At 55.8% G+C, this 57,671-nt stretch carries 52 protein-coding genes (2 of these 52 cut by a window edge); 36 read left to right on the top strand and 16 right to left on the bottom strand.

Translation table 11 applies throughout. The annotated features are described in order from the left end of the window. The 5 genes from DWB63_RS02460 to DWB63_RS02440 all read left to right on the top strand — a co-directional run. Positions 1 to 1,077: the final stretch of a multidrug efflux RND transporter permease subunit gene (locus DWB63_RS02460; RefSeq protein ID WP_128327225.1), read on the top strand. Its footprint begins 2,061 nt before the window's first position; the window shows 1,077 of its 3,138 coding nt (coding positions 2,062-3,138); the start codon falls outside the window, past its left edge; the stop codon is at positions 1,075 to 1,077. A gap of 73 nt (positions 1,078 to 1,150) precedes the next feature. After that, a complete protein-coding gene (locus DWB63_RS02455; RefSeq protein ID WP_128327224.1) occupies positions 1,151 to 1,843 on the top strand; it encodes a response regulator transcription factor in 693 nt (230 codons plus the stop codon). A gap of 22 nt (positions 1,844 to 1,865) precedes the next feature. Further along, on the top strand, positions 1,866 to 3,077 hold the full coding sequence (locus tag DWB63_RS02450; RefSeq protein WP_164879759.1) for a HAMP domain-containing sensor histidine kinase: 1,212 nt from the start codon (positions 1,866 to 1,868) through the stop codon (positions 3,075 to 3,077). 630 nt (positions 3,078 to 3,707) lie between these two features. Continuing rightward, on the top strand, positions 3,708 to 4,703 hold the full coding sequence (locus tag DWB63_RS02445; RefSeq protein WP_206613117.1) for a GAF domain-containing protein: 996 nt from the start codon (positions 3,708 to 3,710) through the stop codon (positions 4,701 to 4,703). A 103-nt stretch (positions 4,704 to 4,806) separates the two neighbouring features. Then, complete coding sequence (locus DWB63_RS02440; protein ID WP_128327221.1) at positions 4,807 to 7,527, top strand: molybdopterin-dependent aldehyde oxidoreductase; 2,721 nt, start codon at positions 4,807 to 4,809, stop codon at positions 7,525 to 7,527. Between the two features lie 339 nt (positions 7,528 to 7,866). On the opposite strand, the gene DWB63_RS02435 is transcribed toward DWB63_RS02440, so the two are convergent. The 8 genes from DWB63_RS02435 to DWB63_RS02400 all read right to left on the bottom strand — a co-directional run bounded on the left by DWB63_RS02435 (position 7,867) and on the right by DWB63_RS02400 (position 15,706). Next, the gene (locus DWB63_RS02435; RefSeq protein WP_128327220.1) at positions 7,867 to 8,487 is read right to left on the bottom strand and encodes an ATP-binding cassette domain-containing protein; all 621 of its coding nucleotides are present in this window, start codon (positions 8,485 to 8,487) and stop codon (positions 7,867 to 7,869) included. Beyond that, a complete protein-coding gene (locus tag DWB63_RS02430; RefSeq protein ID WP_128327219.1) occupies positions 8,484 to 9,239 on the bottom strand; it encodes an ABC transporter permease subunit in 756 nt (251 codons plus the stop codon). Before DWB63_RS02430 ends, DWB63_RS02435 begins: the two co-directional genes overlap by 4 nt. Then, complete coding sequence (locus DWB63_RS02425; RefSeq protein WP_128327218.1) at positions 9,236 to 10,225, bottom strand: hypothetical protein; 990 nt, start codon at positions 10,223 to 10,225, stop codon at positions 9,236 to 9,238. The genes DWB63_RS02430 and DWB63_RS02425 overlap by 4 nt, the downstream gene beginning before the upstream one ends. A 10-nt stretch (positions 10,226 to 10,235) precedes the next feature. After that, entirely contained in the window at positions 10,236 to 12,233 is a 1,998-nt protein-coding gene (locus tag DWB63_RS02420; protein WP_164879758.1) for a TonB-dependent receptor, read from the bottom strand. Positions 12,234 to 12,259: 26 nt separating this feature from the next. Next, complete coding sequence (locus DWB63_RS02415; protein ID WP_241648598.1) at positions 12,260 to 13,135, bottom strand: ABC transporter substrate-binding protein; 876 nt, start codon at positions 13,133 to 13,135, stop codon at positions 12,260 to 12,262. Further along, on the bottom strand, positions 13,135 to 13,890 hold the full coding sequence (locus tag DWB63_RS02410; protein ID WP_128327215.1) for an ATP-binding cassette domain-containing protein: 756 nt from the start codon (positions 13,888 to 13,890) through the stop codon (positions 13,135 to 13,137). The genes DWB63_RS02415 and DWB63_RS02410 overlap by 1 nt, the downstream gene beginning before the upstream one ends. Continuing rightward, a complete protein-coding gene (locus tag DWB63_RS02405; RefSeq protein WP_128327214.1) occupies positions 13,887 to 14,588 on the bottom strand; it encodes a GTP-binding protein in 702 nt (233 codons plus the stop codon). Before DWB63_RS02405 ends, DWB63_RS02410 begins: the two co-directional genes overlap by 4 nt. A gap of 119 nt (positions 14,589 to 14,707) precedes the next feature. Then, the gene (locus DWB63_RS02400; RefSeq protein ID WP_128327213.1) at positions 14,708 to 15,706 is read right to left on the bottom strand and encodes an AraC family transcriptional regulator; all 999 of its coding nucleotides are present in this window, start codon (positions 15,704 to 15,706) and stop codon (positions 14,708 to 14,710) included. A gap of 350 nt (positions 15,707 to 16,056) precedes the next feature. Between DWB63_RS02400 and DWB63_RS02395 the strand changes: the two genes are divergently transcribed. The 14 genes from DWB63_RS02395 to DWB63_RS02335 all read left to right on the top strand — a co-directional run bounded on the left by DWB63_RS02395 (position 16,057) and on the right by DWB63_RS02335 (position 34,350). After that, on the top strand, positions 16,057 to 17,109 hold the full coding sequence (locus DWB63_RS02395) for an AraC family transcriptional regulator (RefSeq protein ID WP_128327212.1): 1,053 nt from the start codon (positions 16,057 to 16,059) through the stop codon (positions 17,107 to 17,109). 411 nt (positions 17,110 to 17,520) lie between these two features. Beyond that, positions 17,521 to 19,269, top strand: a complete 1,749-nt coding sequence (locus tag DWB63_RS02390; protein WP_241648559.1) for an ABC transporter ATP-binding protein — start codon at positions 17,521 to 17,523, stop codon at positions 19,267 to 19,269. Positions 19,270 to 19,343: 74 nt separating this feature from the next. After that, positions 19,344 to 21,077 (top strand): ABC transporter ATP-binding protein, encoded by a 1,734-nt coding sequence (locus DWB63_RS02385; RefSeq protein WP_241648557.1) that lies wholly within the window; start codon positions 19,344 to 19,346, stop codon positions 21,075 to 21,077. Between the two features lie 125 nt (positions 21,078 to 21,202). Then, positions 21,203 to 23,359: a TonB-dependent receptor gene (locus tag DWB63_RS02380; RefSeq protein WP_164879755.1), complete on the top strand. Its 2,157-nt coding sequence runs from the start codon at positions 21,203 to 21,205 to the stop codon at positions 23,357 to 23,359. Between the two features lie 86 nt (positions 23,360 to 23,445). Beyond that, on the top strand, positions 23,446 to 24,330 hold the full coding sequence (locus DWB63_RS02375; RefSeq protein ID WP_128327208.1) for a DUF4198 domain-containing protein: 885 nt from the start codon (positions 23,446 to 23,448) through the stop codon (positions 24,328 to 24,330). 84 nt (positions 24,331 to 24,414) lie between these two features. Beyond that, positions 24,415 to 25,194 carry an outer membrane lipoprotein-sorting protein gene (locus tag DWB63_RS02370; RefSeq protein WP_128327207.1) on the top strand — a complete coding sequence of 260 codons (780 nt, stop codon included), beginning with the start codon at positions 24,415 to 24,417 and terminating at the stop codon, positions 25,192 to 25,194. Positions 25,195 to 25,199: 5 nt separating this feature from the next. Further along, positions 25,200 to 26,453 (top strand): DUF1302 family protein, encoded by a 1,254-nt coding sequence (locus DWB63_RS17175; RefSeq protein ID WP_164879754.1) that lies wholly within the window; start codon positions 25,200 to 25,202, stop codon positions 26,451 to 26,453. Between the two features lie 10 nt (positions 26,454 to 26,463). Further along, entirely contained in the window at positions 26,464 to 28,809 is a 2,346-nt protein-coding gene (locus DWB63_RS02365; protein WP_164879753.1) for an MMPL family transporter, read from the top strand. 508 nt (positions 28,810 to 29,317) lie between these two features. After that, positions 29,318 to 30,073 (top strand): DUF3450 domain-containing protein, encoded by a 756-nt coding sequence (locus tag DWB63_RS02360; RefSeq protein WP_128327205.1) that lies wholly within the window; start codon positions 29,318 to 29,320, stop codon positions 30,071 to 30,073. Further along, complete coding sequence (locus tag DWB63_RS02355) at positions 30,070 to 31,494, top strand: MotA/TolQ/ExbB proton channel family protein (RefSeq protein WP_128327204.1); 1,425 nt, start codon at positions 30,070 to 30,072, stop codon at positions 31,492 to 31,494. Before DWB63_RS02360 ends, DWB63_RS02355 begins: the two co-directional genes overlap by 4 nt. Continuing rightward, positions 31,481 to 32,101 (top strand): MotA/TolQ/ExbB proton channel family protein, encoded by a 621-nt coding sequence (locus DWB63_RS02350; RefSeq protein ID WP_128327203.1) that lies wholly within the window; start codon positions 31,481 to 31,483, stop codon positions 32,099 to 32,101. The genes DWB63_RS02355 and DWB63_RS02350 overlap by 14 nt, the downstream gene beginning before the upstream one ends. Positions 32,102 to 32,111: 10 nt before the next feature. Then, a complete protein-coding gene (locus tag DWB63_RS02345; RefSeq protein ID WP_128327202.1) occupies positions 32,112 to 32,522 on the top strand; it encodes a biopolymer transporter ExbD in 411 nt (136 codons plus the stop codon). After that, on the top strand, positions 32,519 to 33,181 hold the full coding sequence (locus tag DWB63_RS02340; RefSeq protein WP_241648555.1) for an energy transducer TonB: 663 nt from the start codon (positions 32,519 to 32,521) through the stop codon (positions 33,179 to 33,181). Before DWB63_RS02345 ends, DWB63_RS02340 begins: the two co-directional genes overlap by 4 nt. A 110-nt stretch (positions 33,182 to 33,291) precedes the next feature. Continuing rightward, positions 33,292 to 34,350 carry a tetratricopeptide repeat protein gene (locus DWB63_RS02335; protein WP_164879752.1) on the top strand — a complete coding sequence of 353 codons (1,059 nt, stop codon included), beginning with the start codon at positions 33,292 to 33,294 and terminating at the stop codon, positions 34,348 to 34,350. 89 nt (positions 34,351 to 34,439) lie between these two features. Here DWB63_RS02335 and DWB63_RS02330 read toward each other — a convergent pair whose 3' ends face one another. From DWB63_RS02330 to DWB63_RS02305, 7 genes are all read right to left on the bottom strand, one after another. Next, positions 34,440 to 35,267 carry a class I SAM-dependent methyltransferase gene (locus DWB63_RS02330; RefSeq protein ID WP_128327200.1) on the bottom strand — a complete coding sequence of 276 codons (828 nt, stop codon included), beginning with the start codon at positions 35,265 to 35,267 and terminating at the stop codon, positions 34,440 to 34,442. A 288-nt stretch (positions 35,268 to 35,555) separates the two neighbouring features. Further along, positions 35,556 to 36,218 (bottom strand): ATP-binding cassette domain-containing protein, encoded by a 663-nt coding sequence (locus DWB63_RS02325; RefSeq protein WP_128327199.1) that lies wholly within the window; start codon positions 36,216 to 36,218, stop codon positions 35,556 to 35,558. Then, positions 36,215 to 36,982 carry an ABC transporter permease subunit gene (locus DWB63_RS02320; RefSeq protein ID WP_164879751.1) on the bottom strand — a complete coding sequence of 256 codons (768 nt, stop codon included), beginning with the start codon at positions 36,980 to 36,982 and terminating at the stop codon, positions 36,215 to 36,217. The genes DWB63_RS02325 and DWB63_RS02320 overlap by 4 nt, the downstream gene beginning before the upstream one ends. Next, a complete protein-coding gene (locus DWB63_RS17170) occupies positions 36,979 to 37,941 on the bottom strand; it encodes an ABC transporter substrate-binding protein (RefSeq protein WP_164879750.1) in 963 nt (320 codons plus the stop codon). Before DWB63_RS17170 ends, DWB63_RS02320 begins: the two co-directional genes overlap by 4 nt. Positions 37,942 to 37,945: 4 nt before the next feature. Beyond that, positions 37,946 to 38,983 (bottom strand): class I SAM-dependent methyltransferase, encoded by a 1,038-nt coding sequence (locus tag DWB63_RS02315; protein ID WP_128327197.1) that lies wholly within the window; start codon positions 38,981 to 38,983, stop codon positions 37,946 to 37,948. 4 nt (positions 38,984 to 38,987) lie between these two features. Next, the gene (locus tag DWB63_RS02310) at positions 38,988 to 41,057 is read right to left on the bottom strand and encodes a TonB-dependent receptor (protein ID WP_164879749.1); all 2,070 of its coding nucleotides are present in this window, start codon (positions 41,055 to 41,057) and stop codon (positions 38,988 to 38,990) included. Between the two features lie 119 nt (positions 41,058 to 41,176). Continuing rightward, the gene (locus DWB63_RS02305; RefSeq protein WP_128327445.1) at positions 41,177 to 42,118 is read right to left on the bottom strand and encodes an AraC family transcriptional regulator; all 942 of its coding nucleotides are present in this window, start codon (positions 42,116 to 42,118) and stop codon (positions 41,177 to 41,179) included. 710 nt (positions 42,119 to 42,828) lie between these two features. On the opposite strand from DWB63_RS02305, the gene DWB63_RS02300 reads away from it, so the two are divergent. The 8 genes from DWB63_RS02300 (at position 42,829) to DWB63_RS02265 (ending at position 49,425) form a co-directional block, all read left to right on the top strand. Next, a complete protein-coding gene (locus tag DWB63_RS02300) occupies positions 42,829 to 44,022 on the top strand; it encodes a sensor domain-containing diguanylate cyclase (protein ID WP_241648552.1) in 1,194 nt (397 codons plus the stop codon). Between the two features lie 200 nt (positions 44,023 to 44,222). Continuing rightward, positions 44,223 to 45,227 carry a SpoIIE family protein phosphatase gene (locus DWB63_RS02295; RefSeq protein ID WP_241648551.1) on the top strand — a complete coding sequence of 335 codons (1,005 nt, stop codon included), beginning with the start codon at positions 44,223 to 44,225 and terminating at the stop codon, positions 45,225 to 45,227. After that, complete coding sequence (locus DWB63_RS02290; RefSeq protein ID WP_128327193.1) at positions 45,208 to 45,762, top strand: SiaB family protein kinase; 555 nt, start codon at positions 45,208 to 45,210, stop codon at positions 45,760 to 45,762. The genes DWB63_RS02295 and DWB63_RS02290 overlap by 20 nt, the downstream gene beginning before the upstream one ends. 9 nt (positions 45,763 to 45,771) lie before the next feature. Beyond that, on the top strand, positions 45,772 to 46,161 hold the full coding sequence (locus DWB63_RS02285; RefSeq protein WP_128327192.1) for a DUF1987 domain-containing protein: 390 nt from the start codon (positions 45,772 to 45,774) through the stop codon (positions 46,159 to 46,161). A gap of 9 nt (positions 46,162 to 46,170) precedes the next feature. Next, positions 46,171 to 47,151 (top strand): MoxR family ATPase, encoded by a 981-nt coding sequence (locus DWB63_RS02280; RefSeq protein ID WP_128327191.1) that lies wholly within the window; start codon positions 46,171 to 46,173, stop codon positions 47,149 to 47,151. A gap of 6 nt (positions 47,152 to 47,157) precedes the next feature. Continuing rightward, positions 47,158 to 48,465, top strand: a complete 1,308-nt coding sequence (locus DWB63_RS02275; protein ID WP_128327190.1) for a VWA-like domain-containing protein — start codon at positions 47,158 to 47,160, stop codon at positions 48,463 to 48,465. A gap of 20 nt (positions 48,466 to 48,485) precedes the next feature. After that, positions 48,486 to 48,947, top strand: coding sequence for a hypothetical protein (locus DWB63_RS02270; RefSeq protein WP_128327189.1), 462 nt, complete (start codon positions 48,486 to 48,488; stop codon positions 48,945 to 48,947). A 37-nt stretch (positions 48,948 to 48,984) separates the two neighbouring features. Next, entirely contained in the window at positions 48,985 to 49,425 is a 441-nt protein-coding gene (locus tag DWB63_RS02265; protein WP_241648550.1) for a Fur family transcriptional regulator, read from the top strand. Between the two features lie 238 nt (positions 49,426 to 49,663). Here the strand turns inward: DWB63_RS02265 and DWB63_RS02260 are convergent, their stop codons facing one another. Further along, positions 49,664 to 50,128, bottom strand: coding sequence for a transcriptional repressor (locus DWB63_RS02260; protein ID WP_128327187.1), 465 nt, complete (start codon positions 50,126 to 50,128; stop codon positions 49,664 to 49,666). A gap of 207 nt (positions 50,129 to 50,335) precedes the next feature. On the opposite strand from DWB63_RS02260, the gene DWB63_RS02255 reads away from it, so the two are divergent. The 9 genes from DWB63_RS02255 to DWB63_RS02215 all read left to right on the top strand — a co-directional run. Beyond that, a complete protein-coding gene (locus DWB63_RS02255) occupies positions 50,336 to 50,560 on the top strand; it encodes a FeoA family protein (RefSeq protein WP_128327186.1) in 225 nt (74 codons plus the stop codon). A 39-nt stretch (positions 50,561 to 50,599) separates the two neighbouring features. After that, on the top strand, positions 50,600 to 50,821 hold the full coding sequence (locus DWB63_RS02250) for a ferrous iron transport protein A (protein ID WP_128327185.1): 222 nt from the start codon (positions 50,600 to 50,602) through the stop codon (positions 50,819 to 50,821). Further along, positions 50,821 to 53,337 (top strand): ferrous iron transport protein B, encoded by a 2,517-nt coding sequence (feoB, locus tag DWB63_RS02245; RefSeq protein WP_128327184.1) that lies wholly within the window; start codon positions 50,821 to 50,823, stop codon positions 53,335 to 53,337. The genes DWB63_RS02250 and feoB overlap by 1 nt, the downstream gene beginning before the upstream one ends. A gap of 3 nt (positions 53,338 to 53,340) precedes the next feature. Beyond that, a complete protein-coding gene (locus DWB63_RS02240; RefSeq protein ID WP_128327183.1) occupies positions 53,341 to 53,658 on the top strand; it encodes a hypothetical protein in 318 nt (105 codons plus the stop codon). A gap of 94 nt (positions 53,659 to 53,752) precedes the next feature. After that, positions 53,753 to 54,580, top strand: a complete 828-nt coding sequence (locus tag DWB63_RS02235) for a DUF4198 domain-containing protein (protein WP_128327182.1) — start codon at positions 53,753 to 53,755, stop codon at positions 54,578 to 54,580. Positions 54,581 to 54,748: 168 nt separating this feature from the next. After that, positions 54,749 to 55,504, top strand: a complete 756-nt coding sequence (locus tag DWB63_RS02230) for a DUF6162 family protein (protein WP_347231957.1) — start codon at positions 54,749 to 54,751, stop codon at positions 55,502 to 55,504. Then, positions 55,504 to 56,415, top strand: coding sequence for a zinc ABC transporter substrate-binding protein (locus DWB63_RS02225; protein ID WP_128327180.1), 912 nt, complete (start codon positions 55,504 to 55,506; stop codon positions 56,413 to 56,415). The genes DWB63_RS02230 and DWB63_RS02225 overlap by 1 nt, the downstream gene beginning before the upstream one ends. A 1-nt stretch (position 56,416) precedes the next feature. Continuing rightward, positions 56,417 to 57,148, top strand: coding sequence for a metal ABC transporter ATP-binding protein (locus DWB63_RS02220; protein ID WP_128327179.1), 732 nt, complete (start codon positions 56,417 to 56,419; stop codon positions 57,146 to 57,148). 4 nt (positions 57,149 to 57,152) lie between these two features. Next, positions 57,153 to 57,671 carry the 5' portion of a metal ABC transporter permease gene (locus DWB63_RS02215; RefSeq protein ID WP_128327178.1) on the top strand. It continues 387 nt past the right edge of the window, so the window shows 519 of its 906 coding nt (coding positions 1-519); its start codon is at positions 57,153 to 57,155; the stop codon falls past the right edge of the window.

The raw sequence follows: 57,671 nt of genomic DNA, 5'->3' as shown, positions 1-57,671 counted from the left end.
GGCAGGGCTGTGCTGGGTCAGGCTGCGGGTATGATCCTGCAACAGGCCAATGCCTCGCCAATTCTGGCATATGCCCGATTGGACGGCCTGCCCGACGCACCTCAGCTTCGAGTGGAAATCGACCGCGAAAAGGCCGAGACACTGGGCGTCAACTTCAGCGATATCAAAACAGTCCTGGCCAGCGCCTTCGGTTCCAGTACGATCAACGATTTCGCCAACAGGAGCCGGATGCAGAGCGTTGTGGTCCAGGCCGACGCCAAATACCGGCGCAGCCCGGAGAGCCTCAACGAACTGTATGTCCCCAACTCCACCGGTGATCAGGTGCCACTGACTTCGGTGATCAATACCAAGTGGGAAATCGGTCCGGTGCAGATGGTCCGCTACAACGGCTATGAGAGCTTCAAACTCACCGGCGATGCGGCACCGGGACACAGCTCCGGTGAGGTCATGGCCGAGATGGAGCGCATCATGCAGGACCTGCCCAAAGGCATCGGCTACGAGTGGACCGAGCTGTCCTATCAGGAGCAGCAATCCGGTTCCCAGGCTCCGATGCTCTTCTCCCTGGCTCTGCTGGTTGTCTTCCTGCTGCTGGTGGCCTTGTATGAGAGTTGGGCCATTCCTTTGTCGGTCATGCTCATCGTGCCCATCGGCGCCCTGGGCTCCGTGCTCATGGTCACTGTGCTGGGCATGAGCAATGACGTCTACTTCAAGGTCGGCCTGATCACGATCATAGGTCTGGCTGCCAAGAACGCCATTTTGATCGTGGAGTTCGCCAAGGACCTTCACGCCAACGGTGTCGGACTTATGGATGCCGCCATCCAGGCGGCAGGATTACGTTTCCGCCCGATCCTCATGACGTCCATGGCGTTCATTCTGGGCGTCATTCCCCTGGCTGTTGCCACCGGGGCAGGAGCGGCAAGCCAAAGAGCCATCGGCACCGGCGTTATCGGCGGCATGTTGAGCGCTTCGGTGCTCGGCATCGTCTTTGCACCGGTCTTCTTCGTGGGGGTTCTGTCCCTGGCCGGCCGGTTCCGCGGCAAGAAGCCGCAGGCATCGACCGAAATGCCGTCCGAATAGGTTTGTCAAACCGGCTCCGGCGGGCTATTGTCCGTCCGGAGCCATACGCCATCGCGTTACCGAGAGAAACGCCATGAATATATATGCACTGCTGGTGGAAGACGATCTGGATCTTGCGGCCTCGCTCATCGAATACCTGGAATTGGAAGGTGTCATCTGCGACCATGCGGCAAATGGCGTCCATGGCCTGCAGCTCGCCCGGGAATACAAATACGATGTCATCATGCTCGACCGCATGCTCCCCAAGCTTGACGGCCTGAGCTTGTGCGCCAGCCTTCGGCGTGACGGACTGGACGTTCCGGTGCTGATGATCACCGCACGCGATACCCTGGATGACAAGGTCGAGGGATTCGAATCCGGGTCTGACGATTATCTGGTCAAGCCCTTTGCCCTCAAGGAGCTGCTGCTTCGCGTTCAGGCTCTGGCCAAACGCAGGAGCAGTCAGCCGAGGCGGTATGTGGTCGGCGACCTGGCAGTGGATATGGAGCAACATGAGGCCACCCGGGCGGGGATAAAACTGTCTCTTTCGCCAAAGGAATGGGCCCTGCTGGAATACATGGCCAAGATGAGCCCGAATATCGCCCTGCGGGACGAGATGCAGCGGGCCGTATGGGGTGAGGACCTGCCCGAGAGCAACAGCCTTAAAGTGCATATGCACAAGTTGCGGCAAAAGGTGGACAAGCCTTTTCCCTACTCCCTGATCAAAACCGTCCCGGGCGTGGGGTTCGTCCTGAGGGAACCAAGTGAAATGCCGACGAAGCTTTAGAAGATCGATCACATCCTATTTTGTGATCACCTGCGCGGTGCTCGTGGTCGGGTATACCTTTTTCCTGAGCCAGTATCTGACCCGCGGCTTCGGGCTTTTCGTGGAGTTTCGGCTTGAGGAAGTCGCTGAGAACTATCTGCATGCCTTTGCCGAGGACCCCGAGGTACCGTTGCCGGTAGTGGGCCCTGTCAAAGGCTATGGACGATATGAAGATTTGCATGCCGATATTCGCTCGGTCGCCACGCCCGAGCAGATCAAGAATGAGCGATTTACCTATATTCACAAGGGCAACATACACTACGAAGTATGTGCAGTCGAACGGCCGGACGGGAAAACCGTCTATCTGGTCTTCACCACTACCGAAAGTGAACTCAGTGCGGAATCGGTGCGGCGTTTCGACTTCTATTATTTATATACTCCGATTGTAGCCGGGCTGCTGTCCATCGCCGCGGTCCTGTTCCTGGCTTTTCGCATGTTCAAGTGGATTACCCGGCCTGTGGAAGAGTTGCACGAATGGGCCATCGGCCTGTCTCCGGAAAATTTGGATAAGGAACCGTTGCATTTCAAGTACGACGAATTGAACAACCTGGCCAATCTGATCCTTACCACGTCCCGGCGGCTGGTTGCCGGGGTGGAGCGGGAGAAGCGATTCCAGAAATATACAAGCCATGAACTGCGTACCCCCATCGCCATCCTCCAGAACAACCTGGAACTGCTCGAGCGGTTGGGAATAACCGAAGACAACCGCTACCAGACCTCGCATGCGCGTATGGTCAAGGCCGTTCGGAATATGCGTAACTTGACCACGTCCCTGCTCTGGCTCGCCCGTGAATCCAACACCCCCTTGCCCGTGGAAGACTTCGAAATAGTTGGCTTCATTCGTGAAATTATCGATGACAACGCCTATCTGCTGGAAGGAAAGGACGTCTCCCTGACAACCTGTTTGGCCCCTGTATCCATCCGGTGCCCCAAGACACTGGCCCATATAGTCCTGGTCAACTTGGTCCGCAACGCCTTCCAGCATACCTACGAAGGCACAATCACGATCAAGGCGGATTCGGAGCAGTTCGAAATCTCGAACCAGGCCGAAATATCGGAAGGGCCTGCCTCCGATGACATGGACGGCTATGGCCTGGGCCTGCAGTTGAGTATACAGTTGGCCAAGAAGATTGGGTGGCGCATACAGGTCATAGAGGAAGGCAAGCTCTTCCTGGTGCGGGTAATCATCGGGTAACAGGCCGGACAGGTCGGAAGTCCCCTGATATGTCCCGGTTGGACGCTTTGCCGTCCCATGGTATTCGGCAAACGCAGCGACAGTACTGCTCGGCCATGCCATTCCAGAATCACACGAGGTATGGTAATCCTCGTTCACCGGGATGCAGGGGCTGTCGGCGCACCGGGCCTGGTTGGAAGGGGCGATTCGCAGTCCGCGGGCCGGTACGGGGACGCCCGACACGTCGGATGTGGAACGGTTGTCCTTGGCTTGTTGCTTCCATGTCGAGTCCGGATCGGATGGATCTTGTCCTTGCCGGACAGATCCGAGCGTCGTCTCGCCCGGCAGTGCATCCAGCTCGACTTGGCCTCTGATCAGGCTGGAAGCGGCTTCTCCCGGCCATTGTCCGAAGTCCCTGTCGTCTTGGACTCCATCCAAACGGCCTGTCCGGAAAACCGCTACCGTCTCTCCTGCCAACGCCTTCCTCGAATCTATAATATATACTGTTGAATTGGATGGTTAGATGATGTTTGCACGGGAAACAATCAGGAGGAGTCAATGTCATTTTCATGAGTTCTTTTTCTTTACATGAGTTTACAGGGCCAACTGCGTGTTGTAGCCTCATGGCAAACCATTCGGGAGCAACGTACCATGCCAGCCGAAAACGCGAATTTTGATCAAGTTGTTTCTAATCTCTCCTATAGTTTAATCACGTCTGGATATTCGACTACCGGCATCGCCAATATTGTCCTTAATTACGCCAAAAATGTAACTCAAAGTACTCTTGGCTATGCTTCAGTTATCGATCCTATGACTAAAAACAATATCTGCCATACACTTACGGGTATGATCGGTGATTCCTGCCGGATTCCGCCCAGCAAAAGCGGCATTGTGTTTCCGGTCGGATCTACGGGGGAATACCCCACTTTATGGGGCCACGCTCTGAATACCAGAACTCCCTTTTATACGAACGCCCTGGGTGAACACCCTGCGTCCAAAGGGCTGCCTTCCGATCATGTGAAAATCGAACGATTTCTTTCAGTGCCAGTTGTTTTAGGAGATGAGTTGTGCGGACAGATCAGTCTGGCAAATTCCGAGGATGACTACAATGACCAGGACCTGGAGAACGTCAGTCAGGTTGCCGTGCTCTTTGCCCACGCCTTGAAACGGTTTCAGTTGGATGACGCGAAAACTCCATCTCATGCCCCGATGAAACACCGCGCGGCATCTCCTGAGGGTGAGGGGGGGCAGGCTGCCGCCGAGCAATTGGAGGAACTGCCAAGAATTATTCAGACCACCATTACAAGCAATCTCAAGCGGCTGACAACGCCGTACATTGATCAGTTGAAGCAGACTGAATTGAACAGTGCCCAACTCTTCTTGCTGGAGAAACTACAAGAAAATCTCGAAGGGTGTGGCTCGTCTCTCCTGTCGCATTCACGTTTGATGAATGTCACGTTCACGCCCCAGGAATTCCAGATAGCCATCCTGATCAAATCCGGTCTCAAAACAAAGGAAATTGCCGAGCAGTTGGATATTTCCATCAACGCAATCAATTTTCACCGGAAAAACATTCGCAAGAAGCTGTCCATCAGCAACAAGGACGTCAATTTGCAGACCTACCTGCTATCCCTTGAGGAGTGGTAGGAGAGACTACCACTAAGCTCCCATTCATTCCCATTGTTCTTCGGAAAAATCGCTCTATACTCCATAATATCTGAACCCTCATCAACCTGACAGGAGTTGCGATATGAAGAGTAAGACCTTGATTGTCAATGGGATTGTCCGGGATGTCATTGCAGATGACGAGACCATGCTTGCGGAAATTTTACGCAAGAATCTCTTGCTGACCGGCACAAAGGTCGGGTGTGACACCGGGCACTGCGGCGCATGCAATGTCATTGTCAACGGCAAGCTTGTCCGGTCATGTTCGTACAAGTTCAAGCGGTTGCAACAGCACGCCGCCATTACCACAATCGAAGGCGTGGGTACCCCTGACAATCTGCATCCCCTGCAGCTTGCCTGGATACTTCACGGCGGTGCCCAGTGCGGCTTCTGTACGCCCGGTTTCATCGTTTCTGCAAAGGCGCTGCTGGACGCAAACCCCGCACCTTCCCGCAAGGATATCCGCGACTGGTTCCAGAAGCACAAGAATGCGTGTCGCTGCACCGGCTACAAGCAACTCACTGACGCTGTCATGGATGCCGCGTCCGTCATGCGTGGGGAAAAGGACATACGGGAGCTGTCCTGGGAACTGCCCGAGGACCAGCGCATCTGGGGCACCCGGTATCCCAAGCCTTCAGCCGTTGCCAGGGTCACGGGAATGATTGACTTCGGTGCCGACAGGATTTTGAAGATGCCTGAAGACACGCTGCATCTGGCGCTGGTCCAGGCGGAAGTCTCCCATGCAAACATACTGTCCATGGACACAGCCGAAGCTGAAGCCATGCCAGGCGTGGTCAAGGTCGTGACGCACGCGGATGTTCCGGGCAGGAACCGCATCACCGGTCTGATCACATTCCCTACCAACAAGGGCGATGGATGGGACCGTCCTATCCTGTGCGATAAAAAGGTCTTCCAGTATGGCGATACCCTGGCCATTGTCTGTGCCGACACTGCGGCGCATGCAAAGGCCGCTGCTGCCAGGGTGACCGTAGAGCTTGAGCGCCTGCCGGAATACATGAGTGCGCCCGCAGCGATGTCCGACAACGCCCTGGAGATTCATCCAGGCACGCCCAATGTCTATTTCGAACAGAGCGTCAAAAAGGGGGCGGACCCGAATTCCATATTCGCAGACGCCCACGCTGTGGTCGAAAATGATTTCTATACCCAACGCCAGCCGCACATGCCCATTGAACCGGACGTCGGATTTGCTTACTTCGATGACGAAGACCGCCTTGTCGTGCATTCCAAATCAATCGGTCTCAACCTTCACCACGCAATGATCGCGCCGGGCATCGGCATCGAGCCGGAGAAGCTGGTTCTTGTCCAGAATCCGGCCGGAGGAACATTCGGTTACAAGTTCAATCCGACCATGGAGGCATTGCTTGGTGTGGCGGCATTGGCTACCCGGCGGTCCGTGGCCTTGTGCTATGACTATACACAACAACAGACCTACACCGGCAAACGTTCGCCCTGGTTCACCCGTGTCAAATTGGCTGCGGACAGCTCGGGCAAACTCCTGGCCATGGAAAGCGACTGGACCGTGGACCATGGACCGTATTCTGAATTCGGAGACCTGCTCACCCTGCGCGGGGCTCAGTTCATTGGATCAGGTTACGATATCCCCAACATCCGCGGCGTTGGCCGCTGTGTCGCAACAAACCATGCATGGGGTGCCGCATTCCGTGGGTTTGGCGCTCCCGAAGGCGAGTTCGGCTCTGAAGTGCTCATGGACGAGTTGGCTGAAAAACTCGGGGTGGATCCGTTGGAGCTGCGGTATGTCAACGTATACCGTGAAGGCTCGACCACACCTACCGGGCAGGCGCCGGAGGTGTATTCCCTGCCTGAGATGATCGACATACTGCGGCCTGCCTACAAGGAGGCGCAGAAGAGAGCGGCTGAGAATTCGACCGATGCAGTGAAGCGTGGCGTCGGCGTCTCCATCGGTGTTCTGTGCGCCGGACTGGATGGCCCTGATCATGGTTCGGCTGATATCGAATTGAATCGGGATGGGACAGTCACCCTGTATACGACTTGGCAGGACCATGGACAGGGCGCGGACAGCGGCGTGACCGGTACGGCCCATGAAGCCTTGCGTCCCTTGAACATGGCTCCCGAGGACATTCGTCTTGTGCTGAATGATACCAGCCGCTGCCCGGATGGCGGTCCGTCCGGCGGCAGCCGTTCACAGGTCATCATCGGGCGCGCCATAATCGACGCGTGCGAAAAGTTGATCGCAGCCATGACCGGATCGGATGGCGGGTTCCTCACCTATGAAGAGATGACCCGGCAGGGCAAGGCCCTGCGATACAGCGGGTCCTGGACGGTTCCGGCTGAACCGTGTGACGAGAACGGGCAAGGCAGGCCTTTCATCTTCTATATGTACGGCCTGTTCATGGCGGAAGTCGCCGTAACTCTGGAAACCGGTTTCACTGAGGTCGAAAAGATGACCCTGGTGGCAGACATCGGCACCGTGGGCAACAAGCTTGTCGTGGATGGCCAGATGTACGGCGGCATCGCCCAGGGCATCGGTATGGCTCTGTTCGAAGACTATGAGGATATCGAGAAGCACTCAACCTTGCTCGGTGCCGGGTTCCCCTATATCAAGCAGATACCGGACGATATGGAGTTGATATACGTCGAGACTCCGCGTCCTGAAGGGCCGTTCGGCGCATCCGGCATGGGAGAACTCCCGTTGACCACGCCTCATGCTGCGGTCATCAATGCGATCACCCAGGCATGCGGCGTGAGGATAACCGATTTGCCGGCCCGGCCTGAAAAAATCCTGGCTGCTTTGAAAAAGTTGTAAGTAGCGACTGAATTCGATTTGAAAGGAGAGGTGCGAATGGGCACCTCTCCCTTTTTGTTTGTCTGCACTGTAACGATATGTGATAGTTTGATAAAAGTGATATTGGACACGGGTGTCCCGAAAAAAATGTGTCCGAATGGCATTGATGATCTCAAGCGGTACAAGGTCAAATCTTGGGTGTCACCCAAGAGGTCGCGGGTCGATTCACTTCAACTTCACCAATAAAGATAAAGGCTAAACAGGACCGGTCCCGAAGGACCAGTCCTGTTCTCATGCAGGGGAATAACCGGCCTAATGCCGGGGAGGACCTGATGTAGTGCTGTTTCAGGGGCGGTTGATTCAGGCGGGAAGGGGTGCGTGGGCTTCCCGTAAATCGCTGATGGGACCGTGGGAGATGGTTATGGTCCGGCAGTCGATGGCTTCCATGTGTTCCATCTGATGGCTGACAAGAAGCACGGTGTTGCCTGCGGCCCGGTGGCGTTCGGTGCAGTCGGCCACGGTGGACTGCCAGGCCGGGTCCAGAAAGGCAAAGGGTTCGTCCAGGAGCAGGATGCGGGGATTGACCGCAAAGGCGCGGGCCAGCGACAGCCGTCGTCGCATGCCGCCGCTCATTTTCGTGGGCCGGATGTGTGGATTGAGGTCAAATCGTTCCAGCCAGGTCAGGGCTGCGGATTCGGGAGATCGGGTGTCCGTGGGAAGCACCAGGAGCAGGTTGTCCAGGGCGTTGAGCCAGGGCACGAGAATGTCGTCCTGAAAGGCGCAGCCTATCCGTTTCGAATCCAGCCGGACGGTGCCGGAGTCCGGCGGAGTGAGTCCGGCCATGATTTCCAGGAGCGTTGTTTTTCCGATGCCCGATGGGCCGCACAGGCAGACCGCCTGCCCCGACTCGACCGTGAGTGAGCAATTCAGGACAAGGTCCGTGTTTCCGTGTCTTTTGCATACCTTGTTTAAATGGATCATGCCTTCTCCCGGATTTTGCCGGTGAATGACTCGGCCGAGAGTCTGAGCGGGGCAATGACCATCAATTCCAGAACCACGCCCAACAGGACGACGATGCTGGCCCAGGCAAAGATTTCAGGCATTTTCAACATGCGGTATGCCCAGAACAGTTTCGCCCCGATGCCGGTGGAGGAGCCGAGGAATTCGGCCACTGCCGTGACCTTCCAACTGGTGGCGGCGGCATAGGACAGGCCCGCCAGCAGGTAGGGCGTGATCCCGGGCAGGATGATTCGGCACAGGATGCGCCAGCGGGGCACGTGGTAGAGCTTGGCCATATCGAACAGGCGTCGGTCCAGAGCCAGGCAGCCTTGGGCCACATTGGCGAACAGCAGGGGGAATACCGTGGCGAAAACCACGGCCATGGGAACCAGGGAACCGGTTCCGGCCCAGACCATGAGCAAGGTGATCCAGAGTACCGGCGGGCAGGATTGCAGGGCTGCCACAAGGGGGGCGAGCAGCCGCATGGCCTTGGGGCTGCTACCTGTGGCGATGCCCAGGACCAGGGCACAGACCAGGGCGCCGAGCAAGCCTGCCGCGCCTCGGGCCACGGTGATGGACAGGGTCAGCCAGGTTTCGGCCTGCATGACCATGTGCAGCAGTTCCCGGCCCACTTCCATGGGGGAGGGGACCAGCATGGTGCCGACGGCCAGGGAACAGAGTTGCCATCCGCCGAGGGCCAGCCCCAGGGATACGACGAGGGAAAGTCCTTTCATCGTGGTGCTCCGAAGAAACTGTCGGGCAAGGCTCGTCCGTTTGAACCGCCGTCGGGAAAGACCATGGCCAGGTAGTCCTGAATCATGTCTCTGGCTTCCTGCGCCGACCGTACGCGGATGATGTCGCGAGCGAGCGAGGCCCGCACCGTGTCGCGGGGGATGAATGTTTCAAAGGCCTTGGGCAGGGTTTCCAGACCGGCCTCGGGATTGTGCAGCAGAGAGGTCTCTTGTTTGGCCATGGCAGCCTCCAACTGGTCGGCCAGTTCGGGATATCGTTCCAGGGTGCGGGTGTTCACTGCGATGCCTGCCATGGGCAGCATGGCCGGTTTGCCGGTCATGCGTCCGTATTGTTCCTCAACACAGGCAATGATGTGCAGCTTGGGATTCTTTTGCAACAGCACGGTCACCAGCGGTTCCGGTGCAACGAGCAGCCCCACGGTGCCCTGGACCGTTTTGAGTGCCAGTTGCTTGGACTCGAACGGGGCGTATGTGAACGCAGGCAGGCCGTGGGGTTCCATGGCGCGGAGTACGGCCACGCCTGGAGACTGGGGCGGGGTAACGGCGATCTCCGTGCCGGGGGCAAGAGTCATGAGCTGGTCGAAGCTGATGACGTCCCCGCGGCTGGACAGGATGTAGAATTTCTTCCATCCGGTCACGCTGACCAGGCGTATGGGGGCGCCGCGCAGGGCAGCCTGGGCAAAACCGTCGATGTGCCCCACCCAGATGTCGCCCTTGCCGGACAGGAGCAGGCCGCGCAGGTCATTGAGATCTTTCCAGTAGTGTATGTCGGCCGTGAAATCGAGGTCGCCTTCGGCCAGGGCTTTCCACAGCGGCATCTGGGGTGTGGTGGCCTGGCCCGTGGTGTATACCGAAAGGACGGTCCGCCCCGTTGCCGGGGCGGACGTCATGGATTGCGTCAGCAGGTGCAGGCCGCCCCATATCGCCAGAAGGCACAGGACGGACAGGACCGTAATGCGTTTGACCAAGATAACCTCCTTAGAATGTCACCTGGTAGGTAAGCGCGGCGCTCAGTCCGGATTCCAGCAAGTCGATGCCGCGCGAATTGGCCAGGTAGTTTTGGTACTTCGTATCAAAGATGTTGTCCACGGCCAGGGATATCTCGTTGCGGGTTTTGCCCCATTCGAAGCCGTATCCCGTGGCCGCGTTGAAGGTGATCCAGCCGTTTGTGCGGTCGGCACCGGACGGGACTTCGCTTTGGCGCAGAGCCCACGGGGACTCAAGCCTTGCCCAGAAGCCGTTGCCCTGATCGTAGCGCAGGCCGGTCATACCGCTTGCCGGGGCCACGTTGCGCAAGGCTTCGTCGTCTTGCATATCCTGTCCGTTTGCCAGGGCAAGATTGCCGTAAACGGTCCATTGGGGAAGGAATTTCCAGTCCGCGTCCAGCTCCAGGCCATAGATGCGCGCCTCGCCGATATTCTCCATCTGGTAGGTGGTGGGGTTGAGCAGCTTTTCGTCGATATAGTCGGTGATGTAGTTGATGTATGCGGCCCCGGATGCGCTGAAGGTCGGGGTGGTGTAGTGCAATCCGTATTCGGCGTAGTAGGAGGTCTCGGGGTCCAGGTCGGGGTTGCCGACGGAGGTCACGCCGCCGCCTAGGTTGATATACTTGAACCGTTCGATGATGTCCGCTGCCCGGTAGCTGCTGGCCGCGATCAGGGTGTGCGACCAGTGTTCGGCCGGCCGCCAGGTCAGCCCGGTATGCAAGTTCCAGCCGAGTTCTTTGCTGGACCCGGCGTCAACGTAGCTGTTTTTCTGGTTGTCGATGTCGTTGTGATCCAGGCGGGCGCCCATGTTCAGGGTGAACTGATCCGTCAGCTTCCAGTCGTCCTCGGCAAAGATGCCCATGGACAGCTGGGTGGTGTTGGGCGTGGGATTGTCCGTAACTGTGGTGCCTGCCACCATGTAACGCACACGCTTCGAGATCATGTGCCAGTTGTATGCGTCGGCACCGGCAACGATGGAATGTTCCCCAAGGTCGAATTTCGTCTGGAGTTTTCCGCCCACGGTCTCATGTTCGGCCGAGGGCTTGATGGCCGATACCAGGGCGTTGGGATTGTCGATGCGCACCCGGCGGTCGTTCTTCATGTAGTAAATGTTGAGCTCCACCGCTTTGAAGGTGTCGGAGTCCGGGGCGTAGTTGGTGTCCAGGCTGATCAGGGTGTTCTTGGTCCGGGGGTAGGTGATGTCCGCGTTCGCGGGCATGGTGCTTGAGCCGCCCGGGATACCGATTTCGTTGCCTTCCAGGTTCATGGCCTGGAACCGGGTGGTCAACCGTTCTCCCCATGCCTTTTCACCGGCCAGGCGGAAGTAGGTGTCCTCATACTGGCTGTTGGAGATACGGGTGTCGTCCCCGCCCCACAGGTCTCCGTGGTCCCTCAATCCGCCCGAGAGCTGCAGCCACAGGTCTTCCTTGCTGAGATTGGCCCGCAGATAGCCGTCCGGCCCCTGGGGGTTGGTGCGCCAACTGCCGATGAATTCCCCGCCGAGTTCTGGCTCGGCGGAAAAGGAGCCTTTCTTGGTGATGACGTTGATTACGCCGCCCGTGGAGCCTGAACCGTATAGGGAGCTGACCGGCCCCTTGAGCACTTCGATACGTTCCACGTCCAGGGGGTTGATGAAGCCCAGACGCGCGTTGATCTCGGTGGCCGTGTTCAGGCGCATGCCGTCGATGAGTACCACCACCGAGGCGCCGGTCATGCCCCGGATGGAGACGTCCTGTCCCCAGGGGGACTCTCCTGTCTTGGTCAGGCCGGAGATGCGCGACAGGGAATCGGCCAGGCTGGCCGTGGGCACGAGCACTATCTCTTCCTTTTCCACCACGCCGGTGCCGCCCGGAGTCTGTGATTGGGTGCTTTCCTCTCCGCGTGCGGACACGATGACCTTGTCCAGGGTGATTTCTTTCGCTTCCGCCCATCCGGCAAACAGTGTGATCAGGAACGCTGTCAGCAGGACGGGATACAATCGCCGTTTCATGTGTTTCTCCCTTGTTTTTTTATCAGTCACTCGGCGTTTGGCCGACCCAAAGCCGCCAGGGCGTCCCATCCGGGCCATTGCAGACGACCATTGTTGTCGGCCATTTCGGTAAACCAGGGGATCCCTTCCACTACGGGCACGAGGCATCCGGAATCCGCCAGGTAGGTTTGGTATTCGTTGGAAAGCAGATAGTGCAGGAAACGCGTGGCGTCCGGGGACGCGTCCCGGCGTATCGTGACCATCAGGGGAACGGCCCAGGCCCCGGAACGCGGCCAGACCATGCGGCCATTGCCTTCCCGATAGGTCCGGCTGAAGGCCGGGATGTTCAGGCCGGCCAGGAATTCTCCCGAGTCGATCCGTTTGTTGATGTCCAGGGGCGTATAGTCGGTGTTCTTGGCGGCAATGACCGCTTCGGCGCGTTGTCCGTAGAGGGTTCGCATCATGGTGTCGAACAGGTCGGGCATGGGGGTGTCGTGCGGTGGGACCGCCACATGTTCCGCGATTTCGGGGCGGCACAGATCCTCCCAGTCTTCAACGGGCGGATTCAGGCCGGTGGATGCGGCAATGACAAAGGGCACGAAGCAGACGACCCGAAAATGGCGCGACGGTTCGGCCATGCCCAGGGCGGTCAATTCCCTCCGCATGGGCGGCAGGGAGTCGGGCAGTGCGGCCAGTGTCCCGGTGGACTGGTGTTGGAGTACGTTGTGCAGGAATTGGGGATAGGCGCACATGGACAGACCGGGCACGGAACCGTTATTGCCGTAGGCCACGGAGAAGTCGAGCATCTCCTGGTGGGTCTGGGGCGGTATCAGGTCGAGGTCGAAGTCCATGCGGGACAGATCCTGTACTGTCTTGCGAAGGATGTTGGGCGCTATGGCCAGGTATACGGAATTGGGCTGCATCACATCGCCTCCTGAAGGCCCAGGGTCTGTCCCCTGCGCAGGCATTCGCGGGCCTGCATCAGCGCACCGTCCATTTTTTTGAGCTGTTCGGCGTATTCCCGCTCTCCGTCATTGGCTGACAGCAGGGCGGTCATGCCGCCGGTCTTCATGACAAGGCGGGTGTCGTTCATGAGAATCAGCACCGGGTCGTGGGTGGCTGAAATGACGATCTTGCGATGACCGGCCAGAACCTCCAGTGCCTTGAATTTGTGAATCCCGGCGTTTTCCACCTCGTCGATGAGCACGATGGGCGTGTTCGAGAGCAGGGCTATGTCGGCGATCATCAGTGCACGGGCCTGGCCGCCGCTCAATACTTGCAGGGACATGTCCCGGGTGATGGGTTCGCCGCACAGGCCGTTGGCCATATCCAGGATGGATGTGAGGAGAGGCTCGCCCTCCCTGCCCCGGCTTTCCGCGTGCAGCATGATGAATTGCTCCACGCTGGCGTCCATGACGAAGTTGGTCTTCTGGGAAAGGGTGGCTACCAGACCCGTTGAAGTCCCGGTGAGCGGATTCCCGTTGATCAGGATGGTGCGCCCCGAGCGGGTGTCCCCGCAGGCGGCCTGCTCGATGTCCGAAAGCAATTCGCTCTTGCCCGACCCCGTGGGGCCGACCAGGGCCAGGGAGTCGCCGGGGAACAGGTCCACCTGCTTCAGCGGTTCGGCCTTGCCCTGTTTGTCGGTTCCGGAAAGGATGGTCATTTTTTCGATAATCATGCTGCGTCTCTTTCAAGTAGGAGTTTTTCCACATTGCCGGATTGGAAGCGTTTTCCGATGCGTGTCTCGCCTGTGCAGTAGGAACAGATGGAGGCGGGCATGGAGTAGCGGAGTTTGTGCTCTTCAAGGGCTTCGCTTTCGGGCCAGGCTCCGCTGATGCGCTTGAGCTGCAACGTGCCGGTTCCGGTCAGTCCGTTGATATGGATGACGTCCGCATCGGGGTTCACCTGGGAGATGCGGTGGGCGAAGACCTCCTTTTCGGCCTGGGAGACCAGATCGCTTTTGGTGACCACCACCACGTCGGCCAGGGTCAGAGCCGGACCCATCTTTCGCGGGGCCTCCATGCCGCCCAGATTGTCGATGACCGTGATGGCGGGGTAGTTTTTGATGTGCGGGGCGCAGCGGTAACACAGCCCGGCTGTTTCCAGGAACAGGTAGTCCGCTTCCTGCGCATGGCCCCAAGACCATGCTTCTTCAAGGTTGGAGACGAAGAAATGGTCCGGGCAGAGATAGTCGGACAACCCTTTGATGGCCGGGATGCCGAGCCGGTCACGGTAGGTTTGGTCGTCGGTGGTTCCCAGGGTGTCGAACTTGACCGCAGCCGACCTGTGGCCGTCCTTCGAAAGTTGGCGGATCAGGTGCAGGGTGATTGCGGTTTTCCCTGCGCTGGGCGCGCCTGCAATGGTGATGAGTTTCATGGGCAGTTCCTTGAGGTTGAAATTCGTTATCAACAACGTCGTCGAAATAATCCCGGCAAGTGAGCGCCGGGATCGTGATGAATTAGCTCAAGTGCGGTAGGCAAACCACCCCTGGCGGTTCAAATACCGCTCGGAACTGGTGTATGTGTCGGGCGTGCCGGGTTGGTGATAAAAAGGTTGTCCTTGCGATATCGGGACGGGGTTACCCCATGCCGCTCCTTGAAGGCTGCACTGAAGTGGCTGATGTTGGTATACCCCACGGTGGAAGCCACTTCGCTGATGGTTGCCGTTCCTTCCAGCAGCAGTTGCCGGGCCAGCTCCACTCGATAGGTACGAAAATACCCGTACACGGTCTGCCCGAACAGGGCCTTGAAGCCCTTTTTGAGCTTTGTCTGGTTGAGTCCCACGGACCGTGCAAGTTTTTCGAGGCTCGGGGGGGACTCCAGATCGGCGATGAGCAGGCTTCGGGCTTTTTGCAGGCATTCCACCTCGTAGGTTGAGAGCCGTGTCCGGCAGGACGCAGGGCTTTGCTCGGCCAGGACATGGGAGAGCAACTCCAGGGCCTTGCTTTTGAGGTATATGGTTCGCGCTGCGTGGGTGTATGGGCAGTGGGCCAGTTGCGTGGCCGCCACGAACTGGTCCGGCGTCATTTTCCGGCTGTCGCAGGGAACTGTAGAGGTCCCTTGTTTCATGATGCGGCGCATGGCTCCTGGCAACTGGCCCAATTCATCCGGCACGGCCAGGGCCAGGAAGGAGGGCTTGAGGATGATGTCCAGCCAAGTATGCTGCTGGCCTGCGCCCAGGGTCATCGTGCCCGAAGTTCCGGGAAAATACCGGATCTCGATTATCCCCCTGTGCCGTGCAAAATCTTCCTGATCATCGGCCTGGGACAGGCCTTCGCCTTCAAGGGTGAAACTCAGACGCAGCACAGGGCAGTCAAAGGCCACGCGGAAGGCCTGTTTTTCCCGCGTGTAGCATTCCCAGAAGCACACCGCCATGTCGGGCCGCAGTTCGATCGCCGTGACCGGCGCACTCAGGTCGGCTGAGAGAAACGCCCGATCATTCTCTGCGGCTATGCCCGTTTCCTCGTGCGTCAGTGAGGTTACTTTCATGCGCATTGGTTCTTACTCCATCCTTGTTAGTCGGTCGGGAGGGTCTGATTGGCCGGGATTATTTCGGACAGCAATATTGAAAATGAAAATCAAAGTCAAGACGAGGTGCATATCCGCCTGATACGCCGCCGCATATTTCGTCAATGATATGAATGCCGATGAAACACTCAGGAAAAGTATGTGGCATTACTGCATTGACAGAGAATACATTGCTTGATAATGAAAATCAAATTCATAAACAATATGCTTATTCTTCTGACGATATGGCTTTCAGGACAAGTACTCGGAGATGCTTTTGGCAGGTTTGGTTCCTTTCGGCATGAGTGGGGTTGGATAAAAGAGGGGTTATTGTTTTTATGTACATGGAATCACATTGCGGCGTGTGGACCAAGGGGTATTCGCCCATTGTCGAGCAGTACCGGGAATACTATGGCAAGCAGCGTTCTTTTGTGGAAATACCAGCATTAAAAGATGGTGCTGACCAAAGCTACCGATGGGAGGTTGCACAGGGGTTCGGTGAGGGGTTTACGGAACTTCAGCATCTTAACAGCGGTCCCGGTGTGGGGCTGTGCGGTTACAGGCTCGGCAGTTCTTTGGACAGTCTCTATCGGAAATTCAGCACCTCTTTCAGTTTTTGTCTGCTTCTTTCGGGCCACTTCAAGATCGCTTCACCAGATGGCAGGCATTCGGAGACGGTGCAAACTGGCGACATCTGGTTTTGCAACGGGGAAGAGGGGGAGGTGCGCTGCATGCAGCCTGCTGAAAGATTCATCAGCGGCGTATCGATTGTATTGTCTCAGGGCATGTTGGATGCTTGGCTCGGCGGAACTTCTTGCGAGTTGAGCCGTTCTCTCGAAAGGCACATGAAAATGCGTTTGCATGGAAATGCCCCTGCCTTGTGCGGAGCGATGCCAAAGGCCCGCGCCCTCCCGCACAACCATCCGGCCAGGCTTGCCGCCAACAATCTGTGCATGACGAGGCGGGATACTGTTTGCGGCAGGTTGCAGTTCGAATCTCTGGCCCTTGATTTATTGTGTCAGTTGTTGATGCTGGAGGAGTCCTTGAAAAGGCATTCCTCAGAGAATTTGCCGCAAAGACAGAAGGCCGTGGAACAGGCCAGGAGCATTCTTGATGAGGAATGGGGTGCCCCGCCGACAATTTCATCGCTCTCGCGCAGGGTCGGCGTCAACGAATGCTACCTGAAGACGGATTTTCGTGAACAAACCGGGTTGTCCATCGGGGCATATGTGCGCAAGCTCCGAATGGAAAGAGCCTTGAATCTCATCAAGTCAGGACGCTGTTCGGTCCTTCAGGCCGCAACATTCGTGGGTTATTCCAATCCCAGTCACTTCAGCAAGGCGTTCAAGCGTTTTCACGGTCGTCTGCCTTCCTCGTTTCTTATCCGGTAAGAGTGCTTTTAGCAGTCGAGGATAGGGGGCGATGCCGGGCGGTGTTGTCCGTGCTTTTTTGCTGCAGGCGGCGATAACGTCCCTTGGCAAAGTCAATGCCGGATGCCGCTTCACCCTCTCTTTTCATTGTCCATCATAACCGTTTTTCCTGTTCGCGCGTGAGTTTCTACTGATCGGGGTAGAGATTCGCGGCACGGCACTGCATTGTCCGCTTGTCTTTAGAAGAGCAGGCCGGGTTTCGTGCATGCTCTGCGGGACGCCTGTCGGACTTATGTTTTAAACTCTTTCGGGGTGGGGATTCCCTTTGCCGGGGTTTCCCCGCCTCATCCAAGTGAGGTGTCGATGCATTCGAAGTCAAGTTGTTCATACCGCGCTCAAGAGCCCTCGCCATCATTCAGTGGCGGAGAAAAAATGAAACGCGGCATTTGGGGGCTGATGCGCCCGGTTAATCCGGGTATTCGTTTGGCAATCGCCATGTCGGCTTTGGGTTCTGTTGCGGGTCTTGGAGGAGTGGCCGCACTGGCTTTGGTGGTTACGGCTCTGTTTGCGGATGATTCCCAGGTCTGGAACTGGGTGTTCGTATCCGTCGGGTTGACCGTGGCCGGCATACTGCTTCGCGTGTATTCGTTTACCGTTTCCCATCTGGCGGCTTTCAAGTTGGAAATCAAGCTGCGTACCGATCTCACTGAGCATTTGGCTCATATCCCGCTGGGCTATCTTTTGACCCATGGCGCCGGTTCCATTTCCAAAGTGATGCAGGATGACGTCAAGAATCTTCACGCCTTCGTGGCTGACAGCACGCCGCTGATCGGACGGAGCGTTGCCACACCTTTGGCGACTCTGGCTTTGCTGCTGGTGGTGGATTGGAGGCTGGCATTGGTGGCGTTGGCCGTGCTGGTTGCTGGTGCGCTGTTCATGCGGGTGGGGATGCGTAACAACAAGGAGATGCAGCTCCGATATGATGCGGAAAGAGAAAAAATAAACAGTGCGGTCGTGGAATTTGTCCAGGCCATGCCCGTGGTGCGGACCTTTGACGACGGGGGAACCTCTTTTGGTCGCTATCAGGCCGCTCTCGACGGGTTCAAATCCATCATGGTCAAGTGGCTGCAGGCTTCCGGCACCAGTGCCAAGGTTGCCATAACGGTGCTTGCGCCCATGCCTACATTGTTGGCCCTGACTGTGGCCGGATTGATATTTTATCATGACGGAACCCTGAGTTTTTCTTCCTGGGCGGTGGTTTTGCTGCTTGGTACGGGCATGGCGGAATCCCTGGCTCCACTCATGTGGCTTAATTTCTTCATCCGCAAGGCCAATGCCAGCGCGCATCGCATACAGGATCTGCTGGAAGTTCCTGCACTGTCCGTGCTCGGAACGCCCCGCGTGCCGGAAGATGCCACCGTTGTCTTCGATAATGTGAGCTTTGCCTATGAGGGAAGGAGTGATGATGCCCTGCACGGTGTCAGTTTCAAGGTTCCGGTCGGAACCGTAACGGCTCTTGTGGGGCCTTCCGGTGCAGGAAAGAGCACGGTTGCCCGGTTGATTCCACGCTTTTGGGACGTGAGCCGGGGTTCGGTCAGCATCGGCGGTGTAGACGTGCGGAACATGACCTCGGAAACGCTCATGCAAAATGTTTCCTTCGTGTTTCAGGATCCCTTTCTCTTTCATGACACCATAGCGGCCAACATTCGTATGGGGCGTCCCGATGCATCCATGGAGGAGGTGGAGCAGGCAGCCCGTGCCGCCCAGGCACATGATTTCATCCAGGACTTGCCGAAAGGCTATGAGACTGTGGCGGGAGAGCGGGGTGCCCGTCTCTCCGGCGGGCAGTGCCAGCGCATAACCATTGCCCGCGCAATACTGCAGGACTGCCCGGTGGTGGTCCTGGACGAGGCCACGGCATTTGCCGATCCGGAAAATGAGGCGGCGCTCATCGGGGCACTCGCCAATCTCATGAAGGAACGCACGGTAATCATTATCGCGCATCGGCTTTCCACGATTCGTGACGCGGACCAGATCGTCGTAATGGATCTCGGGCGTGTGGTGGAAGTCGATCGGCATGCGGAGCTGGTGGCGGCGGAAGGCGTTTACGCTCGGCTTTGGAGCAGCCACGAGCAAGCGCGCGGCTGGACTTTGGGACAACGTGGCACTGTAAAATCTTAAGGGGGAAAATGAGGATGACGTCTAATATCAATACAGAATGGTCCGCGCCTCCTCTGGCCGATACGTGGAAGAGGATGCAGCAGGCCAGTGGCGATCAGGTCCGGCAACTGCGTTTGTGCATGGTGTTTACTCTACTGTCCGCCGTGGTGCAGGGATTGGGGTTTGCCTGCTTCTATCCATTGTTGGACAACCTTTTGAGCTCGCCGGTGCAGTGGGCTGGCGTGTGCACCTGGGCGTCCATTCTCTCTGTTTGCGCCATTCTTGATATGGTTTTCGTTTGGTCGGCCCGACGGTTTGACTACTCCAGTTGCATCGCCGAGGTGACGCACCAGTTGCGGATAAAACTCGGGGAACAGCTTCGCCGGATGCCGTTGGAATGCCTCTACAGGAAACGTGCCGGTGAACTCTCCGCCGTTCTCACAGGGAACGTCGATGAGGTGGTCACTCCCATGGGCATGCTTTCTTCGGCCTTTATCAGCATTATCGTCACCCCCGTGGTGGCAATGTTGGCCACTGCGGTCGTGGACTGGAGGCTGGCGCTGTCCATGGCCTTGGTGTTTCCGCTGGCGCTCCCCCTGTACTATTGGCGCAGGCATGCCTCCAGCAGGGCCTATCGCTGCATCGGGGCGGCTCATGCTCGCACCTCTGCCGAATTGGTCGAGTATGCCCAGGGCCTTCCCGTGCTGCGGGCCACGAATCAGGTGGGGCGGAAGGCCGAGAAGGTCCAGGTTGCCTTGTATGACTTGCTGGAGGTCCAGAAAAAAGAGCAGTTGTTGTTGGTTTGGCCGGGAATCCTGTTCTCCTCGCTGGTGCAAATTGGCCTGATCGTGGCACTTTCATTCGGGGTTTGGTTCATTCTTGCCGGCACCCTGAACATTGCCGTTCTGGTCGCTTTGTTGGTTGTCGTCGTCCGTTTCAGCGAACCCCTGGCGTTGCTTTTTGGCATAAGCCCGGTATTCGACTATATGGAGGCCGGTTTCGAGCAGGTTGAGAAGCTGCTTGCCGTCAAGCCTTTGCCCGTACCCGCCCAGCCGGAAACGCCTGAGCGATTTGACGTCAGTTTTGAGGACGTGAGTTTTCGCTATGCCCAGGTTGAGGAAGATGTGCTTGACCACGCAAGTTTCAGCTTGCCGGAACGTTCCCTTACTGCGCTGGTCGGATTGTCCGGTTCGGGGAAAACCACCATTACCCGGTTGATTACGCGTTATGCCGACCCGCATGCAGGGAGGGTCCTGATCGGAGGCGTGGATGTGCGGTCCATGGAGCAGAATGATCTGATGCGGCACATCTCGGTGGTTTTTCAGGACGTCTATCTCTTTGACGATACTATCCGTGCAAACATCCTCATGGGGCGTCCCGACGCCGATGATGCGGAAGTGGAAGCCGCTGCCCGTGCCGCCCACTGCCATGACTTCATCACTCGCCTGCCCGACGGGTACAGAACCCGCGTGGGGGACATCGGCGGCTGCCTTTCCGGTGGCGAGAGACAGCGTATCAGTATTGCCCGGGCCATTCTCAAAGATGCTCCCATAGTCATTCTGGACGAGCCCACGGCCGCCCTGGACACGGAAAGCGAGTTGGTGGTGCAGCAGGCCATAGACACGCTCGTTCGAGACAAGACCGTCATCGTCATAGCCCACCGCCTTTCGACCATCGTCGGTGCCGATGCGATTTTGGTGCTTGAGGAAGGGAAAATTGTCCAACAGGGTGCCCATGCCGAGTTGCTCGAAAATGGTGGGCGCTACAGGAATATGTGGGAGGCCCAGCAGTCCGTCAAGGATTGGCATTTTGCAACCGCGTTGAAGTAACCGCGGTTTCTCCGGCGTTTTTCCCGAATGGGGTTGTCGTTTTTTCCCGCATCGGGTGGACGGCGGCCGCTGTTTGGCGAATGAAGTCGACTCAAACTATAAAATGGATTGAGGAGGTACGGCTAGTGGACAACAGTTCCAGGCTTTCGAAAACCGGAGGCCTACAGGTTTTTTTATTGTATGGGGTAACGGCGGTCCTTTTGTCCGTCTTTGCCTTGGCTGTCCTTCCCGCAGGTGCCCTGGCGTCCGAGGAAAAGGAATCGGAAACCGGCGTGGTCAAACTCGAAGCGGTCAAGGTTACGGCGAACAAGATGGAAGAGGACCCGATGGATGTGCCGCAGAGCATTACCGTCATCGATGAGGTGGAAATTCAGGAAAAGGGGATAAAAAGCGTTGCGGACATCATTGATACCGTGCCGGGCATGTCCTTTTCCAAGGACCATGGCATTGCCGTCAACTTCCGTGGCTTGAATGCCTCAATGTTTACCCAGAACAACCCCGTGACTTTGTTCGTTGATGGCGTCGGCTATAGCGGCCGCTATGGTTTTGACACGTCCTTGGTCAACGTGGAGCGGGTGGAGGTTCTGCGCGGAGCCCAGTCCACCCTGTACGGCAAGGACGCCATGGGTGCGGTTATCAATGTCGTCACCAAGGACCCGACCAATGAGTGGCTTGGAAAGGCTGGGGCGGAGTATGGCAGCATGAATTATATGAAAGGGTTCGCCAGTGCGAACGGCCCCCTTGTCGAGGACATGCTATTCTTGGGTTTCAGTGCACAGTATGACAGGGATCAGGGTTGGATAAAGAACGACTATCCGGGCATGGAGGAAGATGCCAACCGGGAGCGGGACAAACGGCTCAACGGCTATATCCTTTATACGCCCAATGATGATTTGCGAGTGCGGTTTGCCGTGCAGCATAATCGTGAAAAGACCTATTGGGGTGATGAGTATGCCATGCCTGTCGGTTCGAGTCTCGACTCCTTTGATGCCGATGATGCCAAGCATATCAGTTACGACGTCGATACATGGACAAAGACGGATAATGACGCCCAGAGTCTGAGGGTCGAATATGCATTCAACAGTTTCAAGCTGGATTCCATTTCAACGCATAGGAGCCAGGAGATTGAAGGAGTCTATGATAGCGACCACGGCGATGATCCTGCTTATGCCGGGTTGATCATGTATGACAACGGCGAGACGGATTCCTGGGGGCAAGAGTTCCGTTTCTCCAGCGTTGCAACCACGGGCTTCCGCTGGATGTGCGGCATCTATGCGGACATGGAAGAGTTCAAAAAGGGGCCTTACGGCCAGCAGGTGGCAGGTGCTCCTGCCATGGATATGGATGCCCATTCCAGACAGCACAGTCGGACAAAGGCGGCTTTTGGCCAGGTCATGGTGCCGTTGGGGGAAAGCTTTGAATTGACTCTGGGGAGTCGATTCCAGAGTATCCACAAGGATATCGACCTGAAAATGTACATGAATCCGGTCGGCGCCCCTCCTGCGCTCTTCTATTCCATGAACACGGACAAGACTTGGAACGTATTATTGCCCAAGGCTGCGCTTTCATACAGCATCAATGACAATTGGACCTCATACCTTTCGTATACCCACGGATACATGCCGGGCGGTTTTAACGACTTTGCCATGGGAGGGTCAGATGAGGACAACACTTTCGAGCCGGAGAAATCCGTAAGCTACGAATGGGGCGTGAAAGCCGGCTATGATAAATTCAGGATGTCGGCGGCCCTGTTCTACATGGATATCGAAGACATCCACGTCTACAAGACCGTAGGCACCATGTACGTGACGGATAATGCCAAGAAGGCCCACTCCCAAGGGTTCGAGTTCGAGGCAACGTATATGCCAACGGATACGCTGGAATTGAGCGGCTCCTTCAGCATTATCAAGGCCAAATACGACGACTACGACACCGGTACGAAAAAATTCGACGGTGAGGATATCGAACAGACGCCGTCACATTCCGTCCGTTTGAGTGCTGCCTATCACGATCCTTCCGGGTTCTATACCCGTGCGGACGGACGGTATTTTGGTTCGCGTTCGTTCCAGGACAATGCGAGTGCGTCGTTTACCAAGGCAGATCCCTACGCCGTTGTTGACGGCAAGGTCGGGTACCGTTTCTCGGACTTTGATGTCTACGCCTATGTCGACAACATCACCAACGAGAAATACGTCACAGCTTTCCGTTCAAATAGTATGGCAAGTATTGCCGGTGTTTCTGAACCCAGAACCTTCGGCCTAGGTGTCTTGTACAACTTTTAACGTTTTTTTTGCCCTTGTAATGATTTTGATTATCGTCTTCAAGGTGACGGTGATGCCATTTAATCCCATAACCAAATGGAGTTAACATGAAACGTTTTCTTTTTACATTGTGCTTTGTGGTGTTCGGCACTGTGTCGGGCGCTCAGGCCCATTCGGTCTGGATCAACAATTTTTATTCCGATGCCCATGTTCCTCCCCATGCGATGGTTTCCATCGGTTGGGGGCATGCGCTGCCCATGGACGATATCCCGAACTCGCCCAACGGGAGAATTCTTCTCGACAGCTTTGAGGTGATAGGCCCGGATCTGCACAGAACCGCATTGCAAAAGCCTTCTTTCGAAGAAAGCAAACCGTCGCAGAACACAAGCGATTTCGATGTGTATCCCGGGGATCTCGCTGTCCAGAAGATCGCTTTGAAGGCGGACAGCAAACCCGGAGTCTATCAGTTCAGCGCAGTGTCCAAGCCGACATTTTATACACAATACCTTGACAAGAAAGGCCGTCAACGTCTGGCGCTCAAACCTCGCGATGAGGTCAAGGATATCGACAAAGTGCTCATGTCTGTTAAATTTCAGGCTTTTGCAAAGTCCTATATGACGGTGAAGGAATGGACTCAGCCCGCTCCGCTCGGTCATGGGTTGGAGATCATTCCGCTGACCGATCTGAGCAACGTGCATGTGGGTGACTTGATTCAACTCAAGGTGTTGTTCAATGGCGAACCTGTTAGCTCCACCGCCAAGAGCATCAACTACATCTCGGCCAGTAGCCCGAGCTTCGGCCAGAGCGACCATTTTACCTTGCAGTCCTACATTATGGAAGGCCTCGCCCAGTTCCGCGTGCAGGGCTCCGGCCAGTGGATGATCAACACCAATCTCAAGGACGACGTCACGAAGGACGGCCCCTTGAAGGATCTCTACGGAAAAGCCGATCAGGTGTACCAAGCCGCAAGTCTGACTTTTATCGTGAAATAATCATCGGGCCAGGGTTCTTCGGGGCCCTGGCCTTATCCCGGAAACCTTCTGGCCCCTTCCCGAAAACAAGGAGTGATCGTCAACATGTGGAAATTGACTGTAGCCGCTATGGTTCTTTTTTGTGCGCTGGGTGTTGCCCCGGTCATGGCCGGGGAATTGTCCGGCCATGAGATCATGACAATGGTGGACGACCGGCCGGATGGCGAGGACCGGACATCGGTCATAACCATGACCTTGATAAACAAGAGCGGCAGCAAGCGGGTGAGGGAAGTGAAAAGCTATTCCAAGGACTTTGGCAGGGACAAGAAGTCGGTCATGGTGTTTTGTGAACCTGCGGATGTCAGAAAGACGGCCTTTTTGTCGTGGGAGTATGACGACGTCGACAGGGAAGAAGACAAGTGGCTGTATATGCCGGCCATGAAAAAGACGCGGCGCATCAGCGGAGCTTCCCGAAACGAATACTTCATGGGTACGGACTTCACTTACGACGACATGGGCAAACGCAATGTGGACGAGGATACGCATCGTCTGCTGGGCGAGGAGTCCGTCATGGGTCACGATTGCTGGAAGATCGAATCCATCCCTGTGGATCCGGAAGATATGTACACCAAAAGAATTCTTTGGGTGGACAAGGAAGCCCTGGTGCTCGTCCAGGCCCAGTATTTTGACAAGGACGGGTTACTGAAGATTTTCAGGGCATTGAATATCCAGAAGCAGAACGGTTTCTGGACCGTGTTGCTTTCGGAAATGGACAATGTCAGCAGGGAACACAAGACCACCATGGAGACTGCCGGGGTGACCTATGACACCGGCCTTGGAGACGACCTTTTTCGTGTCTCCAGCATCCAACGGGGACGACTTTAGTAACCATGAAACTCGTGAGCTTGGTTGCCGTCCTGGTTGTCATAATGGTTTCCGACGCATGTGCCGAGATCGCTGAGAGCTGGACGGATCGGCTTGATTTGTCAGGATGGATCGAAACGATTCAATCCAGGGGAGTGTATGCCCCTCACGAATCAATTACGTCCCGCGCGCGGATGCGTCTCAATCTGGATGCGGATTTTGAGTACGTGTATGCAAGTATTTCTGCGGATGCGGAGAAGAACTGGAAGATAGGGTCCAAAAGCGGTGTGGATCTGCACGAGTTCTGGCTGGAGCATGCGGAATCCGGGTGGGACCTGCGGCTGGGAAGGCAGACGATCATTTGGGGCAAGGCGGACGGAGTGCAGATAACGGACGTGATTTGCCCGCCGGACTATACCGAGTCCATCACTCGTGATCTGGATGAAATCCGCATGCCTGTGGACGCTGCCAAATTTCGGTTGCTGAGTTCGGACATGGATATGGAGTTGATCTGGATTCCCGTTTTTGAAGCTGCTGAATTGCCCAAGGGGGACAATCCCTGGGCCACGAAAATAACATGGCCCGCAGGCACCAGCGTGGTCACCCATGCCGCAGACGAGCCTGATTTGGCGTTTGAAAACAGCGAGGTGGCCCTGAAGGTCTCAACGTACCGTTCAGGTTTCGATGTTTCGGCCTCGGCCTTTTACACGTGGGATGATTTTGCCGCGAACCATCGAGTTGTGACCATGTCTGGCGGGACGCCTTCGATCACGTTTTCACCGAAGCACCACAGGATGACGGTGCTGGGATTGGATTTTTCCCGTCCCTGGTCGGATTTCGTCTTTCGGTGCGAGATCGCGGGGTATCTGGGCCGGTATTTTGATACCAAGCTGCTCGACATCCAGCCCAAGCGCAAGAATTCCGTTAAATGGCTGGCCGGAGTAGATTGGACTCCGGGCGACGACTGGAGCGTGATCTTCCAGTTGTTCGAAGAGGAAATACTCGATTACGAGTCTGTCTTGTCAGCGAATCAGCATGACTTCACCGCCACGTTGAACATTTCAAAAAAACTCTTGCGGCAGACCCTGACCCTCTCTTGCATGGTCTATTTCAATGTCAACGATCAGGATTCGTTCGTCCGTACCAAGGCGGACTATGAGATGGCAGACGGGGTTCATTTTCTCCTCGGAACGGACATGTTCAATGGACGCCAGAGTGGCAGTTATGGCCAGTATCACGACAATTCCCAGGTTTGGGTCAAGGCAAAATACAGCTTCTAAGGAGCAAAGTATGCTTAACATAAGCAGGATCAATGCTGTTTTTCATTCATATGGCGTGGCTATAATACGCTATCGCTGGGTCGTATTCATTGCGTTCTTTGCATTGGCTTTTGCGGCGGCGGCAGGGCTTCCGCGTCTCAAGACCGATGTGGATCAGGATAAATGGTTCATGGAAGACGACGCGTTGCTCGCGGCCAAGGATCGGATGGAACATCTATTCGGCAACGAGGATTTCTGTGCGGCCCTGATCACGGTGGACGATGTCTTCGAATCGGAAAATCTTCGTCTTCTGCGGCAGCTTGGCGACGAACTCCTGGACAGGGTTCCGTATGCGGACGACGTGCTGTCCTTGACCGACATGGAGTTCACTGAAGGGGTGTCGGGCGGCATCAGGATTGCAGATCTTGTGCCGGAGAACATTCCCGAAGACAAGGGGCAGCTGGAGGCCATACGGCGCAAGGCTCTTTCAAGAAAATCATTGAAGGGCAGGCTGGTCTCCGGGGACAGCACCGAAACCTGGCTTATCCTGCGCCTGAAGAATGTGCCCGAGTCCGTCAAACAGATCAATGGCGAAGAGTCCATAATGGCCATTGGTCACCTCTTCAATGAGATTGTCAGCCAGCCCCAATACACTTCGCTGCATCCGCAAGCTACCGGCCTGCCGGTGATCTCTGCGGAGAAACTTGATTTTTTCAACAAGGAAACACCTCGCCTGCTGGGCATCTCACTTGTCTTCACCACTCTGATTCTCTTCTTTTTCCTTCGCAGTCTGCGTGGGGTCGTTTTTCCTCTTGCCACGGTCTTTTGTGTCATGACCATGGTGTTTGGCCTGCAGGGGTACCTCGGCATTCAAACCGACCCGACCGTCATATTCATGCCTATTTTCATAACCCTTGCCGTGTCCATCGGGTATTCCATTCACCTTTTTAACCACTTCAATGACGAATTCAGGAAAACCGGTCGAAGAAAGGAGTCTCTGGTCATTGCCGTTGAAGAGGTCGGGTGGCCGCTCATATTCAGTGCTCTGACGACCGTTGCGGCGCTGCTTTCCTTCCTGTTGATACCGTTGCGTCCCATTCGCTGGGTAGGTCTCACTTCCGCCTCATTGGTATTCCTGGCCTGCCTGGTGGTTCTGACGCTGCTTCCCGCATTGCTCAGTTTCGGCAAGGACCGTGAGTGCCCCTCCGGCGAAATTACTGTTCGTGAAACCCGTATGCAACGATTCATGGCATGGTTGGCAGACATCTCCCTCAAGCGGCAGGGATTATATCTTTTCATGCTGGCGGTCGGTATTGGTGCTTGCCTCGTGGGTGTGAGTCGGATCGAGGTTTCGTTTGATGTCCTCAGGAGTTTTGGCCGCAAGATTCCGTATGTGGACCGAATCTACGAGGTCGGACAATCGCAGGTCGGCTCGCTTTATTCATATAATCTGGCCCTGGAGTTTGATGCGCCCGGTGCGGCAAAAGATCCGGAGAATTTAAAGAAATTCGAAATGTTGGTGAGGGATGTTGACAAGTTGGAGTTGACCAAGAAGACAACGTCCCTGTTGCAGATACTCAAGGATCTCAATCAGGTCATGCACGAGGGTGATCCCGAGTGGTACCGGTTGCCCGAGAGCCGGGAGATGGTGGCGCAGTTGCTTCTTCTTTATGAAAATGCAGGCGGAGCCGAGGTCGAGCGTTGGATTGACTACGACTATCAACGGCTCAAGCTGCAAGTGGAGATGGGGCATTACAATTCCGGTGAAGCGGCCCGGGAGCTCAAATGGATACAGCAGGAGGCGGGGCGGCTTTTCCCGGACGCGCATGTGGTGCTGACCGGGGCAATATCACAATACACGGTCATGCAGGAATACGTTTCCTACGGGCAGATAAGATCCTTTTTCATTGCGCTCGTCATTGTCACCATCCTCATGATGATCGTCTTTGGCAGTATCCGCATCGGGATCATCTCCATGATTCCCAACGTTGCCCCTGCCCTTGTGGTCGGAGCGATCATGGGGTTTGCGGATATTCCTCTCGACCTTGTCACCGTCACAATCATCCCAATGCTGTTGGGGTTGGCGGTCGACGACACGATCCATTTTATCAACCACAGTCAGTTGGAATTCGAACGTTGCGGCAAGTATGTCGAGAGCAACCGGCGGACCTTCTTTGCTGTTGGCGGGGCCCTGCTCATGACAACGGTCGTACTGACCTTGAGCTTCTCGGCGTACATGGCTTCGGTTGTAAAGATCTTCGTCAGCATGGGGTTTCTGGTCGGCGCAGGACTGTTCTCCGCCCTTGCCGCCGATTTTTTCATCACGCCGGTGTTGCTGTTCAAGACCAAGCCCTTCGGAAAGGAGAGGATGGATTGAGAGAGGGTGAGGGCTTGGCAGTTGTCCCTCTGGGGGCCGAAGCGGGATCATGCGCGGATTCTAAATAATTCACGTGATGTGTCTGTTTCCGGGCTTTAGGGAGGGTGGAATGTATATGCAATTCGTCCATGGCGTCTTGATGCCCTTAAGCTTTTGTACGCACTCCCTCAGGCAGGTGTTCGATGCGGGGAAAACCAGGCCCCTTTGCTGCCAGAGGATATCTATGATGGGTTTCATTGGAGGGGGAGGCATTCCGATTCCTCTGCAGGCGATGTTTCATTGATGGTAATTTACGATAATAGCGGGGAAAAATATTTTTTCCAAAAGAAGTTGAGAGGGGCTTTACATTGGATTTTGTTGTGTGTAAGAAATCGTTCTGATATTGAAAATGATTTTCATCATCGTTTGATGTTTGTCTTCGCAGAGAGAGTGTCATGCGTAGCCCTATGAACAAGAATCAAACTCATTTGTTGAATTGCCCGGTATCGGGCTTCATCCAGGAGTACAGATGTTGATTAGAAGCACGATTGCAGTGGCTTTATTGCTGCTGTCACCAATTTCGGCAAAAGGGGCTGCAACCCCGGAAGAGGTCCATGCGGATCTGACCAGGGCCGTGGCGTCCGAGGCTGAAGCTCAGTCCAAATATGTCGACTGGACGGATAAGAAATTGGAGATGTCGGATGAAATACGAGACATGAAGGCCATGGATGACTGGCTCGGCTTTCAGAACAAGAAATACGCTAAATATATCGAAAGGCAAAAGGTGGTGATTGCAGAGTTGGAGCGGCGCAAGGAGGAGGCCAAAAGGATTCGCATGGAGCTTGAGCCTTTTCTTGAAACGGTTGTGGACACGCTTGACGGGTTCGTGGCCCGCGATCTGCAGTTCCTGCCGGAGGAGCGACAGGCGAGAATCGCCTTTCTCCATACCTCGCTTGACGACTACCGGCTCAGCCTGAGCGAAAAGTTGCGCAGGGTGTTCGAAGCCCTTCTTGTGGAAACGGAGTATGGTCGAAACATTGCTACAACCACCAGGGAGTTGCCGATAGACGGCAATCCAACCCGGGTTTCCGTTTTCAGGCTTGGCCGGACAGCTCTTTTCTACCTGGCGGCTGACGGGTCTGCCGCGGGGGTTTGGGACAAGGCCTCAAGTTCCTGGAGACCCCTGTCCCAGGAGTATGCACGCACCTTGCGCCGGGCCAGGGACATGGCGGAGCGAAAGCGTGCTGTTGAACTTCTTGACCTGCCCATAGGAGCCGCCCAATGAGAACTCTGATTGTCACGTATTTCTTTGTTCTGGCGCTGTCGATGCCGGCTTATGCCCAACAGTGGCAGCAGGTGGCGCAACAGGTCACAACCGTTGCCGGGACGGTGCAGGAAAACGTCCGTCAAACCGAGTCCATTATCGCCCAAGAGCGGCGTGAAATCTCGGCTGAGAAGAATGCCCTGCAGGATTCCATTGATGTCAGGCAGAAGGAGTTCAGCACCCTGAAAGCTCAATATGATGCTCTTCTCCAACAGGAAAAAGTCCTGCAGGAAGAACTTGCTGAACAGGCTCATGAACTCAAGACCATTGACGGTACCATTCGTACGGCAGCCAAGCAGGCGCGTGATTATTTTCATGAAAGCCTGACCACCCCGGAGTTTCCCCAGCGGGAAACCGTACTGGCCGAAGTGCTTCAGCCTGAAAAGTTTCCCGGTCTCGAGGGCATTCAGAACCTGCTCACGTTGTTGCTTGAAGAATTGCAGGTTTCCGGCACCGTCGCAAGGCGTACCGGGAGTTTCATCGGCACCGATGGAAAAGACAAGACCGGCGATCTCCTGCGTATAGGTTCCTTCACCATGGCGTACCGCCTGCCGGATGGATCCCTCGGATTCCTGCGTCCCGGAAACGACGCCAGCACCCTGGTCGCCGTGCAGGGCGCTCCTGGATGGAAGCTCTCGGGTTTGATGCGCGAGTATTTTGAGGGGAAGGGTACGGTCTTTCCGGTGGACATCTCCAATGGTGCCGCGTTCACCCGGTTGGCTCAGGATCAAAAGGGAATATACGAGTGGCTGAGCGCCGGGGGGCTTCTGGTGTGGCCCATTATTCTGGTGGGCATTGCCGCGCTGGTTCTGGTGGTCGAGCGTTTCTACTCCTTGAGCAAGATACGCGGCAACTCGGACCGCAATATGGCCACGATTCTGGGCATGGTCGACAATGGGAAGTGGAAGGAATGCCGACAATTCTGCCGGGAACAATCCATGTATCCCACCTGCCGCATCATCGGTCACACACTCAAATATCTCGGCAATACGCGTGAGATCATCGAAAACGCTTTTCAGGAAGGGCTTCTCAAGGAATTGCCCATGCTTGAACGGTTTTTGCCTACGCTGAACGTGCTTGCGGCCGTGGCCCCGCTTCTCGGCCTGCTCGGTACGGTTACCGGCATGATCAACACCTTTCAGATCATCACAGTTTACGGCACCGGTGATCCTCGCATGATGTCGGGCGGCATTTCCGAAGCTCTTGTCACCACCCAGCTCGGCCTTGCGGTGGCCGTACCCATCATGATTCTGCACCACATACTTGAGCGGCGGGTGGACAAGATCATCGGCGACATGGAGGAGAAGGGCACCGGTTTTGCCGTGGCGCTGATGAAGCTGGGTAAAATCAAAACACGGGAGGAACTCGATGCAGCTGCATAGCCTTGCGGAACGAATGGCGGATTATTTCCAGGCAGGCGGGGATATCATGCTCCCCCTGTTTGTCCTTTCCCTGATCATGTGGACTTTGGCCATTGTCAAAAGCTTCAGGTTCATGCGCGAACGGCGCAGAGAGGCGACCCCGGAGCGCAGCCTGGATCTGTTCCGGGGGGAAAGCAGTGTCTGCAAGGCCGGTCTTGCCCAGTGGCAATGGGACATTCTTTCCCAATACATGGAACAACGGTGCGAGGACCAGGATCTCAACCGTGATATGCTGGACGCAATGCGCATGCGTCAGGAGTTCAAGGCCATGCGCTATATCGGGACCATCCTGATTCTTGCAGCCGTGGCCCCGCTGCTTGGTCTGCTCGGCACGGTAACCGGCATGATCACGACGTTTGACGTGATTTCCCAGTTCGGCACAGGCAATGCTCGTGCTTTGGCTTCCGGTATTTCCGAGGCCCTCGTGACCACGCAAAGCGGTTTGGTGGTGGCTGTTCCCGGCCTGTTGCTCGGCGGTTTCCTGTTCCAGCGTGCCCGAAAGCTCAGGGGTCGTATGGAATTGTTCTGCATCCGCTTGCAGCATCAGACCGAAGGAATGGCAAGGTAAGGGACGGGAAATGAAAAGCATCCGTTATGCCCGTGGGGTCAGATCGCGCAAAAGCGAAATCAACATGACGCCGCTTATCGACATGGTCTTCATCCTGCTCATCTTTTTCATTGTCACGACGAGCTTTGTCCGTGAATCAGGTGTCGAGGTCCAGCGTCCTTCGGCCCAGTCCGCTGAAACCAAGGAGAAGGCCAATGTCCTTCTCGGATTGACCAGCGACGGGCGGATATTCGTTGAAGGCAGGTCGCTTGATATCCGGTCCGTGCGCGCCTACATGGAACGTTTTCTCGCGGAAACACCGGATGGTTCGGTCGTCATTGTTGCCGATCAGGAAAGCACCACCGGAAATGCCGTCCAGGTGTTGGACCAATGCCGCCTGGCAGGGGTCAAGAACATCAGCATAGCGGCGAGGAAGCAATGATCGTTGCACGAGCCAGGGGGGGCGGGGAGTTCGTGGCCTCATGCATGGTTGCGGCTTGTATGGTTGGGCTGGTGTATGTCGGAATCCTGCTGCTCAATGACGCCCCTGTTCCCAAGGGCATGGAGATTGTGGAGGGAGCCATCCGTCTTGCCCAGCCGCAACGCGACAAACCCTTGCCGGAGTTGCAGCGCAGGAAATTGGATGAGATGAAGCCACCCAAGGAACTCCCCAAGCAGTTTTCGAACAAGGTGAAAAGCAAACCCGTCAAGCCTGTCATGACAATGAGCACCCCCCGATTTTCAGCAGATACGCATCCTGGGTTGGCCGGTGACATTTCCCTTCCCTCGGGAGATTTCGGCGGCATAGGCTTTACCATGGACGAGGTGGATGACATCCCGCAGGTGTTGCGCAGTGTCCCCCCCGACTATCCGTATGTGGCCAAGCGGAACAGGGTGGAAGGGGAGGTCGTGGTCCGTATGCTTGTCACGGCTAAAGGCACGCCGCAAGATATTACCATTCACTCCTCAACACCGGCTGGCGTCTTTGATGATGCCGCCCTGAATGCGGCCAAGCGCTGGCGGTTCCAGCCGGGAAAATACAAGGGAGAGGCCGTGGATACCTGGGTTCTTCTGCCCTTTGTCTTTGAGCTGACGCAATGATCATGGCAAGAATACTTCTCTTAATCCTGGCAATAGTTCTTGTTTCAGGATCGGCATATGCAGCGGAACGGCTTTCCCCTCAGGCCCGGCAGGTCCTGCATAAGGCGCAAATGAGCATCGACGACGCTCATTTTGCCGATGCTGTTTCCGTTCTGCGGGAATATATGGAGCAGGCTGAGGAGGCGATTCCTCCCCAGGCGTATCTCATGCTCGGCGGCGCACAATACAGAAAAGGAGACAGGGAACAGGCGTTCAAGGTGTTCCTCAAAGGACTGGATGCCTATCCCGACAATGTTGAGTTGGCCCGTAACAGCGCCGTGGCCTGCTATGAGCTGGGACGGTACGCGGACGCAGGCCGGTTGTTTGAGAAAACCTATGCTCTCAAATCTCCGCCCGAGTCGGTTTTGCTGTTTCACGCAGGGTCGGCTTATTACAGCGGGGGAGAATATGCCGCTGCCGCGAAGGTCATGGCCCGGTTGCTTGCAGTGGACAAGAATCCGAAAAAGGAATGGGTACGCCTGGCGGTCCACGCCCATCTCGAGGCCAAGCAGTTCAAGCGTGCCGAAAGCATGCTCCATACCTATCTGGCGTCGAATCCGGATGATGCTCCTTACTGGCAACTTCTTTCCAAATTGCATCTGGACAGGGAGGAATACGCAAAGGCCGCCAGCGCCCTTGAGATTTGTTATCGGCTCGGTTCTCCATCCAGCAAGGAGCTTGAACGGCTGGCCTCGCTGTATGTTTATGTGAACGCTCCGCTCATGGCATCGGACGCCCTGAAACGCGCCTACCCCGGAGCTTCTGATGAGGAACATGCAATTAGGATCGCTCAACTTACCGCTTCCTCGGGACGAACCGATGAAGCGGTAAGACAACTCTCCCGGTTCGCGCCCTCTGTTTCGTTGGCCGAGGAAAAGGGGGAGATCCTATATCGGGCCCGTCGGTTCAAGGAGGCGGAGCAGGTGTTTCTGGATATTTTGAAAAAGAATGCCAACGCCCTGGAAAGCCGTTATTTCCTTGCCATGTGCGCCTGGGAAAACCGTGATTGGAAAACGGCAAGGGTGCATTTGGATGCGCTGTCTGGGAATCGGGAATTCGTTGGACGCGTTAAGGCCCCTATCTCTGTGATCGATGATATTGAGTTGGCACGCAAGGAGGCTCTGGAGTAGCTGATATGCGCGGCTGAACTTCTTGCCAAGAAAAGCCCCCGGAGCAATTGCTCCGGGGGCTTTTCTTGGCCGTTGCCTTCTTATTGCGGTTAAGCCTGTGCCGGAGTCATTTGGAAGTGCAGCATCTTGAACGCCTTGGAGAGAATGGGGAACATGGACATGAACCTGGAGAGGTTGTCCCACCGTTTTTTTTCCTTGTCCATGTAGTAGGCAACATTCTGCAAATGCAGGTTGGAAGCCCATCTTTCAGGGAGTGTGTCGTCGTTCAGGGCCCATTGAAAGCTTGCGTTGGTGTGTTTTAGCGTGTCGTGCCGGGAAGACATCCTGCAGCCGAAGGCCGTGCAGGCGTCAAAGACAAGTTCTCCAGGGGACAGGGAGCGGGCGACCTGTTCGAGAACCGGGCGGATTTCATCTTCCGGGAAAAACATGAATACGCCCTCAGCCATGATAAGGATATTCGCTTGCGGGTGTTTTTCCCGGATTTCTTGAGTCCAGGAAGGGTCAAACATCGACTTGTGGATGGAAATGTTGTGTTCATCCGGCGGCAACAGCTTGTCGCGCAATTCCATGACTTCCGGAAGATCGATATTGTAGAAAGTGCCCTTGTTCAGGCCTATCCGGGTGGACCGGGTGTCGAGTCCGCACCCGAGGTTTATCACGACCGGAGAGGCGTTGTTGTCGAGGAATCTCCTTGCAATTTCGTCAAAGTACTGAACCCGGATGCAGATTCCGACCTGACTCCGAATCGCATCGTCATATTTCGAAAAGTCGTAATCCACGGACTCCACGATATTGCATGCTGCCTGGTCCTTGATGATTCTGTCCGGTCTCCTGGTTTCCAGGCAACGCATGTACAAAGTGATGAACAGGGTGTCCGCTACTGCGTCTGAAATGCCTTCGGTGTTGATTTTTTGCATGGAGTCTCCATTTGTTTGTGGCGCCCCTCGGATTCATGTGTTGGACGCTGGTGTATACGGTGTTGCCGCCTGCGCATGAACTGCCAGAAAATGTGGCATCGCACAGAAGATCGGCGTCCATTGAAATGCAGTAAATGAAAATGACATTCAACCTCATGCGCTGTCAATACGTGTTGTCAGAAAATCCTTGGTTCAGGAGTTGTTGTGAAATCGGTGCATGAGCTTGTTTTTCGATGCGGCGGTCACCCCGGAAGTATTTGAAACGCTGCCCGAAAATAGTGGCTTGGGTTAGGACAATTGTCTTTGCTGATCAGTTTCGGTCAGGCAGGCACCTGTGTATCCTTCGAGCTTCTGCTCCAGGTGGATCGTGCGGTTGGTCCTGTTGAGCAGTTCCGAGGGGTCGTGGGTCACGTGTATGATAGTTGCCGGGCACGCATCAAGGGCGGAATCCAGTAGATTTCGCATGGTTTCCTTGAGAGTTGCGTCCAGACCGGTGAACGGTTCGTCCAGAAGCAGGATGTCCGGGCCTATGGCAAAGGCTCGGGCCAGGGCCACCCGTTGCCGCATGCCGCCGGAAAGCTGGTGGGGGTAGGCGTTTTCGGATTCGGAAAGTTCCATGCACCGGAGATAATAGCGGGCATGTTCAAGGGCCTTGTGCCTGTTGATTCCCTGTGCGCGCAGGGGCAGCACGACATTGTTCAGCGCGGTGTCCCAGGGCAGCAGACGCGCTTCCTGGAATACGTATCCTATATGGTTGGAATTGACCCGGATATGTCCCGAGTCCGGGGCGGTCAGCCCGGCGATCATGCGCAGGACGGTGGATTTTCCGATACCGCTTGGACCGAGCATGCCCAGGATTTCTCCCTGTTGCACGGTAAGGTTGAACCCGGTGATGACCGGGCGCATGGCGAATCGTTTGTGGATATCTTTCAGTTCGATAATGGGGTTCATGCCCGCCTCCTTTGCACGGCCTTGCGGGCCGGGGACAGCAGGAGCACTTCCACTCCGCCGATGACCAGCATGGCCAGCAGGGTCAGGGCGTAGAGTTCGTCGGTTTGGAGGTTGGCCCGGGATATGGCCAGCGCATGACCGATGCCTTCGTTGGCGCCGAGCATTTCCGCTAATACCACGAGCCGGATACCGTTGCCCGTGGCGATAACCACCCCGGAAAGGAGCGGCCCGGCCAGGGCCATGGCGTAGATGCGCATCAGTCGCATGTGCAAGGGCAGACGATAGACCTTGGCCATTTCCAGCAGGTTGCGATCCACGTTCATCATGCCGTCGGTCACATTCACATAGATGATGGGGGCCATCATGGTGGCCGTGATGCATACGACCATGGTGGTGCCCATGCCGAACCAGAGCATGAAGACCACCACGATGATCACGCCCGGGATGCTCATGAGAATCCAGCGTGCCGGAGCGAGCATGAGCCGGACGGGTTCCACGAACCCTGCCAGGATGCCCAGCACCGTGCCGCTTCCGATGCCGAAGACCAGCGCCAGGCCGATACGTTTCAGGGTGGGGACCATGTGCAGGGTCAGGAAGGTTTCATTCCCGACCAGCCGGAAGAGCGCGGTCAGGGTTTCTCCCGGCCCGGCCACGACCAGCCCGGAAAAGGTGCGCGCCAGCATCTCCCATCCCATGATCAGCATCATCAGGCCCAGCAAATGGAAGGCATAGGGCGGCCACTTGCGAGTGTAGGCGTCTTTCATTGACCTACCTCGAACAGGTCTTTTCCGGGCATGGAGCCTCCGACGGCACCAGGGGATATCCCGTATATTTTGTTCAGGAAGAAGAGGGCGTCTGTCTGCGCCTGTGTTCCGCTCAGGATGCGGACCGTGAAATCGTCCATTGTCCCCTGCCTCATCTGAGAGGCCAGGGCCGGGAACTTTTTCCTGACCAGCGTAAGGGCCTGGTCCGGATTCTCCTGCATCCATTGGCAGGCTTGTGCATAGGTCCTGTTGAAGGCCTGTATTTTTAGGTGGTTGTCTGCCTCAGGCCCGAAAAAGGCGACACAGCTTGCGGCCAGATGATGCTTTGGAAAAGCGCGCCCCCAGGCCTTGCGCATATCCACGCGCTTCACCAACAGCGGTGCCCCTTCCGTGTGCAGGGATTTGGAGCGCAGCACTGCGACGGAAGCCGTGGGTTCGCTGAGCATGGCGTGGTCGCCCCTGCCGGCCAGCAGAAGATTGACCGCCTCCAGGGAGCCGCCCGTGTGTCTGGTGGTGATTCTGCACGGCTTGCCCGCCATGGTGGCCCGGTAGAAGAGTTCGGGCATCTCTCCCGGCCCGAAGGGGAAAAGCAGGGTGCCTTCCAGAGATTCCAGTGTGTCGGGACCGGGTTTGGTCGAGACGATCCAGACCGGGGATTCGTGTAGCAGGGCCACCCGGCAGTTGACGCCCTTGTTGCGCAGGGCACTGGCCGCTGCAGTGGTGACGATGGCTGCATCCACCTGGCCGCCTGCCACCATGGCCCGGAGCATGTCCGGCGAATGCCAGGGTATGAACTGCGCGTCAAAGTCCTGCTCCCATTCCCGGTCGTCTTGTGCCATGACCAGCAGGGGAACGCTTTCGGCAATGGGCGGGCCTGAGATTCTCAAGGTGGATGCCGCATCGGCCGGGGGCGGACAGGCAAGGGACAGGAGCAGGAAGGCCGTGAACGCGATTCGCATGGATCTATCCTTGTTTGCGGGCCACAACGAGTTCCATGGGGCCCATGGGCAGTGTTATGGTTCGGGTGTCCACGGATGCGAAGCCCGCCTTGGGCAGATGGGACGCTATTTGGCCTTGCTCGAAAGAGACGTCCTGACCTTCCAAAGCCAATGAAAGACGGGACAATATGAGCTCCGTCGGTTGAGTCCGTTCATGGGTGAGACCCTCGTGGAACGTGATGAGAACACCGCCCGGATTGAGCGCCTCATGGATTCTCGCGAACATGGCGTCAAGGTCTTTGGCATAGTACAAGGTGTGGCTGGCCCATACCAGATCGTACCCTTTGCCGAAGTCCACCTTGTTGTAGTCACCTTCTATGGTGCTGATGCGCGACTCCATGCCGGCGGCGGCAATTTCTTCGCGGGCCACTTCCATGACAGAGGGGAAGTCGCATAGGACCCCTTCAAGGGAAGGGTGGCGGGAAACGGTCGTCATGCACATGATGCCCGGGCCGCAGCCGAGATCCAGCATGCGCTTCATGGACGGGAATTCCGGGAGCGCAGCCACCAGCTCGGCTACGAGGTCTGCCATGCCCGCTTTATGGTAGCTTGCCAGGTGTCGTACCGACTGCTTCCATCTCTCCTCTTCATGCAGTTGATCCTGTTTGCTTACTTCCGGCGGCCCCTGGCGGATCAGCTCGGGAATGCGGTCCAGGTTGCGGTGTTGCATATGTGAAAGGTTGCTTACGAGATCTCCCAAATATGACGGACTCTCTTTTCGCAGGCAGGATTCTGCAAAAGGTGTGTTGAAGTAGCGTTCATCCCTTTTGTCGGCAAAGCCCATGGAGGCCATGGCATCGAGAAAATGCGCCAGATTGGCTGTGTCTGTTTTTACTTCCAGTGCTCTGGCAATGGATTGCAGATCCTGTTTTTGGGCCAGGATGTCGGCCATTCCCAGTTTCAATGCAGTATCCAGAACCGCCATGCGGATGGGGCCGATCATCAGTTCGAACACAATGCCGGGGTTGGGGCTTTGGATGGGAGTTTGTTGCGATGTCGTCATTGTCTTAGAATCTCCAGTTGAATGTGAATCCGAATGTCCTGGGAGTTCCGTCTTCCACCATGGCAAGACCGGCTCCGCTGTTGACTTTTTTGACTGCGTATTCCTCGTCGAACAGGTTGTTGCACCACAGGGAGATTTCGGCATCATTGATTCTGTAGCCAGCCCGCAGGTTCACGGTCTGGTATCCGTCTTCCTTGAGCTCGTTGGCTGCATCAAAGTACTGTTCGCCGGTGCCCAGGAGGTCGGCCATGGCAAAGAAACCGTTGGGGTGGGTGTATGCCACCCCGAGGTTGTAGGTATATTCCGGTGCCCAGGGCAGCTTGTTGCCGCTGTAGTCTACCGGGGTTCCACCGACCGTGGTTGTCCAGTCATCCACCTTGGATTCGGCGTAGCCCAATCCTGCCGTCAGTTCGATTTCTGGGACGGGCCTGTACTGTGCTTCCAGTTCCACGCCCTGGGTGTGGGCTCCTGCCGCGTTGGTGAATTTCCAGACACCCATGCCTGCTCCGGCTATTTCTTCGCGCACCTGCTTGTCGGTGATGTCCGTATAGAAAACCGTGGCATTGAGGTTCAGGGTGTTTTCGATCCAGTTGGTCTTGATGCCGACCTCGTAGTTGGTGGAGTGTTCCGCCTCGTAGGTGAAGCTGTCCTTGTCGATGGCCGAGTAGAAGTTGAAGCCGCCAGCCAGGAATCCCTTGGAGTAGGCGGTATACGCCGTGACATGGGGCGAGAAGTCGTAGGCCAGGGAGGCCATGGGCAGCAGTTCGGTCCCGTTAACATCGTCTTCATAGGAAACCGGGCCGGTGTTGGGCGTGTATGTCTGCTTGCCGCTGTTTCGTGAAATGTCCAGCCTCAGTCCGCCTGTGATCCGCAGGCCGTCGACGATTTCATAGGTGGCCTGCCCGAAGCCCGCATAGCCCAGGTCTTTGCTGTCTCCCGAACGCTTGGAGGCCAAAAGGGGATTGATATGGTTGAAGTCGATGCCCGCGTCGATGGTTTCGTAACGCCCGTAGAGGCCAAGCAGCCAGCTCAGGGTGGAGTTGTCTTTTGAGGCCAGGCGGAACTCCTGGCTCCAGCTGTCCATTTCCACATCCAGTTCAGAATAACTTAGAGCTGCAGCGGTCCTGTCGGAATCCAGATGATGTTCGCGGTCAAATGAGCGGTGGCTGGAGATGGAGGTCAGCTCCGTGCCTGACCAACTGTATTTGACCCGAGTGGACTGTCCGAGTTCGGTTTCGTACGCCTTGTCCTTCTCGTTGCTGTGGACTTCGTTTCGTCCGGTTGTGTTGGGGCCTTCTTCGTAGCGCAGGGCACTGATCCCCAGGTCGCGTTTGGCCCCGTCCAGATTCAGGGAAATGTCCCAGTCGTCCGTAGGGGTCCAACGCAGGGTGCCAGCTCCGTTCACTGTCTTTTCCCCGGCTACGTCCGTGTCTTTCGTGTCGATATTCTTGACATATCCATCAGTGGTGTACCCTTGAAGGGAGAGGTTGTAGAAGAGGGTGTCGTCCACGATGGGGCCGCTGGTACTGGCTCCCAAACGGGCTGTGGCGTAGTTGCCCAGTTCGAAAAGCGTTTTGTTGCGCTGCTCGTTGTCCGGTTCCTTGAGCACGATGTTGATCACCCCGGATTCGCTGTTGCGTCCGTAAAGGGTGGCTTGGGGACCCCGCAAAACTTCCACTCTTTCCACATCCAGGAGTCCCTGGTTGACCATGTAGCCCATGGGGTAGGCCACATCGTTCACATACAGGCCCATGGGGCTGAAAAGGGAGGTGTCGATGGTGGAGATACCCCGGCAAACGATGGAACCGCCTGAACTTGTGTCCTTGACGTAGATATTGGGCGCAAAGCGCACAAGGTCTCCAAGCGTGTTCACCCCGCGAGCTTCAATGAAGACGTCATCCAGGACAGTGAGGTTGCCGGGAAAGTCCTTGATCGATCCCTCCCGTTTGGTTGCAGTGACCGTGACTGCATCCAGCGTCACGGGTTCATCGGTTTGTTCGTCTGACGCAAAGGCTGGGCATGAAAGAAGCAGCGAAACCGTGAATACGAAGCCAAAGAATTTTAAACTATGCATGGCACTCCCCTGAAAAAACAGCATATTGATATGAATTTGATAATCATGATCAATACATGGCCGAATGCGGGGTGACTAACCCGGGCAGGGCGAAAGTTGTCGGTAGCCGGACTTATTGCTCAGGACGCCAGCAAGCGTCGTTGGCTGGTCAGAAAGTCCTTGGGCAGGATGCCGAAAAGCTTTTTGAAGGCGTGGCTGAAGTGGCTCAGGCTCTGGTAGCCCACGGCATAGGCGACTTCGGTCACGTTGTGGTTTCCCTGTTGCAGCATTTTGTATGCCTTATGCATCCTGTGGTCTCGGAAGTAGCCGAAGACCGAGGTGGAGTAGACTTGGCGGAAGCCGGTTTTGAGTTTCTTTTCGTTGACACCAATCTGTGCGGCGAGTTCCGGCAGGCTGGGCGGGTTTTCCAGATCGCGGACCAGGATGTCGCGGGCATGGCGAATGCGTTCCACGTCCGCCGGGCACAGACGCGCCTGCTTGGGGTGTCTCTGACTCTCCGACAGTATATATTCGTGAATCTGCATGGCCATCAGTTCCATGGCCCGGCTTTCCAGGAACAGTTTGCGCATCCCTCCCGTATACGGGCAGTCCAGGATCTGGGTCAGCAGGCACTGTTTGATCGGGGAGCCCGAGCCGAACCAGGCAGTGGGGGTTTCCTTGCAGCCTTCTAAGCCCATTCGGAGCTGCTTGGGGAGTTGCGCCAGGTTGTCGGCAAAATAACTGCACAGGAGTTCTGGGGAGACGGTGATGCCCAGGATGCAGGCCGGATTGTCACTGGGTTGTTCAAGGGTGCCGCACGTCTTGGGCAGGTACAAGATGCCGTTGGAGCCTGTTTGCATCTCGTTGGTCTGGTTGCGCAGGCCGCCGCTGGAGTAAAGGCATCTGTTCTTGCCGGACAGAGTAAAACCGAACTGTATGGGCGCGTCATCCATGTCGAAGCTGGTTTTGAGCGGAGCGTCCTGTGACGGTTTGGCAATGGTCAACGTCAGTCCCGGTCTGAGCTTGCAGGATTGAAAGGTCCTGGGGCCGGTGATGCCTTCCTTCCGTGAATATTTCAGCATGTTGTTTTTGTGTGAAGGCCTGTCGGCAGGGGTATCTGTGTTCACTGCGTTCACTCCGCCAGGTTGAGGTGTAACGGGGTTTTATCATACGATTAAAGATAATGAAAGTCAATTTCAGTCGGCGACGGGTCTTTGAAATGGCATTTCATTGAAGTGTACGGTGTTCAATATGCCCGAAGTGACGGTTGTAGGCCGGATATGTATGGAACTGATTTCGTGTGGGAACAGGACGGGGGTAATGTCGGCATTTTCGAGTCCTTGTCCGTTTCACTGCGGCAGTTTGCAGTGGTACGGGACCGAACTGTACCTTCTGACATGATGTTTGGAGCAATTCCAGGCGAGGAGTGCCTCTTGTAACCGTCATGGTGTTTGACACCGCCAAAACCATGGGGCTTAGGGGTTGCATGGAGGCGTTATCCGGTCCAATCCCTTTCGGGCATCAGCGGGATTTAGGGGTTGACAAATTCCATCACTCTCAATATTTACTTGAAAACGATTTTCAATTTCAATAAAAATCGATCATCTTGACCATGTGGTCAAGGCGGCCATGACAGCCGCATATATTGAAAAACAGATGGTAGCAGGCGTGGAGTTCCAAGGAGACGGGACAGCGAGTTTTCTCTGTAATGCTAGCTCAGGAACCAGTGCTTTTTTGCCGTTCTTATAATGGTCGTGAAGCATGGTGTCATAATGTCTCTGAATCAACCGGCATGAATGAAGTCAAAGTGTACGACAATCCAATGAACAAAGAAGTGTTTCAGAAAGAAGAGCAGGTTTTGGGCCGGGCCATGGAGTCGCTCGAGAAGAGTGACACCAGTGGAATGAGCGAAGATCCTGCGTTTCAGGTTTTGGTCAAGGAGTATGGCAAGCTCCTGCGCCAGAGCCGGAGGCTCGTGACCATGGGGGATCGCATGCAGCATTCCCTGAACCGGTTGAATCGTGACTTGATCGTCAGCGAAGAAAGATACCGTGGCATTTTCGAGAATGTCTCCGAGGGAATTTATCGGTGCGAGCCTGACGGTGCCTTGCTTGAAGCGAATCCCGCCATGGCCGCGATGTTCGGTTTTCGTGATCAGGAAGAATTCCTCGCGCAGAGAAGCAATATCAAGCAGTTGTTCTGCTCTTTGGACGATTACAAGCAGTATGAGAGCGCGTTGGCCGCGGACGGTGTGAAGCGTCAGGAGATGCGGGCCTGCGGCCCTGACAACGCAACGCTCTGGCTGGAGATCAGCGCGACATCTTTTTGCAGGGAGGGCGTCGAGGGTGCGGAAGACGGCATTGTCGGCATTCTGACGGATGTGACCGAGCGTAAGATGATGCTGGAAGAGATGTGCAAGCTGGCCAGGACCGACAGCCTGACCGGGCTGTGGAATCGGGGGTATTTCATGGAGTTGGCGAAGCTCGAAGTCGCACGGAGCGCCCGCAATCGGAGAAGTCTTTCCCTGCTCATCATGGATGTGGATTATTTCAAGGCAGTGAATGATTCCCACGGTCACTGCATCGGGGACCAGGCACTGGTTGCGTTGAGCCGGGTTCTTCAGGCGTCGGTGCGTGATGTGGACATTGTCGCCAGATACGGCGGCGAAGAGTTCGTCGTATTGTTGCCGGATGCTTCCCGTGAAGAGGCGTGCGTCGTGGCCAACCGTATCACGGGCAATATCCGGAGTGAGCGCATTGACTGCGGTGTGGTCCGGATTCCATTGACCGTGAGTGTGGGGCTGACCTCTCTGGAATCGGGTGACGATGATCTTGATGGGCTGCTCAAGTTTGCGGACATAGCCCTGTATGCGGCCAAGAAAAAAGGGCGTGACCGCGTTGAGGTGTATCGCCGTGAGCCTCATTGCTTCCCGATTTCCCGCTCGGCCTATGCTGAGGAAGCCAGGCTTCCGGGAAAGGGGCGGTGATTTTGATGAACACGTTCTTTCAGTCCCTTCGTAACTGGAGCGTTGAACGGAAGATGACGGTCATGCTTCTCATGGGGGTGGTCGTGTTTCCCCTTTCGTCGTTTGTAGTTCTGCATTCTCATGGGGCCGGCGCGACGAGCAATTATCTCATCGTTTTGAGTGTGGCATCCATAATCCTATTGGTTCCCTTCGCGAAATGGATGAGTCATGTCGTTGCCCTGCGAAATATTCGGGAGCTCAATGAGCAATGCCGACTTCTCAAGCAGGGCAGCTACACCCAGTTGGATCTTCCTTCCGCTGATTGCGATGGACATGATTTTCTGACGTTGAAGCGCAACATGCACTGGATGGGCCATTCCATTGCCGTGCGCGAACTGAAGCTGCAGAAGGCCATGTCTGATCTGGCTGCCGCGCAACACCAGGTCGGGCAAAGCCTGGAATACGCCAGCCTGATCCAGACATCGTTTCTCCCCAACATGGTGGATTTGTATGATTATATTCCGGACCATTTTCTCATATGGGCTCAAAGGGATACTGTGGGCGGGGATGCCTATTGGCTCAGGACGAGCCTGAACGGGTTTTTCCTGGGCGTTATCGACTGCACCGGACATGGCGTTCCCGGCGCGTTCATGACGCTTATCGTAACCGCGCTTCTGGAAAAGGCATCCTCTGACGGGGTCGTGAGTCCGGCGGTCATTCTCTCCCGGATGAATTGTCTCATCAAAGATGCCTTGGGGCAGAATGACCGGGACGCCAAGTCCGACGATGGAATGGATTGCGCCTTGTGCTACGTGAACCCCGTTGAAGGAGAGGTTGTTTTTGCCGGGGCCAATTCTCCTCTTTACGTTCTGGACTCGACTGGTCCCCGCTGCATCAAGGGTGATCGGTGCGGGCTCGGGTACGTCCGTTCTTCACGGGAATTTGTCTTCAGGGACGTTGTTGTTCCGGTGACGGACCGTACGCGATTTTATCTCACCTCCGATGGCCTTGTGGATCAGGTTGGAGGTGAAGGGGGATTTCCCTTTGGCAAAAGCCGATTCATGGCCTTCATGGAGGAGCGCCGTCACGCTCCTATTGCCGCGCAGGGGGCGGAAATCATGCATGTATTGAAAGAATATCAGGGAGATGAATCTCGTCGGGATGACGTGACTGTTCTTGGTTTTGAACTCAAAGGAAGAGAGAAAAATGGGAACCAGTTTGTTTAAATATTATGAGGAAATGCAGAAGGATGGGGTCATTTTGTATTTTAATGGCCCTGTATCCCAATCCATGGTGGAAGGGATGGCTGAACTCATGCGTGCCAAAATGCGCGCCGAGGATGCTGCCATGGGGGCGGTTCAGCGCGTGTTCGCGATTCTGGTGGAGTTGATGCAGAACATCGTCCGCTATTCGGCCGAGCGCCATATGGACAACGGTTCGCATCAGGGAGAGATGGCCCATGGTCAGATCGTCGTGGGGCGTGAAGAGGCCGGTCATTTCTTCGTGGCGTGCGGGAACAAGGTGGGCTCTGCCGATTGCATGGAGCTTGCCGAACACATCGAGATCCTGCGTTCCATGAACAAGGATGAACTCAAGGCATACTACAGGGAGTGCCGGAAGAGGCCCGATAGCGCGACGGACAAGGGCGCAGGGCTCGGTTTTGTCGAGATGGCGCGCAAGGCCTCCCGCCCACTGGATTTCGACATCGTTCCCGTGGATGTCAACACCTCGTTCTTTTCCATGAAAGTGGTGACTCAGTAGGAGATGACAATGACCAAATATACCGTGAGGGCGACCACTTCGTCGCCAGAGATACATTTCGATCCCATGGCAATGCCTTTCGAGATCAGGGGAGAATCCTACCCCGAGAATTGCAGGGCTTTTTACGGTCCCATGTTCGAGTGGCTTGAGCGTTATTTCAACCACGGCAGCGAGGATGTGGTCGAGATTGATATGCGAATTCTCTATTTCAATTCATCCTCGTCAAAGACGTTCATGGATTTTTTCGATCTGTTGGATGAACAGGCCTGCAAAGGAAAAAAGATCGTGGTCAACTGGTGGTACCACGAGGAAAACGAGTCCGCCATGGAGTGCGGAGAAGAATTCATGGAAGACGTGGAAAAGATAAAATTCAACCTTGTAGAATATACCGACAAGTAGGGAGACGACATGAATTCCAGGCAGATAGATAAATCCTTGAGGACGCTCATTCCCTTGCGGCAGCCGGTTTTTCTCTGGGGTGCTCCCGGTGTCGGCAAGAGTCAGGTCGTGGCCCAGGTGGCCGGGGATCTGGGGCTGGAGTTGATAGATATCCGGGCGGTGCTTCTGGACCCGGTGGATCTGCGAGGTCTGCCGTCGGTGAAAGGTGACGTTGCCCATTGGAACCCGCCGTCTTTTTTGCCCACGGGCGGAGAGGGCGTGCTGTTTCTCGACGAATTGAACGCAGCTCCTCCCCTGGTGCAGGCTGCCTGCTACCAGCTGGTGTTGGACCGAAAGGTGGGAGAATACATGTTGCCGGACGGGTGGACCGTGATCGCCGCCGGTAATCGCGAGACCGATCGCGCCGTTACGCATCGCATGCCTTCGGCCCTGGCCAACCGTTTCGTGCATCTTGATTTTTCGGTTGACGTGAACACATGGCTGGAGTGGGCCGAAGGGATGGAATTCCCGGAAGAAATACTGGCTTTCATCCGTTTTCGGCCCAACCTGTTGCACGATTTTGAACCTAAGAAGAATGAGAAGGCCTTCCCTTCACCAAGATCATGGGAGTTCGCCGCCAGGATTATTGCCTCGACCCCGGACCCGGATGTGGAACTGAGTCTGTTAAAGGGAACGATCGGTCCTGGCGCTGCGGCGGAATTCGCAGGGTTCTCCCGGATGTTCAGGCAATTGCCCGATCCAGATGCTGTCATCAACCACCCTACCACAGCTGTAATCCCCGAGGAACCCGCGACCTTGTACGCGTTGTGCGAGGCCCTAGCGAAAAGAGCCGGAGACAAGACGGCGGATTCAATCATCACCTATGCATCCAGGCTGCCCTCGGAGTTTGGAGTGTTGCTGGTCCGTGATGCCGTGAAAACTCACAGGCCCGTGGTCGAGTCTCCGGCCTTTTCGTGCTGGGCGACGGCCAACTCCGATGTGCTTCTTTAGGTGACCATGAATAGCGTTCGCAAGAAAATACTCAAGGCGAGAACCGGCCTGTTGCTGGAACATCCTTTTTTCGGCTCTCTGTGTTTACGAATGGAGCCGCAGGAGGATCACCGGTGCGCCACGGCGTGGACCGACGGCAGGACGTTGGCCTACAATCCCCGTTATGTCGCCAATCTCAAGGATCGGCAGGTGCAGGGGCTGATGGCCCACACGATCATGCATCCAGCCTGTCAGCATCATGTCAGACGCATGGGGCGAGATCCTGCCACGTGGAATATGGCCTGTGACTATGCCATTAATTGGATATTGCTGGATGCCGGGCTGGATTTGCCTCCCAAGTACCTCGATAATCCCGCGTATCACGGCAAGAGTGCTGACGAGATTTACGTTGCGCTCTGCGGTGATCATGGCGGGGAGGAGAGGCCTTCCATCTCCAAGGAGCAGGGCGAAGCGGATGGCGAAATCGATGCGGATGAGATGGATGCACAGGCTGGCGAAGGCGAAGATCCCGGCGATACGTCCGAGTCCGATGACGGCGAAGTCGGTGGGGACGGCCTGGTGGAAGAAGGTTCGGCCGGCGATGATCCGGGTGACGAGGGGGGTGACCAGACCGGTGACCCCGGCGGGAGCGGAGAGGTTCGCGACAGTGAGGAGGCGGGGCTGGGCGGTGCCACGGATGATGCAAGCTCGGATGAACAATGGGAACTGGCCTTGGCACAGGCCGCACAGCAGGCACGGGATATAGGCGAACTGCCGGGTGGATTGGAGCGGCTTGTCAACGATGTGTTGAATCCCAAACTGGATTGGCGGGAACTGCTCTCGCGTTATATCAGCGACCGGGCACGGGATGATTACAGCTGGGCACCTCCCAACAAACGTTTTTTGCATATGGACATTATTCTGCCGTCCCTGTCACACCAAAAGCTGCCGGAGGTCGTCTTGGCCCTGGACACCTCCGGCAGTGTGACGGCGCAAGAGATGGAGCAGTTTGCGGCGGAGGTGTCCGGGGTTCTTGACGCCTTTGATACAACCATCCACGTTGTCTATTGCGACAGCCGGGTTTCAGGGTCGGATTCCTTCGGGCGAGCAGACCTTCCGTTGTCACTCAACCCTGAAGGGGGGGGCGGGACAGACTATCGTCCTGTTTTCCGGTGGGTGGACGAGCAGGGCATTGATCCTGCGTGTCTGGTATATCTGACGGACATGGAATGTGTGCATTTCCCGGAGCATGAACCGGAGTATCCGGTTCTGTGGGCACAGGTCGGCGAGGGGGGCAAGGTGCCTCCCTTCGGCGACATCATGGAAATCTGCTGACAAATGGACAAGGAGTTGCCATGAAAATTGAATGGACCATTCAGAAAAAGCGGGGCAATCACAGGCCGGTTCTTAACTATTCAATCGAGTTGGAACAATTCGAGATCGATCTCGTTGTTCCGCAGGTTGTCTTGGAAAGCGCCATCGCCAGGCCGCCTTCCGCATGGCGTTCCTTTTGCTATCCCGACCAGGACGAGCGGGCAGGCGCGGGACTTGATTGGTATCGGCTGATGACCCCATCTCATTCAATGAAGAGGTTCTCGGAGTCCCTGACCCTGCCCTGGCGCGCTCCGGATTCAGAATTTCTCGATATTAAAATGGCGTTTGAACGGCTTCGAGCTGACTTTGAATTGATCCTGAAGAATGCCCATGACAGTGCGCCATTGGATGTGGTCGAGAATCTGGAACTCACCCAGGGAACGCGCAAGCACATAGCGACTGGTGTCGTTTCTGCCAGGTTCCTGTCGGCTGTCGGATTTTAGGCTTGCTTTGATTTTGAAAATGAGTTTCATTACCTTTATGTCCAAATCAGCAGAGCAGATGTTTGTCGAGTATCTCCAAAAGAGCAATCTCAGCGTGACCCCCCAGCGTAAAGTCATTGTCGAAACGTTTTTGGAAGCCGAAGGGCATTTTTCCGCTGAGGAATTGTGTTCCCTGGTCAAGGGAAAGGCGGTGGATATCGGGCAGGCGACAATCTATCGGACGTTGAAGCTTCTGGTGGATTCAGGCCTGGCTGATGCATTTGATCCGGGTGATGGGGTTTCCCTTTATGAGCATTCGTACAACCATGCGCATCATGACCATTTCATATGTGCACACTGTGGGAAAACACTGGAAATATGCGATGCGGTCATTGAAGAACGGCAGGAACGGGTGGCGGAGGAGCATGGGTTTGAATTGACACGCCACCGCATGTTTCTTTTTGGTGTCTGCTCGGACTGCCGTTTTGATGAAAAATGATGTGAAAGCAAGTGATCCGATCAAAGAACGTCCCGGCAGACAAGATCTGCCGGGACGTTCTTTTTTGGCTGCCTTATCGCGTGGGTTGCTTGTCGTTTTTGTCTTTCTCGGTGTCGACAGGCGTGGTCGCTGTCTTTGGTGCATCATAGTCGGAAAACATGGATTTGAACCCGCGTTGCAGAAAATCCTTTGGTTTTGACTTGCTGTTGATTGTCGTCCGAAATGTCATGGCTGCTCCTTATTGGTTAGAACTGTTTGATCTTGATACGCCCGCGCATGTGTTGCCGCTGCATTGGCAGCAGAGGCCGTAGAGAAAGGTCTGATACCGGAAAAGGGTGAACCCCTGCTGGCGGGCCGTCTCCTGCTGGAGGCATTCCAGGTAAGGGTTTTTGATGGGTATTGCACGGCCGCACCGCTCGCAGATCATCTGGCAATATTGGTCCCCCATGGGTTCATAGTGCGTTGCCCCGTCCGACAGGTGAATGCATCGGGCAATTCCGGCGTTGTGAAGGTGTTTGACGGTTCGATACACGGTAGAGCGGCTGATGCTGGTGTCGATGTTTTGGACTTCCATGAGCAACTCCTCTGGGCTCATCTTTTTTTCGTCGCTCATGAACACCTTGAAGATGAGCAGTCTTTGCTGTGTCAGCTTGAGGTTGTTGCCCGCCAAATACATTTTGAACGCTTTGAGTGCTTCCTGCATGTTCGCTTTCTTTTGCTTGTGAATACCGTTTTTTGTGATTGACTCTCAATCTCAACTAATTGCCAGTTCCGGCCTTGTGGATGGGGTTGGTGAGACTCTGTGTCAAAGGTCGTTTTTTGTTGACCCTATGTGTTCCAAGGCCTATTTCTGATATCGAAATTCATTATCAATTGCAACCATTCTTGTTGAGAAATTGAGGGGGGTGCCATGTCTTTTCGAAAAACGCTCAGGACAGTCGGGGCGGGTGAAAACGCGTTTGTCGTTGCTGTGGATGCCGGGTGGAAGGCCCGGACCCGACTCGAATCTCTCGGCATCATTCCCGGCGTTGAGATCGATGTACTCAATAACGGGGGGGGGCCGTTGATTGTTTCCGTGGGCGAAGGTCGCATCATGGTCGAGCGCGGCATTGCCGAAAAAGTCCTCGTGGCATGATCTGTCGAATTAGTACCAATTAGTCTTGAAGGGGGAATTATGACTCTTGATGAACTTCAGCCGGGTGTCTGCTGCACCATGAAGGATATGACTGCTGACGGAGCTCTCGGCCAGCGGCTCATGGATCTCGGATTTTGTCCGGGAGCCTTGATCGAAATCGTGCGCAATGCGCCGTTGATCGATCCGGTGGAACTGCATCTGGACGGCTATCATGTCTCCATTCGGCATAACGAGGCCAAGCACATCGAGGTGGAAGCGTAATGTCCCCTCGGAATCTGCTCGTTGCCCTGGCTGGCCAGCCAAATTGCGGTAAGTCAACTGTCTTCAACATGCTCACCGGGGCGCGTCAGCATGTGGCCAACTATCCCGGCGTCACCGTGGAGAAGAAGACCGGTTTCTTTGATCTTGATGACACGCATGTGGAGCTGGTGGACCTCCCGGGAACGTACAGCCTCACGTCATATTCTTTGGAAGAGCGAGTGGCGCGAGATTTTCTGCTTGGCGATCTCCCCAGCGTGGTTATCGACGTTGCCGATGGCGCCAACCTCAAGCGCAATCTGTATCTTACGCTTCAGCTCCTTGAGATGGAGGTTCCCACTGTTCTCAATTTGAATATGATGGATGTGGTTGAACGCCGCGGGCAGAGGGTTGATGTGGCCAAGCTTCAGGAAATACTCGGCACCCCTGTTGTCCCTACCAAGGCCAAGAAGGGTGAAGGTAAAGAGGCCCTGAAAGCAGCGGTGAAGTCCTTGGTCGGCAAGGCGCACGGCCCGGTTTACAAGATCGATTATGGTCAGCTTGAAGACCATATCTCTGAATTGGAAGCGGTGCTGGTCGAAGATCCGGTCCTCAGCGTACAGTACCCGGTTCGCTGGTTTGCCATCAAACTGCTTGAAGGCGATGCTGGGGTAACGGAGCTTCTCACGGGGACGCATCTTGATGCGCAGAAGGTTTTTGATCGTGTCGAATCCTGTCGACAACGTTTTCACAAGGAAGAGGGCCATGCATGCGAGCGGCATATTGCCTTCACCCGCCATGGCAGTTGTGCAAAGATCATACGCGAAACCGTGACGTTTCCGGAGGAAAAAAGACGCAACCTTTCTGACCGCGCCGACCGGTACGTGTGCAACCGGTTGCTCGGCCCGCTCATCCTCATAGCCATCCTGTTCGTGCTCTATGAGATTTCGATCGTTTTCGGCAACTGGCTTGCCCTTCAGATCTGGCCGCTGTGGGGGGCGTTGGAGAGCTTTGCCGGCGACGTTTTGCCCCAGGCCGGATTCCTGAATGACCCCATACTGCGTTCACTCGGCTTGTGGGTGGTCAAATCCATTACGGCCATTCTCAATTATCTGCCCATTTTCTTTCTGTTGTTCAGCCTCATCGCCGTGTTGGAGGACAGCGGATACATGCCGCGCATGGCCTTTATCCTTGATCGTCTCTTCCGCCGTTTCGGGCTGCACGGACAGTCCACATTGCCCATGATCCTGGGCGGTGTGTATGTCGGCGGTTGCGCCATCCCCGGCGTCATGGCCACCAAGGCGATCCCGGATGAGCGGGCGCGTCTGGCCACCATCATGATCGTCCCTATGATGAATTGCCTTGCCAAGGTTCCGCTGTACCTCATTCTCATCGGGGCCTATTTCTCGGATGTGGCCGGGTCGACCATGTTTTTCATCGCCACGGTGACGCTCTTCATGGCCCTGCCCGTGGCCAAGATTCTTTCCATAACCGTGCTGAAGAAGCGGCCCAGTGCGCCGTTCATCATGGAAATGCCTCCTTATCACGTTCCGACCATATCCGGTGTGCTTCGCCGGGCGATCGAGCGTGTCTGGCTGTTCATGAAAAAAATCGTCACCGTGGTCGCTGCCGTGGCCGTGGTGGTCTTCGTGCTCATCAATTATCCGGGACTGACCGACAGCCGCAAGGCTCATTATGAGGACATGCAGGATGCGGCTGTTGCCGCGTTCATGGCGGATGTGGGCAGGACCGGATTCAAGGACGAGATCGGCTCTGAAGACGTGCTGCCCATCATCCTGTTTGGCGAAGCCATCAGGGATGCGAAGCGTGCCGTCACGGATCAGGATCGGGCGGCCTTGATTGATGCGGAGTTCCAAGAGGAAAACCCGGCTTACTATGCCGTTGCCCGGCGTGTGGGCAAGGACGGCAAGGCGTTGAACAAGTCGCTCAAGAAAGTGATCCGGGTTCGCAAACAGATCCGGCGGGAAGCCCGTGCGGAGCGGTTTGAAACCAGCTTCCTCGGTACCATGGGCCGGGCGCTTGAGCCTGTCACCCAGTGGGCCGGATTCAACTGGCGCATCAATATCGCACTCTTGTCGGCTTTTGCAGCCAAGGAGAATTCTGCAGCGACCCTCGGCTCCATCTACGGCATCGACGGTTCCGATCAGTCGGTCCAGGAGAGCATGAAGGCGGGAGAGGGCGGTTTCACTCCGCTTCACGCCCTGGCTTTGATGCTCTTCATGGCACTGTACCCACCGTGCGTTCCGGCATCCATCATGGTTCGGAGCCAATCCAATTCCACGAAATGGATGCTGTTTTCCATCGGTTATCAAACTCTGCTCGGTCTTTTCGTGGCCAGCCTGGTCTTCACCGGAGGCACGGTTCTCGGACTCACAGGTGTGCAGGCCATGTGGGGATTTTACGCCTTGTGCGTCGCCACCACGTTGATCATGGCCATGATCCCGACCCCAGAGGAAAAGGAGGCGGTTGTCGCCTCCAACATAACCCAGGTAAATACAATTGCTCTCAAGGAGGAGTAACTAATGAAGAAACGAATGATCGTATTGACCTTGGCCGCCATGGCGGCCTTTGCCGGACAGGCTTTTGCCCACAGCCCGCTCATGAGCTGCTTTGACAACGGAGACAACACCATCACCTGTGAGGGTGGATTCTCAGACGGCTCTTCTGCTGCCGGTGTGAAAATGCACGTCCGGGATGGCGACGGAAAATCCATTTTGGAGGCCAATATGAACGATGACAGCGAGTGCACTTTTGACAAGCCTGCCGGTGCCTATGTTGTCATTTTTGATGCCGGAGAAGGGCATACGGTGGAATTGAACGGCGCTGATATCATTGAATAGGGAAATTGCGCAGGGCGACGATGTGTCCGCCCTGCGTCCTTTCACGCGTAGAATTTGAGAATAAAATTCAATCTCAATACTTGAGGAGTTCTTGATGAAAAAACGATTTATTCCCCTTTTGGCCGCCATTTGTCTTCTGACGGTCGTCAGTTCCGCGTTCGCCCATTTCATGGTCGTGTATACCCCCGAGATCGCCCTTGAGGAGGGGAAGGACCTGGATATGCGCATGGTGTTCACCCATCCTGCCGAGGCCGGGCATACCATGGATATGGGTGGTATCGAGGAGTTCTATGTCCTGAAACAGCGTGGTGACGCCGAGGCCAAGAAGGTGGACTTGATGCAATACGTCAAGGAGATCACCTGGAAAAATCCCGGGTCTTCCAATAAGGCCTATTCGGCCGTCATCCCCAAGAAGGAAGTCCGTTCCATGGGGGACTACGTTTTCGTCATGAAGCCCGGCTATTATTTCGAGAAAGAAGAAGGCCTGTATATGCAGCAGATTACCAAGCTGATCATCAATGTGGGCGGCATTCCGGGCAACTGGGCCGACCCCGTGGGCCTGCCGTGCGAAATAGTTCCCCTGATCAAGCCCTATGGCCTTTGGACCGGCAACGTCTTCAAGGCCCAGGTTTTGTCCGAAGGCAAGCCTGTTGCCGGTGCCGAGGTGGAAGTGGAATACATGAGCCACATGCCCGACCTGAGCACCAATTCCATGCCTGAGAAGTCTTCCGTGGAGTACCCTCATGACGCCTTTGTTACCCAGACCATCTTCACCGATGTCAACGGCTACATCACCTTCGGCATTCCCAAGGCAGGCTGGTGGGGTTTTGCCGCTCTCGGTATCGGTCCTGAAAAGGAACACAAGGGCAAGGAACTCGGCCAGGACGCCGTCATTTGGGTCAAGGCCGAGGACATGAAGTAGACAACAGCCTCCCCATGCTCGTTCATCAATAGTGGCGAGCGCCTTAAGGGGTGCGGCGGGCATTTCCCTCTGTGTCCGCCGCACCGATCTGTTTACGAGTGGATTCGATGTATTTGAGTATGAATTGGGTGGAGGGTGTGGGCTTCGCCTGGCAAGCGGCCTTCCTTCATGCCCCGGTCATGTCGCAAGTCCTCTTTGTCTCGGGGGCATGTGCAGCCGTCAGGGATTGTGTCCGGAAGTTGTTGGGTTCACGTATCAGAACAGGGAAGTCGTATGAAAATGGGCATAAGAAAACGGACAACGCGCTGCGAGGTTGTGGTTTGTCCATCCGGGACAGGACAGGAGACATGGATGGTGTTTGCGGCGGCGCTTGTGACCGTGATCATGTGCAGTGTTGCCATTGTCCTGCGGAATACCACTGCCTCTGCCAGGGTGGTCCCGGCTTGGCAGGTTGATGCGTTCAAGGAGCTTCGGGCAGAGGAATTGGCCATTTTCAATGGCCTCTACACGGCGGCTCCCGAAATTCAAATGTATCATGAAGATGACGGGGGTTGGCCCACGGTGGATGCATTGGCAAGCTGGCATGTCCCGCCCTTTGTCCATGACGCAGCCTGGATAAAAAATGGTGCGTTTGGCTGGACCCGGAGCGTCATTGCCACGCAGGATGAGCATGTGGCCTTGTACGTGGGGCATCCGCAGGATTCGGGAGAGTCCTGTTCTTTCTTGCTGGTTATGCTTCATGAGCATGATCATGAGGATGAGGCCGCTCACGCCCCGTACGAAATCTGGCTCCACGCCTCTCCGGTAGAGAAAATTCCCACCATGATCTCGGACCAGGCACTCATCAACAAGGGGTGGCGAGAAGTGGTGGCCCGCAAGGGAGAGGATGAAATGAAACATACCAAAAATGAAGAGCGCCTTTAATGATCAACCGATTCTTGTTGGGTCTTTTGTTCGCCTGTCTCCTTGCAGGAGCAGGGCATGCGGCAGGCAAGCCGCGTATCGGCATAACGCTTCACCCTTACTATAGTTTCGTGTCGTCCATTGTGGGCGATACCGCAGAAGTTGTTCCTCTTATCGGAGAAGGGTTCAATCCGCATAGCTACCGTCCGCAACCTGAAGATATAAAGAAGTGCATGACCCTGGACGCACTGGTGGTCAATGGCATCGGGCACGACGAGTTCGCCTTCGAGATCGTGGAAGCCGCAGGTATGCAGGACAAGCTGCCGTTTGTTTTCGCCAACAAGGATGTTTCGCTTATTCCCGTATCCGGTCGTCTGGACGGCAAGAAGGTCGTCAACCCGCATACCTTTGTTTCGGTCACGGCTTCGGTCCGTCAAATTTATACCATTGCCAAGGAGCTTGGAGTGTTGTTTCCGAAACATGCCGAAATTTATCGTAAAAATGCCCGCGCATACGCCGGGAAGCTTCGCGGCATGAAGGCCGAGTACATGGAACGTATCGCCGATTTGCCTTTGATGGATTTTCGGTGCGCCACTATCCACGGCGGCTATGACTACCTGTTCCAGGATTTTGGCCTGCAGGTCACGGCAGTCATCGAACCCGGGCATGGCCTCAGGCCGACAGCAAGTCAACTCGCCAATGTTATTGATGAAATTAAAAATCTTGGGGTGGAAGTCATTTTCACGGAGATGGCTTTTCCCGATAAATACGTGGACACCATTCATGAGGAGACCGGCATCCGCATCCGTCATCTCTCTCACTTGACCAACGGAGAATACAGTACGGATGGATTTGAAAAGGGACTGCGCGCCAATCTCGACGCCTTGACCAGTGCCCTGGTGGATGTCCGTCCCGGAGAACAGGGAAGGTGATATGACGGGAGTGATGAATGCGGATCGCGGTCCGCGAATTCATTTTGAGAATGTCGGCCTGGAGCTTGGCGGGAATTCCATTTTGCACGGGGTGAATTTTACCGTGAATCAGGGTTCCATCCACGGCATCATCGGACCCAATGGGGGGGGCAAGACTTCACTTGTCCGGTGCATGCTTGGGCAGATGCCACACTCAGGCACCATTCGTATTTGCTGGGACAGAAAAGGGGCTGTGGGATACGTGCCGCAATCCCTGGATTTTGACGACACGCTGCCCATGACCGTTCTTGATTTCATGGGCATGGTCCGTCAAGGGAGGTGCCCTGTCTTTTTCGGTATCAAGAGTCAAGTCAGGTCGGACATTCGCCGGGTGCTGGATGTGGTGGGGATGGCGGATAAGATGGACAGGCCCTTCGGCGCCTTGTCGGGCGGCGAGCGTCAACGCGTGCTGTTGGCTCAGGCCTTGATGCCGGAGCCGAAGCTTCTTGTGCTTGATGAACCTGTAACCGGGCTGGACAGATCAGGATCATCAATTATGCATCATCTTCTCAAGGAGTTGTCGGCCTCTGGAACGACCGTTGTCGTCGTTCATCATGACCTCGCCATGGTGAAATACATGGCCCAGAGTGTCACCTGCATCAATCGTGAGGTGCTTTTTTCCGGAGACCCTGGAGTCGAGCTGACCCCGGAGCGCCTCCTTGATATCTTTTCCACTTCGGTCAAGGCGGCATAACTCTATGGGATTTATTTATGATTATGTTCGCCTTCATGTCATGGAGCTGGGCAGGGCAGGCAACCTCCCGAATTCCTTTCAGTATGCATTCGTGGTCAATGCCTTGCTGTGCGCTGTGGTGGCCGGTCCGCTCCTCGGCGGTATAGGCACCATGGTGATCTCCAAGCGGCTGGCCTTTTTTTCACAGGCCGTTGGGCAGGCTGCCCTTACCGGCGTGGCTTTGGGCGTCATGCTCGGCGAGCCTGTGACGGCTCCGTATGCCTCTCTTTTCGGTTTTTGCATCCTGTTTGCCCTGACCATGAATTATACCCGAAATCGCACGCGCATGAAGCAGGACACCGTAATCGGAGTCTTCCTTTCCATCTCCCTGGCCGTGGGGGCGTGCGTGCTTCTATATGTGACGGCCAAGGTGAACATGCATGTGCTGGACAACATTCTGTTCGGTTCGATTCTTACGGTGAATGATACGGACATGAACGTGCTGCTCCTTATCGGGGTGCTCTGCACCGTTGTGGGTATCCCC

This window comes from Pseudodesulfovibrio sp. S3 (assembly GCF_004025585.1).
In the GTDB taxonomy this organism is placed as follows: domain Bacteria; phylum Desulfobacterota; class Desulfovibrionia; order Desulfovibrionales; family Desulfovibrionaceae; genus Pseudodesulfovibrio.
This window is presented reverse-complemented; position numbering and strand designations above follow the sequence as displayed.

Excerpts from the sequence above, each read along its gene's own strand:
- DWB63_RS17175 (WP_164879754.1), top strand. The coding sequence starts at position 25,200 with ATGAAACTCGTGAGCTTGGTTGCCGTCCTGGTTGTCATAATGGTTTCC.
- DWB63_RS02220 (WP_128327179.1), top strand. The coding sequence starts at position 56,417 with ATGACGGGAGTGATGAATGCGGATCGCGGTCCGCGAATTCATTTTGAG.
- DWB63_RS02350 (WP_128327203.1), top strand. The coding sequence starts at position 31,481 with ATGCAGCTGCATAGCCTTGCGGAACGAATGGCGGATTATTTCCAGGCA.
- DWB63_RS02400 (WP_128327213.1), bottom strand. The coding sequence starts at position 15,706 with ATGCGCATGAAAGTAACCTCACTGACGCACGAGGAAACGGGCATAGCC.
- DWB63_RS02255 (WP_128327186.1), top strand. The coding sequence starts at position 50,336 with ATGTCTTTTCGAAAAACGCTCAGGACAGTCGGGGCGGGTGAAAACGCG.
- DWB63_RS02270 (WP_128327189.1), top strand. The coding sequence starts at position 48,486 with ATGAAAATTGAATGGACCATTCAGAAAAAGCGGGGCAATCACAGGCCG.
- DWB63_RS02365 (WP_164879753.1), top strand. The coding sequence starts at position 26,464 with ATGCTTAACATAAGCAGGATCAATGCTGTTTTTCATTCATATGGCGTG.
- DWB63_RS02370 (WP_128327207.1), top strand. The coding sequence starts at position 24,415 with ATGTGGAAATTGACTGTAGCCGCTATGGTTCTTTTTTGTGCGCTGGGT.
- DWB63_RS02310 (WP_164879749.1), bottom strand. The coding sequence starts at position 41,057 with ATGCATAGTTTAAAATTCTTTGGCTTCGTATTCACGGTTTCGCTGCTT.
- DWB63_RS02315 (WP_128327197.1), bottom strand. The coding sequence starts at position 38,983 with ATGACGACATCGCAACAAACTCCCATCCAAAGCCCCAACCCCGGCATT.
- DWB63_RS02335 (WP_164879752.1), top strand. The coding sequence starts at position 33,292 with ATGAGCATCGACGACGCTCATTTTGCCGATGCTGTTTCCGTTCTGCGG.
- DWB63_RS02355 (WP_128327204.1), top strand. The coding sequence starts at position 30,070 with ATGAGAACTCTGATTGTCACGTATTTCTTTGTTCTGGCGCTGTCGATG.
- DWB63_RS02275 (WP_128327190.1), top strand. The coding sequence starts at position 47,158 with ATGAATAGCGTTCGCAAGAAAATACTCAAGGCGAGAACCGGCCTGTTG.
- DWB63_RS02305 (WP_128327445.1), bottom strand. The coding sequence starts at position 42,118 with ATGCTGAAATATTCACGGAAGGAAGGCATCACCGGCCCCAGGACCTTT.
- DWB63_RS02340 (WP_241648555.1), top strand. The coding sequence starts at position 32,519 with ATGATCGTTGCACGAGCCAGGGGGGGCGGGGAGTTCGTGGCCTCATGC.
- DWB63_RS02390 (WP_241648559.1), top strand. The coding sequence starts at position 17,521 with ATGAAACGCGGCATTTGGGGGCTGATGCGCCCGGTTAATCCGGGTATT.
- DWB63_RS02325 (WP_128327199.1), bottom strand. The coding sequence starts at position 36,218 with ATGAACCCCATTATCGAACTGAAAGATATCCACAAACGATTCGCCATG.
- DWB63_RS02410 (WP_128327215.1), bottom strand. The coding sequence starts at position 13,890 with ATGATTATCGAAAAAATGACCATCCTTTCCGGAACCGACAAACAGGGC.
- DWB63_RS02225 (WP_128327180.1), top strand. The coding sequence starts at position 55,504 with ATGATCAACCGATTCTTGTTGGGTCTTTTGTTCGCCTGTCTCCTTGCA.
- DWB63_RS02250 (WP_128327185.1), top strand. The coding sequence starts at position 50,600 with ATGACTCTTGATGAACTTCAGCCGGGTGTCTGCTGCACCATGAAGGAT.
- DWB63_RS02430 (WP_128327219.1), bottom strand. The coding sequence starts at position 9,239 with ATGAAAGGACTTTCCCTCGTCGTATCCCTGGGGCTGGCCCTCGGCGGA.
- DWB63_RS02285 (WP_128327192.1), top strand. The coding sequence starts at position 45,772 with ATGACCAAATATACCGTGAGGGCGACCACTTCGTCGCCAGAGATACAT.
- DWB63_RS02260 (WP_128327187.1), bottom strand. The coding sequence starts at position 50,128 with ATGCAGGAAGCACTCAAAGCGTTCAAAATGTATTTGGCGGGCAACAAC.
- DWB63_RS02265 (WP_241648550.1), top strand. The coding sequence starts at position 48,985 with ATGTCCAAATCAGCAGAGCAGATGTTTGTCGAGTATCTCCAAAAGAGC.
- DWB63_RS02290 (WP_128327193.1), top strand. The coding sequence starts at position 45,208 with ATGGGAACCAGTTTGTTTAAATATTATGAGGAAATGCAGAAGGATGGG.
- DWB63_RS02295 (WP_241648551.1), top strand. The coding sequence starts at position 44,223 with ATGAGTCATGTCGTTGCCCTGCGAAATATTCGGGAGCTCAATGAGCAA.
- DWB63_RS02280 (WP_128327191.1), top strand. The coding sequence starts at position 46,171 with ATGAATTCCAGGCAGATAGATAAATCCTTGAGGACGCTCATTCCCTTG.
- DWB63_RS02455 (WP_128327224.1), top strand. The coding sequence starts at position 1,151 with ATGAATATATATGCACTGCTGGTGGAAGACGATCTGGATCTTGCGGCC.
- DWB63_RS02385 (WP_241648557.1), top strand. The coding sequence starts at position 19,344 with ATGCAGCAGGCCAGTGGCGATCAGGTCCGGCAACTGCGTTTGTGCATG.
- DWB63_RS02440 (WP_128327221.1), top strand. The coding sequence starts at position 4,807 with ATGAAGAGTAAGACCTTGATTGTCAATGGGATTGTCCGGGATGTCATT.
- DWB63_RS02235 (WP_128327182.1), top strand. The coding sequence starts at position 53,753 with ATGAAAAAACGATTTATTCCCCTTTTGGCCGCCATTTGTCTTCTGACG.
- DWB63_RS02405 (WP_128327214.1), bottom strand. The coding sequence starts at position 14,588 with ATGAAACTCATCACCATTGCAGGCGCGCCCAGCGCAGGGAAAACCGCA.
- DWB63_RS02300 (WP_241648552.1), top strand. The coding sequence starts at position 42,829 with ATGAATGAAGTCAAAGTGTACGACAATCCAATGAACAAAGAAGTGTTT.
- DWB63_RS02320 (WP_164879751.1), bottom strand. The coding sequence starts at position 36,982 with ATGAAAGACGCCTACACTCGCAAGTGGCCGCCCTATGCCTTCCATTTG.
- DWB63_RS02415 (WP_241648598.1), bottom strand. The coding sequence starts at position 13,135 with ATGCAGCCCAATTCCGTATACCTGGCCATAGCGCCCAACATCCTTCGC.
- DWB63_RS02375 (WP_128327208.1), top strand. The coding sequence starts at position 23,446 with ATGAAACGTTTTCTTTTTACATTGTGCTTTGTGGTGTTCGGCACTGTG.
- DWB63_RS02240 (WP_128327183.1), top strand. The coding sequence starts at position 53,341 with ATGAAGAAACGAATGATCGTATTGACCTTGGCCGCCATGGCGGCCTTT.
- DWB63_RS17170 (WP_164879750.1), bottom strand. The coding sequence starts at position 37,941 with ATGCGAATCGCGTTCACGGCCTTCCTGCTCCTGTCCCTTGCCTGTCCG.
- DWB63_RS02330 (WP_128327200.1), bottom strand. The coding sequence starts at position 35,267 with ATGCAAAAAATCAACACCGAAGGCATTTCAGACGCAGTAGCGGACACC.
- DWB63_RS02435 (WP_128327220.1), bottom strand. The coding sequence starts at position 8,487 with ATGATCCATTTAAACAAGGTATGCAAAAGACACGGAAACACGGACCTT.
- DWB63_RS02345 (WP_128327202.1), top strand. The coding sequence starts at position 32,112 with ATGAAAAGCATCCGTTATGCCCGTGGGGTCAGATCGCGCAAAAGCGAA.
- DWB63_RS02360 (WP_128327205.1), top strand. The coding sequence starts at position 29,318 with ATGTTGATTAGAAGCACGATTGCAGTGGCTTTATTGCTGCTGTCACCA.
- DWB63_RS02395 (WP_128327212.1), top strand. The coding sequence starts at position 16,057 with ATGTACATGGAATCACATTGCGGCGTGTGGACCAAGGGGTATTCGCCC.
- feoB (WP_128327184.1), top strand. The coding sequence starts at position 50,821 with ATGTCCCCTCGGAATCTGCTCGTTGCCCTGGCTGGCCAGCCAAATTGC.
- DWB63_RS02420 (WP_164879758.1), bottom strand. The coding sequence starts at position 12,233 with ATGAAACGGCGATTGTATCCCGTCCTGCTGACAGCGTTCCTGATCACA.
- DWB63_RS02230 (WP_347231957.1), top strand. The coding sequence starts at position 54,749 with ATGCCCCGGTCATGTCGCAAGTCCTCTTTGTCTCGGGGGCATGTGCAG.
- DWB63_RS02445 (WP_206613117.1), top strand. The coding sequence starts at position 3,708 with ATGCCAGCCGAAAACGCGAATTTTGATCAAGTTGTTTCTAATCTCTCC.